54 protein-coding genes and 11 pseudogenes (1 of these 65 cut by a window edge) are annotated in these 55,492 nt (G+C 60.4%); 39 read left to right on the top strand and 26 right to left on the bottom strand.

Translation table 11 applies throughout. The features are described 5' to 3' along the window. A partial coding sequence (locus tag NKI59_RS27360) for a Rieske 2Fe-2S domain-containing protein (protein ID WP_352707938.1) occupies positions 1-185 on the top strand: 185 nt, incomplete at its 5' end. A 187-nt stretch (positions 186-372) separates the two neighbouring features. Further along, positions 373-1,438: pseudogene (locus NKI59_RS27365) on the top strand (IS110 family RNA-guided transposase); the annotation flags it as partial. On the opposite strand, the pseudogene NKI59_RS35190 reads toward NKI59_RS27365, so the two are convergent. Then, positions 1,367-1,543: pseudogene (locus NKI59_RS35190) on the bottom strand (IS91 family transposase); the annotation flags it as partial. The pseudogenes NKI59_RS27365 and NKI59_RS35190 overlap by 72 nt on opposite strands. 445 nt (positions 1,544-1,988) lie before the next feature. Here NKI59_RS35190 and NKI59_RS27370 point away from each other — a divergent pair. From NKI59_RS27370 to NKI59_RS27395, 6 genes are all read left to right on the top strand, one after another. Then, positions 1,989-4,427 (top strand): hybrid sensor histidine kinase/response regulator, encoded by a 2,439-nt coding sequence (locus tag NKI59_RS27370; RefSeq protein ID WP_352707939.1) that lies wholly within the window; start codon positions 1,989-1,991, stop codon positions 4,425-4,427. A gap of 5 nt (positions 4,428-4,432) precedes the next feature. Continuing rightward, a complete protein-coding gene (locus NKI59_RS27375; protein ID WP_352517709.1) occupies positions 4,433-4,819 on the top strand; it encodes a response regulator in 387 nt (128 codons plus the stop codon). Positions 4,820-5,070: 251 nt separating this feature from the next. Next, complete coding sequence (locus NKI59_RS27380; RefSeq protein WP_352450360.1) at positions 5,071-5,463, top strand: response regulator transcription factor; 393 nt, start codon at positions 5,071-5,073, stop codon at positions 5,461-5,463. After that, positions 5,463-7,217 carry a YaiO family outer membrane beta-barrel protein gene (locus NKI59_RS27385; protein WP_352707940.1) on the top strand — a complete coding sequence of 585 codons (1,755 nt, stop codon included), beginning with the start codon at positions 5,463-5,465 and terminating at the stop codon, positions 7,215-7,217. Before NKI59_RS27380 ends, NKI59_RS27385 begins: the two co-directional genes overlap by 1 nt. Positions 7,218-7,219: 2 nt before the next feature. Then, positions 7,220-8,257: a HEAT repeat domain-containing protein gene (locus NKI59_RS27390; protein WP_352707941.1), complete on the top strand. Its 1,038-nt coding sequence runs from the start codon at positions 7,220-7,222 to the stop codon at positions 8,255-8,257. Continuing rightward, positions 8,254-9,681 carry a glycosyltransferase family 2 protein gene (locus NKI59_RS27395; protein WP_352707942.1) on the top strand — a complete coding sequence of 476 codons (1,428 nt, stop codon included), beginning with the start codon at positions 8,254-8,256 and terminating at the stop codon, positions 9,679-9,681. Before NKI59_RS27390 ends, NKI59_RS27395 begins: the two co-directional genes overlap by 4 nt. A 15-nt stretch (positions 9,682-9,696) precedes the next feature. On the opposite strand, the gene NKI59_RS27400 is transcribed toward NKI59_RS27395, so the two are convergent. Then, a complete protein-coding gene (locus tag NKI59_RS27400; RefSeq protein WP_352592139.1) occupies positions 9,697-10,005 on the bottom strand; it encodes an Hpt domain-containing protein in 309 nt (102 codons plus the stop codon). Between the two features lie 275 nt (positions 10,006-10,280). Between NKI59_RS27400 and NKI59_RS27405 the strand changes: the two are divergent. From NKI59_RS27405 to NKI59_RS27445, 9 genes and pseudogenes are all read left to right on the top strand, one after another. Beyond that, positions 10,281-10,993, top strand: a pseudogene (locus NKI59_RS27405) (IS630 family transposase); the annotation flags it as partial. Between the two features lie 67 nt (positions 10,994-11,060). Beyond that, positions 11,061-11,888 (top strand): annotated as a pseudogene (istA, locus tag NKI59_RS27410) (IS21 family transposase); the annotation flags it as partial. Beyond that, positions 11,885-12,040: pseudogene (locus tag NKI59_RS35195) on the top strand (AAA family ATPase); the annotation flags it as partial. The pseudogenes istA and NKI59_RS35195, both read left to right, overlap by 4 nt. Positions 12,041-12,901: 861 nt before the next feature. After that, positions 12,902-13,078 carry a hypothetical protein gene (locus NKI59_RS27420; RefSeq protein ID WP_352610258.1) on the top strand — a complete coding sequence of 59 codons (177 nt, stop codon included), beginning with the start codon at positions 12,902-12,904 and terminating at the stop codon, positions 13,076-13,078. A gap of 285 nt (positions 13,079-13,363) precedes the next feature. Next, positions 13,364-13,624: a hypothetical protein gene (locus NKI59_RS27425; RefSeq protein ID WP_352610255.1), complete on the top strand. Its 261-nt coding sequence runs from the start codon at positions 13,364-13,366 to the stop codon at positions 13,622-13,624. 70 nt (positions 13,625-13,694) lie between these two features. Next, positions 13,695-13,928, top strand: coding sequence for a hypothetical protein (locus NKI59_RS27430; RefSeq protein WP_352610252.1), 234 nt, complete (start codon positions 13,695-13,697; stop codon positions 13,926-13,928). Next, positions 13,925-14,296, top strand: a complete 372-nt coding sequence (locus NKI59_RS27435; protein WP_352692977.1) for a DUF982 domain-containing protein — start codon at positions 13,925-13,927, stop codon at positions 14,294-14,296. The genes NKI59_RS27430 and NKI59_RS27435 overlap by 4 nt, the downstream gene beginning before the upstream one ends. Before the next feature lie 47 nt (positions 14,297-14,343). Next, positions 14,344-14,496, top strand: coding sequence for a hypothetical protein (locus NKI59_RS27440; protein WP_352610245.1), 153 nt, complete (start codon positions 14,344-14,346; stop codon positions 14,494-14,496). Positions 14,497-14,675: 179 nt separating this feature from the next. After that, positions 14,676-14,924 (top strand): DUF982 domain-containing protein, encoded by a 249-nt coding sequence (locus NKI59_RS27445; protein ID WP_352707943.1) that lies wholly within the window; start codon positions 14,676-14,678, stop codon positions 14,922-14,924. Between the two features lie 62 nt (positions 14,925-14,986). On the opposite strand, the gene tnpC is transcribed toward NKI59_RS27445, so the two are convergent. From tnpC to tnpA, 3 genes are read right to left on the bottom strand one after another with little or no spacing between them, the layout of a single operon-like run. Then, entirely contained in the window at positions 14,987-16,567 is a 1,581-nt protein-coding gene (gene tnpC / locus NKI59_RS27450; protein WP_352707944.1) for an IS66 family transposase, read from the bottom strand. 55 nt (positions 16,568-16,622) lie between these two features. Next, a complete protein-coding gene (tnpB, locus tag NKI59_RS27455; RefSeq protein WP_352707945.1) occupies positions 16,623-16,976 on the bottom strand; it encodes an IS66 family insertion sequence element accessory protein TnpB in 354 nt (117 codons plus the stop codon). Next, complete coding sequence (gene tnpA / locus NKI59_RS27460) at positions 16,957-17,424, bottom strand: IS66-like element accessory protein TnpA (RefSeq protein WP_352707946.1); 468 nt, start codon at positions 17,422-17,424, stop codon at positions 16,957-16,959. Before tnpA ends, tnpB begins: the two co-directional genes overlap by 20 nt. Before the next feature lie 89 nt (positions 17,425-17,513). Here tnpA and NKI59_RS27465 point away from each other — a divergent pair, with 89 nt between their 5' ends. Further along, positions 17,514-17,768, top strand: coding sequence for a DUF982 domain-containing protein (locus NKI59_RS27465; protein WP_352592120.1), 255 nt, complete (start codon positions 17,514-17,516; stop codon positions 17,766-17,768). Positions 17,769-18,218: 450 nt separating this feature from the next. Here NKI59_RS27465 and NKI59_RS27470 read toward each other — a convergent pair. Beyond that, positions 18,219-18,614, bottom strand: a pseudogene (locus NKI59_RS27470) (transposase); the annotation flags it as partial. Positions 18,615-18,617: 3 nt separating this feature from the next. Then, positions 18,618-19,245: pseudogene (locus NKI59_RS27475) on the bottom strand (IS6 family transposase); the annotation flags it as partial. Between the two features lie 297 nt (positions 19,246-19,542). On the opposite strand from NKI59_RS27475, the gene NKI59_RS27480 reads away from it, so the two are divergent. Continuing rightward, a complete protein-coding gene (locus NKI59_RS27480; protein WP_352451800.1) occupies positions 19,543-19,920 on the top strand; it encodes a flagellar export protein FliJ in 378 nt (125 codons plus the stop codon). A 199-nt stretch (positions 19,921-20,119) separates the two neighbouring features. On the opposite strand, the pseudogene NKI59_RS27485 reads toward NKI59_RS27480, so the two are convergent. Together NKI59_RS27485 and NKI59_RS27490 are read right to left on the bottom strand one after the other, a co-directional pair. After that, a pseudogene (locus NKI59_RS27485) lies at positions 20,120-22,038 on the bottom strand (potassium transporter Kup). Between the two features lie 84 nt (positions 22,039-22,122). Further along, positions 22,123-22,297, bottom strand: a pseudogene (locus tag NKI59_RS27490) (IS6 family transposase); the annotation flags it as partial. Positions 22,298-22,765: 468 nt separating this feature from the next. Here NKI59_RS27490 and tyrS point away from each other — a divergent pair. From tyrS to NKI59_RS27510, 4 genes are all read left to right on the top strand, one after another. Then, positions 22,766-24,025, top strand: coding sequence for a tyrosine--tRNA ligase (tyrS, locus tag NKI59_RS27495; protein WP_352707947.1), 1,260 nt, complete (start codon positions 22,766-22,768; stop codon positions 24,023-24,025). A gap of 323 nt (positions 24,026-24,348) precedes the next feature. Continuing rightward, entirely contained in the window at positions 24,349-24,627 is a 279-nt protein-coding gene (locus NKI59_RS27500; RefSeq protein ID WP_352451797.1) for a hypothetical protein, read from the top strand. A 1,747-nt stretch (positions 24,628-26,374) separates the two neighbouring features. Then, positions 26,375-26,761: a hypothetical protein gene (locus NKI59_RS27505; protein WP_502901109.1), complete on the top strand. Its 387-nt coding sequence runs from the start codon at positions 26,375-26,377 to the stop codon at positions 26,759-26,761. A gap of 439 nt (positions 26,762-27,200) precedes the next feature. Continuing rightward, positions 27,201-27,743: a DUF309 domain-containing protein gene (locus NKI59_RS27510; RefSeq protein ID WP_352707948.1), complete on the top strand. Its 543-nt coding sequence runs from the start codon at positions 27,201-27,203 to the stop codon at positions 27,741-27,743. Between the two features lie 69 nt (positions 27,744-27,812). Here NKI59_RS27510 and NKI59_RS27515 read toward each other — a convergent pair whose 3' ends face one another. After that, positions 27,813-28,232 carry a hypothetical protein gene (locus NKI59_RS27515; RefSeq protein ID WP_352707949.1) on the bottom strand — a complete coding sequence of 140 codons (420 nt, stop codon included), beginning with the start codon at positions 28,230-28,232 and terminating at the stop codon, positions 27,813-27,815. A gap of 685 nt (positions 28,233-28,917) precedes the next feature. Then, entirely contained in the window at positions 28,918-29,085 is a 168-nt protein-coding gene (locus NKI59_RS27520; protein WP_352707950.1) for a hypothetical protein, read from the bottom strand. 308 nt (positions 29,086-29,393) lie between these two features. Between NKI59_RS27520 and NKI59_RS27525 the strand changes: the two are divergent. Then, a pseudogene (locus NKI59_RS27525) lies at positions 29,394-29,605 on the top strand (cold-shock protein). A gap of 232 nt (positions 29,606-29,837) precedes the next feature. On the opposite strand, the gene NKI59_RS27530 reads toward NKI59_RS27525, so the two are convergent. Beyond that, positions 29,838-30,308: a Ros/MucR family transcriptional regulator gene (locus NKI59_RS27530; RefSeq protein ID WP_352625479.1), complete on the bottom strand. Its 471-nt coding sequence runs from the start codon at positions 30,306-30,308 to the stop codon at positions 29,838-29,840. A 650-nt stretch (positions 30,309-30,958) separates the two neighbouring features. Here NKI59_RS27530 and NKI59_RS27535 point away from each other — a divergent pair. The 7 genes from NKI59_RS27535 to NKI59_RS27565 all read left to right on the top strand — a co-directional run bounded on the left by NKI59_RS27535 (position 30,959) and on the right by NKI59_RS27565 (position 33,787). Beyond that, complete coding sequence (locus NKI59_RS27535; protein ID WP_031195313.1) at positions 30,959-31,225, top strand: DNA -binding domain-containing protein; 267 nt, start codon at positions 30,959-30,961, stop codon at positions 31,223-31,225. Between the two features lie 409 nt (positions 31,226-31,634). After that, entirely contained in the window at positions 31,635-31,961 is a 327-nt protein-coding gene (locus tag NKI59_RS35200; RefSeq protein ID WP_502898111.1) for a phage integrase central domain-containing protein, read from the top strand. Further along, positions 31,852-32,313, top strand: coding sequence for a tyrosine-type recombinase/integrase (locus NKI59_RS27545; RefSeq protein WP_352595194.1), 462 nt, complete (start codon positions 31,852-31,854; stop codon positions 32,311-32,313). The genes NKI59_RS35200 and NKI59_RS27545 overlap by 110 nt, the downstream gene beginning before the upstream one ends. Positions 32,314-32,607: 294 nt before the next feature. Then, positions 32,608-32,814, top strand: a complete 207-nt coding sequence (locus NKI59_RS27550; protein ID WP_352517670.1) for a helix-turn-helix transcriptional regulator — start codon at positions 32,608-32,610, stop codon at positions 32,812-32,814. Positions 32,815-32,845: 31 nt separating this feature from the next. After that, a complete protein-coding gene (locus tag NKI59_RS27555) occupies positions 32,846-33,073 on the top strand; it encodes a hypothetical protein (protein WP_352694561.1) in 228 nt (75 codons plus the stop codon). Positions 33,074-33,399: 326 nt separating this feature from the next. Continuing rightward, positions 33,400-33,618, top strand: a complete 219-nt coding sequence (locus tag NKI59_RS27560) for an HK97 family phage prohead protease (protein ID WP_352496746.1) — start codon at positions 33,400-33,402, stop codon at positions 33,616-33,618. Continuing rightward, positions 33,512-33,787, top strand: coding sequence for a hypothetical protein (locus tag NKI59_RS27565; RefSeq protein ID WP_156948355.1), 276 nt, complete (start codon positions 33,512-33,514; stop codon positions 33,785-33,787). The genes NKI59_RS27560 and NKI59_RS27565 overlap by 107 nt, the downstream gene beginning before the upstream one ends. A gap of 852 nt (positions 33,788-34,639) precedes the next feature. On the opposite strand, the gene NKI59_RS27570 is transcribed toward NKI59_RS27565, so the two are convergent. Further along, positions 34,640-34,930: a hypothetical protein gene (locus NKI59_RS27570; protein ID WP_352707951.1), complete on the bottom strand. Its 291-nt coding sequence runs from the start codon at positions 34,928-34,930 to the stop codon at positions 34,640-34,642. A 242-nt stretch (positions 34,931-35,172) separates the two neighbouring features. Between NKI59_RS27570 and NKI59_RS27575 the strand changes: the two genes are divergently transcribed. Together NKI59_RS27575 and NKI59_RS27580 are read left to right on the top strand one after the other, a co-directional pair. After that, complete coding sequence (locus NKI59_RS27575; RefSeq protein WP_352707952.1) at positions 35,173-35,526, top strand: hypothetical protein; 354 nt, start codon at positions 35,173-35,175, stop codon at positions 35,524-35,526. Then, on the top strand, positions 35,487-36,842 hold the full coding sequence (locus NKI59_RS27580) for an SGNH/GDSL hydrolase family protein (RefSeq protein ID WP_352707953.1): 1,356 nt from the start codon (positions 35,487-35,489) through the stop codon (positions 36,840-36,842). The genes NKI59_RS27575 and NKI59_RS27580 overlap by 40 nt, the downstream gene beginning before the upstream one ends. 7 nt (positions 36,843-36,849) lie before the next feature. Here the strand turns inward: NKI59_RS27580 and NKI59_RS27585 are convergent, their stop codons facing one another. Continuing rightward, the gene (locus tag NKI59_RS27585) at positions 36,850-37,038 is read right to left on the bottom strand and encodes a hypothetical protein (RefSeq protein ID WP_023722438.1); all 189 of its coding nucleotides are present in this window, start codon (positions 37,036-37,038) and stop codon (positions 36,850-36,852) included. Between the two features lie 179 nt (positions 37,039-37,217). After that, positions 37,218-37,499 (bottom strand): hypothetical protein, encoded by a 282-nt coding sequence (locus NKI59_RS27590; protein ID WP_023722439.1) that lies wholly within the window; start codon positions 37,497-37,499, stop codon positions 37,218-37,220. Positions 37,500-37,812: 313 nt separating this feature from the next. Here NKI59_RS27590 and NKI59_RS27595 point away from each other — a divergent pair, with 313 nt between their 5' ends. Then, positions 37,813-38,091, top strand: coding sequence for a hypothetical protein (locus NKI59_RS27595; protein ID WP_023722441.1), 279 nt, complete (start codon positions 37,813-37,815; stop codon positions 38,089-38,091). On the opposite strand, the gene NKI59_RS27600 is transcribed toward NKI59_RS27595, so the two are convergent. From NKI59_RS27600 to NKI59_RS27640, 9 genes and pseudogenes are all read right to left on the bottom strand, one after another. Further along, the gene (locus NKI59_RS27600) at positions 38,085-38,438 is read right to left on the bottom strand and encodes a hypothetical protein (RefSeq protein WP_352451783.1); all 354 of its coding nucleotides are present in this window, start codon (positions 38,436-38,438) and stop codon (positions 38,085-38,087) included. The two genes, NKI59_RS27595 and NKI59_RS27600, sit on opposite strands and share 7 nt — an antisense overlap. A 1,151-nt stretch (positions 38,439-39,589) precedes the next feature. Further along, positions 39,590-39,736 (bottom strand): annotated as a pseudogene (locus tag NKI59_RS27605) (IS5/IS1182 family transposase); the annotation flags it as partial. A gap of 433 nt (positions 39,737-40,169) precedes the next feature. Continuing rightward, a complete protein-coding gene (locus NKI59_RS27610) occupies positions 40,170-41,189 on the bottom strand; it encodes a transketolase family protein (protein ID WP_502901107.1) in 1,020 nt (339 codons plus the stop codon). After that, entirely contained in the window at positions 41,186-42,025 is an 840-nt protein-coding gene (locus tag NKI59_RS27615) for a transketolase (protein WP_502901110.1), read from the bottom strand. The genes NKI59_RS27610 and NKI59_RS27615 overlap by 4 nt, the downstream gene beginning before the upstream one ends. 19 nt (positions 42,026-42,044) lie before the next feature. Next, on the bottom strand, positions 42,045-42,797 hold the full coding sequence (locus NKI59_RS27620) for an SDR family NAD(P)-dependent oxidoreductase (protein WP_352451781.1): 753 nt from the start codon (positions 42,795-42,797) through the stop codon (positions 42,045-42,047). Positions 42,798-42,832: 35 nt separating this feature from the next. Beyond that, a complete protein-coding gene (locus tag NKI59_RS27625; protein WP_352707955.1) occupies positions 42,833-43,726 on the bottom strand; it encodes an amidohydrolase family protein in 894 nt (297 codons plus the stop codon). Positions 43,727-43,790: 64 nt separating this feature from the next. Then, positions 43,791-44,753 (bottom strand): substrate-binding domain-containing protein, encoded by a 963-nt coding sequence (locus NKI59_RS27630; protein ID WP_352451779.1) that lies wholly within the window; start codon positions 44,751-44,753, stop codon positions 43,791-43,793. 22 nt (positions 44,754-44,775) lie between these two features. Further along, a complete protein-coding gene (locus NKI59_RS27635) occupies positions 44,776-45,780 on the bottom strand; it encodes an ABC transporter permease (protein ID WP_352707956.1) in 1,005 nt (334 codons plus the stop codon). After that, positions 45,777-47,309 carry an ATP-binding cassette domain-containing protein gene (locus NKI59_RS27640; protein ID WP_352516223.1) on the bottom strand — a complete coding sequence of 511 codons (1,533 nt, stop codon included), beginning with the start codon at positions 47,307-47,309 and terminating at the stop codon, positions 45,777-45,779. Before NKI59_RS27640 ends, NKI59_RS27635 begins: the two co-directional genes overlap by 4 nt. Positions 47,310-47,412: 103 nt before the next feature. Here NKI59_RS27640 and NKI59_RS27645 point away from each other — a divergent pair, with 103 nt between their 5' ends. Next, positions 47,413-48,408, top strand: a complete 996-nt coding sequence (locus NKI59_RS27645) for a LysR substrate-binding domain-containing protein (protein ID WP_023722450.1) — start codon at positions 47,413-47,415, stop codon at positions 48,406-48,408. 1,393 nt (positions 48,409-49,801) lie between these two features. Here NKI59_RS27645 and NKI59_RS27650 read toward each other — a convergent pair. Further along, entirely contained in the window at positions 49,802-50,026 is a 225-nt protein-coding gene (locus tag NKI59_RS27650; RefSeq protein ID WP_023722452.1) for a hypothetical protein, read from the bottom strand. Between the two features lie 177 nt (positions 50,027-50,203). After that, positions 50,204-50,923 (bottom strand): winged helix-turn-helix domain-containing protein, encoded by a 720-nt coding sequence (locus NKI59_RS27655; RefSeq protein ID WP_352707957.1) that lies wholly within the window; start codon positions 50,921-50,923, stop codon positions 50,204-50,206. A 569-nt stretch (positions 50,924-51,492) separates the two neighbouring features. Between NKI59_RS27655 and NKI59_RS27660 the strand changes: the two genes are divergently transcribed. From NKI59_RS27660 to NKI59_RS27675, 4 genes are all read left to right on the top strand, one after another. Then, complete coding sequence (locus tag NKI59_RS27660; protein WP_352451775.1) at positions 51,493-52,872, top strand: alpha,alpha-trehalose-phosphate synthase (UDP-forming); 1,380 nt, start codon at positions 51,493-51,495, stop codon at positions 52,870-52,872. Positions 52,873-53,107: 235 nt separating this feature from the next. Then, entirely contained in the window at positions 53,108-54,067 is a 960-nt protein-coding gene (locus NKI59_RS27665; RefSeq protein WP_352451826.1) for a LysR family transcriptional regulator, read from the top strand. 265 nt (positions 54,068-54,332) lie between these two features. Further along, complete coding sequence (locus tag NKI59_RS27670) at positions 54,333-55,028, top strand: helix-turn-helix domain-containing protein (RefSeq protein WP_352451774.1); 696 nt, start codon at positions 54,333-54,335, stop codon at positions 55,026-55,028. A gap of 138 nt (positions 55,029-55,166) precedes the next feature. Beyond that, on the top strand, positions 55,167-55,492 hold the 5' end (the start) of the coding sequence (locus NKI59_RS27675; protein ID WP_352451773.1) for an Evf family palmitoylated virulence factor. 550 nt of this gene lie beyond the right edge of the window; 326 of the gene's 876 nt are visible here — the first part of the coding sequence; the start codon lies at positions 55,167-55,169; its stop codon lies off the right edge, out of view.

A 55,492-nucleotide genomic window follows, 5' to 3' on the forward strand; every position in this document is an offset into this window, starting at 1 on the left:
AAGCGGTACACATCGCCGACGGACTGGTCATGGATTACGAGGTCGAATGCCCCAAGCACGCGGGCGCCTTTGACTATCGCACCGGCGCGGCAAAGCGGCTGCCACCTTGTGTCAATCTCAGGACCTATCCTGCCAGGGTGGAAGAGGGCTCCATCCTGGTTGCGATGCCAGTGACAGGAGCCTGAGGCTTGGTGGGGCAGTCGACCGTACCGCTTCGGTCAGTTAACGACTTGCAACTGGCGTGCCTAAATGTGCGCTTCCGACTATTTCTGCCTGAAAACTGCCGGTCCGCTATCGTGAAGATCCTATGGGGATGGAAGGCGACCAGCGCTCTGCCAGAGTGAAGTCGACAAACATCACCTGGAGGTCAGCATGCAAGCCAACACCACCAAAGCCCCGGCCGCTATCCGCGTCGATCTTGCCGCAATATTTGTCTCGTTAGAACTGTCTCGTTCAAAATGGCTCGTCACTTCGCTTTCGCCAGGTGAAGGCGAGAGAATGTCGAGACACCTCGTGTCGGGGGGCGACATTCCGGGTTTGCTCGATCACTTCGCAGAGCTGCAACGAAAGGCGGAAGTGCGGACAGGGCAGCGTTTCCGGGTCATATCAATCCAGGAAGCTGGTCTGGATGGATTCTGGATACATCGGGTCCTCGAACGCGAAGGCATCGAGAGTTATGTCGTGGACCCGGCATCCATTGCCACATCACGTCGCCGCCGGCGGGCCAAGACCGACAGGATTGATGGGGAAGCACTGGTTCGAGCGTTGTTGGCCTACAACCGCGGCGAGCCTCGGGTTTGCGCGATGTTGCGAGTGCCAACGCCGGAGGAGGAAGACCGTCGCCGGTTGGTGCGGGAGCGGAAGGCGCTGACGAACGAGCGGATCAGGCACGTCAACAGGATAAAGGGCCTTTTGTTCAGCCAAGGTGTGTCCGGATACGAACCATTGAAAGGCGATCGACGCAAATGCCTCGATGCGCTCATTACCGGAGATGGGCGTCCACTGCCGCCAGCGCTCATGGCGCAGATCGGCCGCGAGCTTGATCGCATCGAGTTGCTGATCCAGCAGATCAAGGATGTTGAAGCGGCACGCGACGCCTTGCTCGTCGCGGCAGATGAGCCAACACCGGCCCTGCTGCTCAGCCTCAAGGGAATAGGTCCGGAGTTCGCGGCCGTCCTGTGGTCTGAGGGATTATCGCGCAAGTTTGACAATCGACGACAGGTTGCCGCCTACGCTGGTTTGGTGCCAACGCCCTGGCAAAGTGGGCAGATTAATTACGAGCAGGGGGTCTCGAAGTCCGGCAATCCTAGGCTCCGGTCGACGCTTGTCCAGGTTGCGTGGCTCTGGGGTTCGCCATCAACCCAATTCCGCACTCAGCCAGTGGTTCAGGGCGCGAGTCATCCAGAATGGTGGCCGGTTCGTCCGGGGTGTCATCGTCGGACGGTGCGGCGACGTTCAGGAGTTCACGAACAAGCGCGAGGCTGGCCTTGCGAGCAGAGCCGGCAAGCAGGCCGCAATGCCGGATGCGGTGGGATCCCTTTGGGCACCACAACATCGGGAGTTGGCGCGAGGTTGACCTCAAGGTGACAAGCTGAAAACCTGGACCAATGAATGTTCGCCATTTGTGCATGCAAAGTCGCATAAATGGCAGTGTGGAACTCAATCGTAAGGGCGCTGGCGCTCAGTCGGCGTTAGCACCTTTTAACTTGGACATCGCTGATACGCTTGATCAGCGATGTCCAACCCCTTCACCGACGTCGCTGGTTCGATGAACCCGACTCATCACGAGCGGCAATGTAGTCGTCATAGTGCTTGTTCGGTGGCAACATATACGTCGCGCGCCAAACAGGGTCGCTTGGGTACGGAGTGAGGCGCGGACCAGACGCCTGCCATATCGTCTCGTCGGGCTGCGTCCGACACTGGCGCGCCCTCTTTAGACCTTGGACAGGTTTTGGCGATATCTATCGGCGAAAAGGAGCCGGAAAGTCATGACCGAGATCTGGCACTCACTCCTCGCCAATCTTGCGTTGGTCTCCATCCTGATCGTCGCGTGGGATCTTGTAGCGGACTTCACGGGGCGTCTCCGGCAGCGGGCACAGTCGCTGCTTCTCGGCGTGGTCATGTGCGTGGGCGCGATCATTTCTATGGCGACGGCTCTGTCCGTCTCCGGCTTCGTCGTCGATCTGCGCGCCGCTTTCGTCGGCGCCGCCGCGTTCTTCGGCGGGTGGCCGGCGATGTTCATCGCTACCGCCGGCTCCATTGCCTATCGGCTCTATCTTGGCGGGCAGGGTGCCAGCGTCGGCGTCATGAGCATCCTGATCACCGCCGTCGTCGGTCTGGCATGGCACCGCATCGTTGCGGCCCGGTCGCGCACCATCCTCGATATATTCGGCCTCGGCGTGTCGGTCGCGCTTGCCGGGCTCATCACCCTTCTGGTCATCCCCCCGCAAGTCGTCGCCGGCTTTGTGCAGCAGAGCACGCTCCCATCGCTGGTGTTCCGCTTCCTCAGCACCTTCATCATCAGCGTGCTGCTCGATCGCCAGCAGCGGCGGCGTGATCTCGCGATGTCCAACATGATCTACCGGGCCATGGTCCGCGAGCTGCCGGATAGCCTCAACATGAAGGATGTCGACGGCCGCTTCATCGCGGCCAATCCAGCCACCGCCGAACTGGTGCGCGCCACCTCGGTCGAGGACCTTATCGGCAAGACGGATTTCGATTTCTACCCCAAGGACGTGGCCGAGCGCTTCAGGCAGGATGAAACGGGCGCGCTGGAGGCCGGGCAGACATTGCGCATCGACCAGCCCGCTCTCCTACCGGACGGCAGGCAGGGCTGGCTTTACACGCTGAAAACGCCTTTCCGCGACGAGGCCGGCAAGATCGCCGGCGTCATCACCTACAACCGCGACATCACCGAGCAGAAGCGCACCGCCCAGCTCAAGAACGATTTCATTTCCACGGTCAGCCACGAATTGCGGACCCCATTGACCTCCATCCGCGGCTCGCTTGGTCTGATCGCGGCCGGCGTGGCGGGCGAACTGCCGCCCAAGGCCGCCAATCTCGTCAACATCGCCCACACCAATAGCGAAAGGCTGGTTCTTCTCATCAACGACATCCTGGATATGGAGAAGATCGAATCAGGCGTGATCACCTTCAAGATCAAGCAGATGCCTGTCCGTCAGGTCCTGGAGCAGGCCATTGCCGCCAGTTCCAACTACATGGCCGACAGTCGGATCAGGATCGTTCTGGTCGACGATGCCCCGCGCGCCGAGGCCAACATCGATCCGGATCGCCTGCATCAGGTGATGGCGAACCTGCTGTCGAATGCGATCAAGTTCTCGCACACCGATGGCACCGTCACGGTGAAACTCCAGCGTCATGACCGCGACATGCTGCGCATCTCCGTGGTGGACCAGGGCGCCGGCATCCCCGAGGCGTTCCGCAGCCGCCTATTCGGCAAGTTCGAGCAGGCGGACGCCTCCAGCACGCGTAAGATAGGCGGCACCGGCCTGGGCTTGAGCATCGTCAAGGCTATCGCCGAAAAGCTGGGCGGCGCCGTTTCCTTCGAAACCGAGGAAGGCAAGGGAACAGCGTTTCACGTCGAGCTTCCCGAAGCGCACAGGCAGGCCGAGAAGCCGGTTTTGGTCGAGCGCCGGGCGCGCAAGCGCGATGGCCGCCTGCGTGTCCTCATCTGCGAGGACGAGCCCGACGTCGCTGCGGTGATCGCAGCACTTCTCGATGCTGAAGGCTTTTCCAGCGACGTCGCGCCCGATATCGACACCGCCAAGGCGCTCCTGAGCTCCCGCGACTACGTGGCGCTGACGCTCGACATCAAGCTAGCGGAGGAATCCGGCATCAAGCTCTTCTACGAGATCAGGGCATCACCGGCCAATTCCGACATTGCGGTCATCGTCATCTCCGCTGTCGCCGACGAGGCCAGGCGCTCGTTGAACGGCAGCGCCGTCGGCATCGTCGACTGGCTGGAGAAGCCGGTGGATTCGAAACGGCTTCACGCCGCTCTCGCCAAGATCGTCGGCCGCAGGATCGAGCCGAAGCCGGAGATTCTGCATGTCGAAGACGATGAGGGCGTGCTTGCGGTGATGTCGGAGGGGCTGGGTTCGAGCGTCTCGATCACATCCGCAAAGACGCTGCAGCAAGCCCGGCAGGCGGTCGCTCGCCATCGCTTCGACCTGGTCATCTTGGACATCGCACTTCCCGACGGATCTGGCCTCGACCTCCTCGTCGATCTGCCGCTCGAGACCGCGGTCATCGTGTTTTCGGCGGCGGAACTCGACCAGAAACTCGGCGACCGGGTGCAGGCGATCATGACCAAGACCAGGGCCTCCGAAATCGACGTCGCGAAGCTGGTCAGAAGCATGCTGATCGCTTCTCGCGACGGCAGCGCGCCGACCCCTGGCAAGGAGTGACGATGATGCCGGCAAGGATCCTGTATGTGGATGACGAGAACGATATCCGCGAAATCGCCCAGATGTCGCTCGAGCTCGATCCGGAATTCGAGGTGCAATCCTGCTCTTCGGGCATCGAGGCGCTAACCAATGCCGCCGATTGGCAGCCCGACCTCATCCTGCTCGATGTGATGATGCCGGATATGGATGGGCCGGAAACGCTGAGGCGCCTGGCCGATTCGCCGCTGACGGCCTCAATCCCCGTGGTCTTCATCACGGCGCGCACCCAGACGCATGAGGTGCAGCGCTATCTCGCCATGGGAGCCGTGGGGGTTATTGCCAAACCCTTCGATCCGCTGGCGCTTGCAGGTGAAGTGAGGAAGCTGCTCCTGCAGCGCGATGGCCCAGCCTAGGCAAGCCAGGGCAAGGTTACGGCAAGAAGCTGTCGGCAAGCGCGGTTTGCCGTTTACGGCTCCTATACCATGCGCCGATATTCATCTAGTGATTGTATCGAAATGCAACCGTCGCGAATCAGCTTTATCTAGGATCGCGCGGCGTCGGCGGGCGCGGGGAAAGCTGCGCGGAATTTCTGGCATGGACCACTTGGCGGATGTCGATTCATGGGTTGATCACTCCGGGGGGCGACGGAACCGGAGCAGGACTGGTGGATGGAGCGAAAGCAAGAGTTCTGATCTGCGATGATGATCCCTTGTTGCTCGAGCTGATGGAATTCAGGCTGAGGGCGAAAGGATACGAGGTCATCAAGGCGGTGGACGGGGCCGAAGCGCTGGCGAAGGCGGAGCAGGACCGCCCCGACATCATTGTGCTCGACGCGATGATGCCTAAGGCCGACGGCCTGGAGGTGCTGGCCCGCCTCAAAGCCGATCCGGCCCTGTCGGAAACTCCAGTGATCATGCTGACCGCCCGCAAGGCTGAAAGGGACATTGTCTCGGCCCTTGAGAAAGGAGCCGACGACTACCTGGTGAAGCCATTCATCCCCGAGGAGCTTCTGGCCCGGCTCGCGCGTCTGATCTCGCGCAAGAGCGGGAAACGCTGATGAGGCGCAGCCGGCGCGCAGCTCTGGCCGTATGCCTGATCCTGGCAATCGCCGCGCCTCCCGGCGCCGCGCTGGCGCAGACGGTCGACGAGCTCTACGCGTCCGGCGTCAAGGCCAGGCAAGCGCAGCATTTCGACGAGGCGGCGGACCTTTTCCGGCGCGCGCTGGCGCTCAAGCCCGACAATGCCGACGCCCTGGTGCAACTCGGCTTCGCCGAGCTCGGCCGCGACAATCTGCCGACCGCCCGGCAGGCCTTTTCCAGGGCGCTGTCCCTTGCCCCGACCTATCGGGACGCCAGCTTCGGCATGGCCGAGGTCGAGTTCCGCTCCGGCAATCCGGATGCCGCGCTGCCGCTCGCCGAGAAGGTCGCGCAGGCCGATCCCGGCAATGCCGACGCCGCAGCGCTTGTCGAGAACATCCGCAAGGCGAAGCAGGCTGCCGGCAGTGAGGCGAAACGGGCTCCCGCGGTTCCGGCGCGGGCAAAGAAACCGGCCAGCCGGCGGCCCGATCCCTTCGCCGGCCTGATGGAGCAGGGCAGGCGCCTGCGGGCGGCGGGAAAGCTGCCCGAAGCGGAGACGGTCTATCGCCGGGCGCTGAGGCAGGCGCCGAAGAACACCGACATCTTGGTCGCCCTTGGCCTTGTCGTCGGCTCCAGCCGGCGCTTCGACGAGGCGGGGCATTTCTTCGACCGCGCGCTTGCAATCAAGCCCGGCCTTCTCGACGCGCGGCTGGGCAAGGTGCGCCTGGCGATCTGGCAGGGCGATGCGCCGCGCGCCCGGGCGCTGGTCGACGGCGTGCTTGCCTCGGCGCCGGACAATGTCGAGGCGCTCGACCTGGATGCGAGAATTGCTCTGCTCGAGGTCGACTACAGGCGCGCCAGGCAGTCGTTTCAGCGCGTGCTTGCGGCCGATCCGCGCAACGTCGACGCGCTGGTCGGGCTCGGCGATGTGCGCCGCGCCGAGGGTGACGACGACGCCGCGCGGGAAGCCTATCGCCAAGCGCTCGCCATCGAGCCAGGTTCTGCCGATGTCGAGCAAAGGCTGGCCGTGCCGCCGCCGCGCAAATGGCGACTCGACCTCGGCGGCGAGGTGAGCGATCTCACCGATGGTCTCGGCGACTGGACCGACAGTTCGGCCGGCCTTGCCTATCGGCTGTCGCCGCGCACGACGATTTCCGGCCGTGCGCGGCTGGCCACCCGCTTTGGCCACACCGACGTCCAGGTCGAGGGCCGCATCGATCAGGTCTTCTCGCCGGCATTCTCCGCCTATGCTTTGGCGGCGACGACGCCGGACGCCGACTTCCTGGCGCGCTATTCGATCGGCGCCGGCGCTTCGTGGCAGCTCGTGGCGCCGGCAAAGGCGTTCGGCCCGTTGTCTCTGAACATCGACGCCCGCTACGACAATTTCGCCAACACAAATGTCACCAGCATCTCGCCCTGGGTGCAAGGCTATGTCCTCGACGGCGGCCTTGGGCTTTCCGCCCGCTGGGTGCATGTGCAGGACGATATCGGCACGCGCGCGGACGGCTATGTGCTTCGCGCCGACCTTGCGGTGACACAGCGCTTCAATCTGTTCGGCGGCTACGCGGACGCCCCCGAAATCTCCAACGGCACGCTGGTGCCGACGCGCACCGTGTTCGGCGGCATTTCCTGGAACGTCAGCGACCCGCTGACGCTGCGCGCCAGCATCGCGCATGAGCTACGCCCGACATTCGACCGAAGCATATTCGGGCTCGGACTGACCGCGCGGTTCTGACCATGTGGTACATCTGGGATCTATCCATATTGCTCACCGCTCTTTCCCTGGTAATCATGCTGTTCCTGATCGCGCGCCGCGTGCTGCAGGAGCGCTGGGGCAGGGCTGGGGCCGACCAGCGGCGCCAGCTTCTGACGGCGCTGATCGCCTTCACCGAAAACCGCGACCGCGAGGTCCTGAAGGCAGCGGTGCTCGTGGTCCCGGCGGGCGTGGCGATCAATGCCGGGTTCGAGTTCATTTCGCTGCTGCGCGGCGAGGAGCATGACGACGTCCTTTCCGCCTTCAGGGAATGCGGCCTGCCGGCCCTTGTCGGCAGGCAGCTGGAAAAAGGCAACGTGGCCGATCGCATACACGCGGCCGAGATGCTGGCGGCGCTGCGTTCGGAAGGTGCGGTGGCAAGCCTGCTTTCGGCGCTCGACCACGACCGTTCGCGCGAGGTCAGGATCGCCGTCGCCATCGCGCTCTGCGATCTCGGCAGCCTGCCGCCGCTCGGCATTGCGCTGCGCAAGATCGGCGTGGCGGGGCAGCGCTCGCGGCGCCTGATCGAGCTTTTCAGGCGCTTTCCGCCGGCGCGCCTCCACCAGCTCGCGGACCATGCCGCGCGTGTTGACGCCGTGCCCTTCATTCGAGCGGCCGCGATCGACGCGCTTGCCCGCGCCGGCGGCTTTCGCTTCGCCGATTTCTTTGCCCGCCTGGCCGGCGACGCATCGCCCGAGATTGCCGCCGCGGCGCTGCGCGCGCTCGGCCTCACAGGACACGCCGACGCGCCGGCGATCCTGGCGACCGCAATGGCAAACGGCAACTGGGACGTGCGCAGCGCCGCCGCCGATGCCGCTGGCCGGCTCGGCCTGTCTGAACTCGCCCCGCCACTGGCCAGGCTGATGGACGATGAGGCGTGGAACGTGCGCTATGCCGCCGCCAATGCGCTGCGCTCCTTCGGCCAGCCGGGAGAGCGGCTGCTGCGCGAGATTTCCGACAGCGAGGTCTCGCGCAGCCAGCGCACCGCCTCGCTCGTTCTTGCCGAGGGGCCGGCCTTATGATCGCCGACTGGAGCCATGAGATCGTTCTTGCCGCCACCATCCTGTCTTGGTTCATCATCGGGGCGGGGCTGGCGCAGACGACGATCTATTTCCTGCAGCTCGCCGTCGCAGGCTATGCGCTTTCCAAGCGCCCGCCGGTGGCGCGCTCGGCGCTGCTCTGGCACCGTTATGGCGACGTCGCGCCGCCGATCGCGCTGCTGGTGCCCGCCTATAACGAGGCGTTGAACGTGGTAGAGAGCGTCCATTCCATGCTCGCGCTCCAATATCCTAATTTCGAGGTGATCGTCATCAATGACGGCTCGAAGGACCAGACGCTGCAGCGCCTGATCGAGGCCTTCAGGCTGGTGAAGTTCCATCGGCCCTATGAGGAGGCGCTCGCGCACAAGCCGATCCGCGGCCTCTATTCCTCGCCGATGACCGAGCGGCTGTTCGTGGTCGACAAGGAGAATGGCGGCAAGGCCGACGCCCAGAACGCCGGCATCAATGTCTGCCGCGCGCCGCTCTTCTGCGCGATCGACGGCGACTCCATCCTCGAGCCCGATGCGCTGATGCGCGCCGCTCAGCCTTTCATCGACGACCCCGAGCGCACCATCGCCGTCGGCGGCACGATCCGAATCGCCAACGGCTCGAAAATCGAAGCGGGCAGGGTGCGCGAGATCCATCTGCCGCGCCGCCTGCTGCCGCTGCTCCAGGTGGTCGAATATCTGCGCGCCTTCCTCATGGCGCGGCTTGCCTGGAGCCGCATCAACACGCTGATGCTGGTCTCCGGCGCTTTCGGCGTGTTCCGCCGCGCAGAAGTGGTGGCGGTGGGCGGCTTCACCAGAGGTTCGATGGGCGAGGACCTGGACCTCGTCATCAAGCTGCACCGCCATATGCGTGACGCTAGGCGCAAATACCGCATTCAGTTCATTCCGGAACCGGTGTGCTGGACGGAGGCGCCGGAAACGCTGAGCGTTCTGGCTAGGCAGCGGACGCGCTGGCAGCGCGGCGCGCTCGAATGCTTCTTCCGCCACCGCGCCATGCTCTTCAATCCGCGCTATGGCCGCGTCGGCTTCCTCGGCTTCGGCCACATCTTGATTGCCGACGTGCTGGGGCCCGTGGCGGAGGTGCTGGGCTACATCCTGATCCCGGCCTTCTGGCTGCTCGGCATCCTGTCGGCCGAATATCTTTTGGCCTTCACCTCGCTCATCTTCACCTATGGCGTTTGCGTCAGCGTATGCTCCCTCATCCTCGAAGAGGCCGAGCTCCAGCGCTTCCCGCGCGCCCGGGACCTGGCCGTGCTGACGGCGGTCGCCGTGATCGAGAATTTTGGCTATCGCCAGCTCAACAATTTCTGGCGCGTGAGGGGCTGGTGGCAATTCTTGCGGGCAGACCAGAACTGGGGCGAGATGACCAGGACCGGCCTTTCCGGCGCCAAGAAATAGGCATGGCCGGACGCATCATTGCAGCGTCCGCTCGATCTCCGCAACTAGCGCATCGAGCGCGGCTTCGGCCGCCGCTTCATTCCCCTTCTCGATCAGCAGCGTCTCCAGAGCGGACGCCCGCGCGCTGATCTCCGCAAAGCCGAACGTCCCCGCCGCCCCTGCCAGCGAGTGGGCGATCCTGACCAGTGAATCGGCGGGCCCCCCGGGCAGGGGGCCGCCCTCACGCGCGATGGTCTTCAGCTCCGCGAGTTGATCGTCGCAACGGGCAAGGAAGCGTTGCCGCCAAGGCGCGAAAGGGTCGTTTGAGATGAGGCTGTGCTCCATTCCGGGATATCGAGGGTATTCAAGCAGAAAGTGGCTTGGGTTGAAACGGACTGCTTGTCGCGCATGACCTCCTGTGAGAGGACGATCACGGTAGGCGCTGTTGATGCAAATGCGACTCCGCCAGCCGACAATGGCCGGCCGCTTTGCGCCGATTGCACGAACCCGCTTCGCGGGAGGGTCGCCTAACTAGAGCACGTCCTGTGATCGATGAATCGATTGTGATGTGACGGCTGCGTTTTGTGCTGATTCAACATCCACCTCGAAGGAGGTGGACGATGGGAAGAGCATTGAGCGGTGATCTTCGGTCGCGGGTCTTGAAGGCTTCGGACGAGGGCATGTCGGCGCGGCAAGCGGCGGCGCGGTTCGGCGTGGGAGTGTCCAGCGCGATCCGCTGGATTGCGCGGGCGAAGATCGGCGAACTGGCGCCACGCCCGCAGGGCCGCCGCCGCGCCTCCAGCCTCGATGCGCATGAAGCCTTCATCGTCGGGCTGATCGAGGAGCGCAAGGACATCACGCTGAACTAGATGGTGGAGCGGCTCGTCGCCGAGCAGTCAGTGCGGATCAGCCGCAGCGCCTTGAGCGCCTGGCTTCGCGGTCACGGCTGGACATTCAAAAAAAGCCCGCGCACGCACTGGAGCAGGGTCGCCTCGACATCCTGAAGCGACGCCGGGACTGGTTCGACGGCCAGCTCGATCTTGATCCGGCGAAGCTCGTGTTCATCGATGAGACCGGCCTCTCCACAAAGATGGCCCGCCTGCGTGGAAGAGCGCCGCGCGGCGAGCGCTGCCGGGCCGGCGTGCCGCATGGCCACTGGAAGACCACGACCTTCACCGGAGCGCTGCGGCTGACGGGCATGACTGCGCCCTTCGTCTACGACGGCGCCATGAACGGCAACGTGTTCCTGGCCTATGTCGAGCAGGTGCTGGTCCCAACATTGTCGGAGGGCGACGTAGTCGTCATGGACAACCTGCCCGCCCACAAGGCCGCCTGTCGATGCCGGCTCAATACTCCCCAGAAGTGCCGTTTGAATCTTCCCCAGTTTAGCGCTGTCGCCGGTCTTCTCCATGGTGCTTGGCTTCAGTCGCCTTATCTGGGCACGCTTCGTCGTCCACCAGGATCTGCCGACTGTCTTGCGCTGCCATGCCGGGGCTTTCGAGGCGCTGGGCGGCGCTCCTCGCGAAGTGCTTTACGACCGTATGAAGACGGCTGTGATCGGCGAAGGCGATACCGGCGGCATCGTCTACAACCGTGCCCTCGTCGATCTTGCCCGCCACTATGGTTTCCATCCCAAGGCGTGTCGGCCTTACCGCGCCAAAACGAAAGGCAAGGTCGAGCGGCCGTTCCGCTACATTCGCGAGGACTTCTTCCTGGCTCGGTCCTTTCGCAATCTCGAAGACCTGAACGCCCAGTTGCGTCACTGGCTGGACACGGTCGCAAACCCGAGGGTTCACGCCACCACAAGGCGTGTTGTCAACGAAGCTTTCGCCGAGGAGCGCGCAGCGCTGCGGCCGCTGCCTTTGGCTCCGTTCCGATCGGTCCTAAAGCTCGAGCGACGTATCAGCCGGGAGGGCATGGTCAGCGTCGGCGGCAATTTCTACAGCGTGCCCGACGCCACCAGGCGCCGTGTCGTCGAGGTACACACGCTGGCCGAAGAGTTGCGCATCTTCGAGGACGGCGCACTGATTGCCACCCATCCTATTCTCGAAGGCCGGCACCAGCGTCATGTCGAGCCGGGTCATCGCAACATCCACGTCCACAAGCGCCGACAAAGACTGAGGAACGACGAGGTCATTCTTCATGGCTCGGGCGACAGGGTCGCTCAGCGCCCGTTGGCCTTCTACGACGCCGTCGCCCGGGTGATTGCGAACGAGCAACGTCCATGACGAATGCGCTCGACACCACGCCATCCACCATCGACCGGATCCGCCACGACCTCGTCGGCCTGAAGATGCCGCGGGCGCTCGAAGCGCTCGATCATATCGTGCGCCGGCTCGAGCAAGGCGAGATCGCCGCCCTCGAAGCCATGGACATCCTCCAACGTTCCAACGATAGAAACCAGCCAGCGCCATCATGCCGGACAATCCTGCGACGAACGCCGCGACCCAATCGAAATCCATTCGATGCCCCCTATCCATTCGATGCCCCATGGCGGAAACCGCCTTCGCAACCTGTACGCGCGGAGCTAAAGACCGCTCAACGCAATTTAGCGTGACCCTGCAGGATGGCCCTACCGTGTCCCTGATGGAGCGACATGGGCAAAAGCGCTTGGTTAGGCCCATCCTGTGACACAAGGTGTAACATGGGCAGCCCAAACACGCCGCATTGCGTGGATCAAGAGGGGGCACGGGGGTCGCCGCGCGAGCCAGCTATCCGATCCCCCGCTCAGAAATTTCTACCAAACTTTCCTGACGGTTACGGCCCAGCTTTGTACGGTTCTTACATCCTGTTGATGTCGGTCAGGGAGAGAGTACTGTCGTCTCTTCGGCGTGCCCCTTGGGGATGGTCGGATGAATGTCGTTCAAATTATCAGTCCAACTCTACATGAGGCTATTGCTGCACTTCTGAACCGGGCGGCTCGCGGAGACATTGTCTCGATCAAGGCTGCAATAGAACGGGTCCGTGTGACTGCGCCTAATCTGCGGGCATCTGACGAAGAGCTAACTGAGGCTATCCTTGAGGTAGCTTCCGCCACTGGCCTGTTCGTGTGTTTCGACGGCCGGGAGTAGCTCTCAGCCCGCGCCTCATTAATCCGCCTAACGTTCCCGCCCAGCATTCCAGGAATTTTGCCCATTGTGGCTCCGCAAGAGCGGGCGCGCCGTCCTGCTTGATCTTCGTGATTAGCAGGAACAAATCTTCTCTCCAGAAGGTTCGGACCTGTTCGCATGCAGGATCGAGCATGGTTGAGGTCGACAGAAGGAAACAGAAGGTTATTGCCGACCTCGTACGACGGTGGGTCACGTCAGAAGCAGTCCGCAACTACCTTCGCAGAGCGCTAAATCTTCCGGTAGAACAGGAGCTGCCGGACGAGCATAAGTCTTTGCTCGATGAAATTGATCGGGCCGACAAACAGTGACCCCATGGCAATCGGGCAGCTTATCCTTGGTAATATCGACCAAGGCTTTCACCGCCTCTTGTTTTGCAGCTTCGAGGTCCCGAGGGATCGGTACCCTCAACGTCAAGGAAGACTTTGCCAGTGTCGGTGAAGTCGAAGAAATAGCGCGGCATCCATACAAACACAGTAACGCGAGAATGGGCGTGACCTGACGTCCAATGATGTCCGCGCATTTGGTTAAAAACGTACGGGCCAAGACTCATCGCCCTGATCCGCTTAGAGTTACTTCCGAAAGGAAGCGCTTTCATGCTGCCATTGCCCCACGCCGTCGATCCAAAAGTAGTTGCCGAGATCAACAATCTTCTAGATCATCACGCCGGGGCGGTACCGGTGCCCGTTCACAAGCTCGCCGCGGTTGTCCGGCTGCGCCTCAGAAGCCATCTTTCCATCGCGACTATTGAGGCGCTGATCGTGGACGAAGCCGAGTGTCGCCACCTGCCCATGCTGTTCGAACTACCGGCAACACAGGCGGCTGTAGTTTCAACTGCTCTGAGTCGCGCGACTTGAAGGTTAGGGGCTCGGGCATTCGGATCTGGCAGGGGAGCCCACCCCGCGTCCGCCCCAATGGTGACAGCCTATGACCAGCAGCAGCTCAACTAGTGGTACTGCCTATCCTGGCGATCTGATTCTGTTGAAGCAGGTCTTTGATCGTGTATGCGTCGAGCAAGGCATTCCGGTAGGAAGCGAGCAGGCGGAGCGCCTGAGCGTGAGCGCAATGGCACTCTTCTCGGACGGCGAGTTCGACGAGGCCGTTCTCTATGAACACCTTCGGTTTGTTGCCCGCTCCCTGCCGAGCAGGGACCGAGCATGACCGACCATGATTCGGATGGTCGGCGGGTTCGTGCCGCCCTACTTACCCCCATGGCAACCCATTGGTTCGTCCCTCTGGTGTTCGTGAAGACTGAAACCGGCGACAGGCATGGCTGCGACAATGCGAGAGCAGCCCTTGAGCAGCTCAAGAGGTGGACCCGCAGAGGACCTCGCTGGCACAAGGCGGTGACCCTCTGTCTGTCAGACCTGGAGGGCGATCCGATTGACCCTCAGGTGGTACGAAGGGCCTTTGAGGCTGCCGCAGAAGCCAAGATGTATCTTTCCCCGCATAGGACGAGGGGAAGATTTCTCCCAAAGATTCCGTGGTTTATTCAGTACGATTCGAACATTGATTTCTTGGAGAAGTGACCCATAAGGTAGCCGCTTGGGTTCTCGCTGAGGTGGGAGGCCTTCGGATGAACGTTCTGACGAACTGCCGACCCCGCAAAGTGACGGCCCATGAGCTTGTTGAACAGCTGATTTTACAAGCCCGGCGCGGCCAAATTATCATCATCTCCGTCAAAGACACTATCGCGGCGGTGCGCCGTGACGGCCACATCTGGTGGTAAGTGACTGCGAGCTGGTCGCTCTTGTTGTTGATGTTGCCCCAGCCTTTGGCCTGTTCGTCGCGTTCGATCTTCGGGAATAGCCGCATGGCTCTCCACTGGTTGCCCCCGCCCAGTCTACGTCAGAACCAATACTCCCGACCGGAGCTGGCCGCAGAGAAGTCCTTCTCTAGATTCCGCCTATGGCAATCCTTTGGTTCTCACCTCCGGTGTACGTCAAGACGGAGCATGACGGCTTCCGCTACGGGGTCCACCACGTTGAGGCTGCGGCCGAGGAACTCGTCTTATGGACCAAGCGTGGCCCTAAGTGGCTAGAGGCGGAGCGCGCCTGCGTGGATGTCATGAGCGGCAAGGTGTCCCCCCAACCCCAACAGGCCCGTGACACGTTCGAGGAGGCTGCCAAGGAGGAGGGCATGATCTTTCCTGATTAGGAGTTCTCATGTAAGCGCTCATTTCCCCGCACGTCGACGGCCCTTGCAACAGCTGATCGCTTTCAGACGGACGCGTCCGCAGCGGTTTTGGCGAAGTTGAAGGGCAGCAGGTCGTCGATATCAGTATCGACAGCGCGTTGAGGCAACTCGGTGAGGACGTGGCGCAGCCAGGCTAACGGCTCGACGCCACAGGCGCGGCAGGTCAACATCAGGCTGTAGATGACGGCGCTGGCCCTGGCTCCGTCGACGGTATCGCTGAACAGCCAACTTTTCCGGCCAGTGGCAAAGATTCTGATGTCACGCTCCAGAAGATTATTGTCGATCGGCATGCTGCCGTCCTCGGTGTAACGCGTCAGATATCCCCATTGGTTCAGGGTGTAGGAGACGGCGTCGCCGAGCTTGCTGTCCGGCAAGACTTTTGGGGCGATGTCGTCGAGCCATGCCTTGAGAGCCTGGAGGATCGGGACACTATGTTGCTGGCGGAAGTGGCGAATGCAGTGATCTCGCGTTTCGCCGTCATCGGGGATTTCGTTCCGCGCCTGCCTTTCAACCCGATAGAGCTGTTCAAAGAACCGGAGCGCCTGTTCCGGCGGGCCGCCGCCTTTCTTCCTCGCCTTTAGGGCATCGACGAAGCGCCGCCTGGAATGGGCCATGCAGCCAAGATGCGTTGCCCCTTCCAGCGTGCGCCAGGCGGAATAACCGTCACTCATCACGATGCCGCGGTAATCGCCCAAGAAGGTCTGCGGGTGTATCTGGCCGCGACCCGGCTGATAATCGAGCAGCACGATCGGCTCGTCACTGTCGTGGCCGCTCCGGTATGCCCACATGTACGAGGTGCTGGTGGCCTCTCTGTCCATTTCCTTCAGCACCTGGACCGTGGTCTCGTCGCCATGGATGAGGGGCTGCGATCTGAGCCGCAGCTTCAGCACGTCATAGATGCGGGCGAGATGCTTTTCGCTCGAGCCGATCACCCAGTGACCCAGAGCGCCACGGCTGACAGGAACGCCCGCGCGCTCGAAAGCCTGCGCCAAGCGGTAGAGCGGTGTGCCGTCGACATACTTATGAACGAGCGCGAAGGCCAGCATCGAGGCCGTAGCGATGCTGCCCGGCAAGGGTTGCGCGGGCATCGGCGCGGTCACGACCGGCGTGTTGATGCCGGTACGCTCACAATGGCGGCAAGCATATTTGAACCGCACATTCTGCAGAACCTTCGCCTTCACCTCGATATGAAGTTGCTCGGTAACGGCCTCGCCCATGCGATGCATCTGATGACGGCAGCAAGGACAAGCCTTCTGGTCGTCGGGAAGGTCGTACTCGACGCGCTCGCGCGGCAGGTTTTCCGGCAAGGCCTTGCGGCCGCGCTTCTTTCCCGTCGCCCCTTCGCTCGCCGGCAAGCCCGTGTTCGGCAGGACAACGACGTCGCCATCTTCGCTGTCGGCGGCGTCCTCATCCGCGGCCTGTTCGGCTTCATTGAAGAGGCGGTCAATGTGTTTTTCACTGCGCGGCGCAAAACGATGCAGTCGTGCAAGCGCCAGCTCTTCCTCGAGTTTGACGACGCGTTCGGCGAGTTGACGGTTCTGCGCCTGCAGCGCAGCAATACGCGCCATCAACGCTTCAACAGTCGGTTCGCCGGGTCGATTCATCAGATTCTTGAATCGAAAGCATGCCGCCGCGTCAACCGCTCAATTCGGAGAGCCCTCAACCAGCAACCTGATATTGCCGCACCGGATGGCGCACCATCGCATCGATATCGATGCCGTCGAGGATCCAGTGCAATTGCTCGGTCGTAAGCGTGACCACCGCTGCCTCCCGGCGCGGCCACCGGAACTTGTCCTCGGTCAGCCGCTTCATTACCAGCACAAAGCCCGACCGATCGAAGAACAGGAGCTTCATCCGGTCGCGACGGCGATTGCAGAACGCAAAAACCGCCGCAGCAAACGGATCGAGCGCCATCGTCTCCTGGACCAGAACCGCAAGGCTGTTGATGCCGGCCCGGAAGTCGATCGGCTCGCGGTGCAGGTAGACTTTCAGGTCAGCGCCCAGTCTGAACATGACCCAGTGCTCCGATGGTCGCCGTCAACGCATCCACATCACCGCATTCCAGCGTCAACTTCACGCCGTTCGGCAGCGACGCGCTCACCTTGGCTGGAGAGGAAAAAGGCGCTGTCCTTTTCGATGCCGACCTACGTGCCCCATCGCAAGTCCCCGGCAAATCCACCGCAGCCATGCTGCTCTGTCGCAGCAAGGCCCGATCGGAAGTGCTTTCAATCTGAACCGGGATGAACGCCGATGGTGAGGGCGGCGGGAGGGTCTCCGCGCGCCTCTTTATCCACTTCCGAAGAAGGTTCGCATTGACCCCATGTTCGAGCGCGAGCCTCGATACCGACACGCCAGGCTCAAGGCAGGCCAAGACAAGACGGTCCTTCGATGCGGGGTCGTATCGGCGTCGCCCGTCCCTACCGACAAGCCTCACCCGCAGTTTCTGCTCATCTTCGTCCATCACCTGGTGTCCACCTATTTTGGTGGACACCTGCATGCATCAGAGCACTCAACAGCAAAAGGTGCGGGGAAATTCGCGCTTGCGTTCTCATGGCTCGCCATTGGTTCAACCCTCCGGTCCCCGTCAAGACCGAGCGTCCAGGGGAAATCCGCAACGTCGAGAACGCCGAGACAGCCGGCGAGGAGCTGATGAAGTGGACCAGGCGTGGCCCTCGCTGGGACCTCGCGGTGCGCGTTTGCATGGCCGTGATATTCGACGAGATGGAACCTGAGGAGGCTCGTAAGGCATTCCTGGCTGCTGCAAAAGAGGAGGGGACATTACTTCCCCCAATGACAACCAGCTAACTTGAACTGCGGTAAAGGTTCTCTGACCAACACCGCCTTCGCGAAAGGAGCCCGCCGCCCGTGAGAAAGGCGACGGACCCCCACAGCGGCTGCACATCCAAGAAGAACCCGCTGCCACCTCTAAACCTCTAAACCCGCGAGGGCCTGCGTTGTTCCTTACAACCTGGGTTGGTCGGCAGTCTGGTTCCGCTCCAATTTCCCTGTATGGCTCTCCATTGGTTCAACCCTCCAGTCTATGTCAGGAGCGACAGACCTGGCATCCGATACGGGTTAGCCACGTCGAGGGTGCCGCCGAGGAACTCATGAAGTGGACCAAGAAGGGACCTAAGTGGAAGCTGGCGGTGCTGTCCTGCATCGACGCCTTTGAGGACCAAGTGTCACCCGAGGATGTCCGTAGGCCTTTGACGAGGCCGCCAAGGAGGAGGGGCATGCTCGTTCTGGAGTAGGAAGCCGCGTGATACCGCGCCGCTTGGCGACGTTCATACCCCACGCTCTGAGGCTCGACCATTTCTTGCTGAGCACAAGCAGTGAATGAGCCGCCTCATAGAGGGCCGTGCGGGCGAGCTCGTCACCGCATCGGCTCACCTTGCCCTGAATGTCCGTCTCGCCAGATTGGTAGCGTGCCGGGGTCAGACCCAGATGCGCGCCGACATCCCTCGATCGGCGAAAGCGGTCCGGCTGATCGACCGTGGCACGAAAGGCGAGCGCGGTGATGGGTCCCACACCGGGCACGGACATGAGGCGCCGGCAGACTTGCTCCTTGCGGGCGATATTGAAGACCTGCTCTGTCAGTCGCCCGAACTCGCGCAACATCGTTGCCACGATCGCCAGAAGCGGCTCGACAAGAACGTTTGGGGCGGGGCGGGACGAAGAGGTTGCGGAGGGCTGACAAGGTCGAGACGAAGCGTTGCAGGCCTCCCGGCGATCGGACCCCCTCCATCATCCGCTCCCGTTTTCGCGGCGGCACATGGGAATTCTCCGCTCTGTTGTTCAACCCCTTGTGCGACCGGTGCTCGACGTCCGGCATCACCTGTCGCTTTGCCGCTCCATACGAGCGCAGCTTGTCGGTGATCATGCGCTTCGGCGCGAGCCCCTGCTTCTTCAACAGCCGCGTCAGCAAGCGCTTGGCGGCTTTGGTGTTGCGGCGGTTTTGCACGATTTCGTCCAGCACATATCCATCCTGGTCGACGGCGCCCCACAACCAAAGCTTTTTGCCGGCGATGGTGACGACCACTTCGTTCAGGTACCAGACATCATTCCGGCACGGCGGCTTGCGGCGCAAGCAGCGAGCGTAGTTCGGCCCGAACTTGATGCCCCACCGGCGAATTGTCTCATACGAAACCACGATGCCGCGTTCCAGCAGCATTTCCTCAACCAGGCGCAGGCTCAGCGGAAACCGGAAATAAAGCCAGACCGCGTGGGCGATAAATAGGGGCGGAAATCGGGGGGGCGTGTAGCTGACGGCGGGCGTATTCATGCCCCCGGCGTCTATGTCGCAAATCTTGACGATTGGTTTGTGTGACAAGCCCGCCGCAGGTCTCAACGCGTTCATATGCAGACAATGTGAAATCGCCCTATTCCGCCTTTTTTTACCGCCCCTTAAGTCCCTCGCTCGCATGCTTGTCGATGCCATTGAACTCATAGCCATCGGCCAAGGATTTGGAAAATATGTTTCCTCTCGCAGCAGAAACCGTGAGAGTCGCTGTAGGCCTAACGTTAAGGGGCTGGGAGAGAGCGGTTTGATTGGACGAAATGTGTACCGGAGTACCGAGTCATGAAGCCACGAGGTAATCTGGTCCGACTGAAGCAATTTCAGGTGAATGAGAAGCGGCGACAGTTGCAGCAGCTAGACATGATGATTGCCGATTTCGAACGCATGGCGCGAGAACTGGACTTCCAGATAAACGCCGAGGAAACGAAGGCCGGCATCTCCGATATCAATCATTTCGCTTATCCGACGTTCGCCAAGGCCGCCCGCCTACGTCGTGACAACCTCAAGAATTCGCAATCGGACCTTCTGCGGCAGAGAACCACAGCCGAGCCATGCCTCGCCGAGGCTGAAGCAGAGCTCTCCAAGGCGCAAATGCTAGAATCGCGCAGCGGCAGAGGCCACGACCTCGAACCCGGCAACCGAAGCGCCATGATCGGCTGAGCCGGACGGCTTCAGCGCGCCTCAATTCGCGACACCCGACTGGCCGTTGGCGCGTGTGTCGCCGCAGCGTGACAGCCGTCCCGGCCAACTATCGCTGCATCAAGCCGCTGAAACTTTACAGTGCCGGGCGCGCTGCTACTCAATTTCCTTACCGCTCAATCAATGTGACAGCACCGATTCTTCTCAACCGCGGCATGCCTTAAATCGTCACTTGCGTTCCGATCTCGACGACGCGTCCGGTCGGGATCTGGAAATACTCGGTCGCATCGGCCGCCGTGCGCGCCAGCCCGATGAACAGCTTGTCCTGCCAGACCGGCATGCCGGAATTGGGCGACGCCTTGAGTGAGCGCCGCGACAGGAAGAAGGACGTCGTCATGATGTCGAACTTCCAGCCCTGTTTGCGGCAGATCGCCAGCGCACGCGGGATGTTGGGCTGCTCCATATAGCCGAAGGTCAGCGTCACCCGCATGAACAGCTCGTTGACGGTCTCCATCTTGACGCGCTCGCTGTCGGGCACGACCGGCTGCGGTGCCGTCACCACCGAAAGGATGACGTTCTGCTCGTGCAGCACCTTGTAGTGCTTGAGGCTGTGCATCAGCGCGGTCGGCGCGCTCAGCGGATCGCTGGTCAGGAACACCGCGGTGCCCGACACCAGATGCGGCTTCTTCTTCAGCAGATTGCCGGCAAGGAAATCCAGCGGGATCTCGTTCCGGCGCGTCTTGTCGAACAAATAGCGGGTGCCGCGTATCCATGTCCACATCGCCAGCACGATGGTGAAGGCTACCGCCAGCGAAGCCCAGCCACCTTCGAACACTTTGACGATGTTCGAGGCAAAGAAACCAATGTCGATGAACGCGAATACCACTGTCAGGGAGATGGCCAGCCAGAGCTGCCATTTCCAGATGCGGCTCATGATCACGTACAGCAGCACCGTCGTCACCAGCATGTTGCCGGTCACCGAAATGCCGTAGGCTGAGGCAAGCTTGCTGGATTCGCCAAAGCCGACCACCAGCAGCATCACCACCAACGCCAGCAGCATGTTGACGCGCGGCATGTAGATCTGGCCGGACTGTCTTTCCGACGTATGTAGGATTTCCAGGCGCGGCAGCATGTTGAGCTGCACCGCTTGCCTGGTCAGCGAGAAAGCGCCGGAGATCACCGCCTGGCTGGCGATGACGGTCGCAGCGGTGGCGAGAACGACCATCGGAATAAGCGTCCAGCCTTCGTTCATCTCGAAGAAGGGATGACCGACCACGCCGTTTTTCGCCAGCACGAATGCGCCCTGCCCGGCATAGTTCAGCAGCAGGCAAGGGAACACGATTGCCAGCCAGGCGAGCACGATGGGCTTGCGGCCGAAATGGCCGAGGTCGGCGTAGAGCGCTTCGGCGCCGGTGACGGCGAGGAAGATGGCGCCGATCGTCACGAAGGCGACGTCGGGTGAATTGATCAGGAAGGCGACGATATAATGCGGGCTGACTGCCAGCAGGATTTCCGGATCGGCGATGATGTGGTTGAGACCGGAAAGGCCGATGGCCAGGAACCAGACTGCCGTGATCGGGCCGAAGATCAGGGCGACGCCGCCGGTTCCAAACCGCTGTGCCGAAAACAGATCGCCAGGATGACCAGCGTCAGCGGCACCACATAAGGCTGGAAGGTCGGCGTGACGACGTTCATGCCTTCGACCGCCGACAGCACCGAGATCGCCGGCGTGATGACTGCGTCACCAAAAAAAAGCGAGGCACCGACGATGCCGATGCCGAGGATCACCGCCGAGCGGGTCGGGAAACTGTTGCGCGCCAGCGCCATCAGCGACAGCACACCGCCCTCGCCGCGATTGTCGGCCCTGAGCACGAACATGATATATTTGATGGTGACGATGATGGTCAGCGACCAGATGATCAGCGACAACACGCCGAGGATGTCGCCACGGTTGGCGACTTCGCCCCCCGACGATGCCACCAATGCCTCGCGGAAAGCATAGATCGGGCTGGTGCCGATATCGCCGTAAACCACGCCGAGTGCGCCCAGCATCAGCACCTTGGTGCTGTGCTGCTCGACCTCAGAATGGCTCGATTGTTCGACGGGTTCTGCCTCGTTACCAGCATTGGTAAGGGCCATGGACGACACTCCGATAAGCGCGCGGTGCTCTACGCTTGCTGCACTGCAATATCAAGTGCCGTCACGTAGTGGCTCCGTATGCGGACCGCATTTGTTGCCCCACCGGCGGATTGTCTCATACGAAACCACGATCCCCCTCCAGCGCCATTTCCTCGACCAAACACAGGCTCAAGGGGAACCTGAAGGAGAGCCAGACCGCATGGGCGATGATCTGCGGCAGGAAACGATGGCGCGTGACGCTCAACCTGCCCGACCTCAGCTGGAGTTTGCGACGGAACCGGGAAATATGCCGGACCAAGCTGACTGGTGACACACGAACGCATTATTGTCTTCCGGTCTGGCGGCAACAGTATCGGCAGGACGGCAAAGCTGACCGGCTGCTGCAGCGAAGCGCAGGTGAAGCGCGTCTGGGCTCGACATCAGAAGGAAAGCGGGAAGCAGGAAATGCTGTCGCAAAAGTTGAGCTCTGCGACGGTGCAAAAGTCAGTTGCAAATCGTCGCGACAGAGGCTCGGCAGCTCCCCGAAGTAGCCATTTCAGATTGCTTGCAGGTGCGGATAAAGTCCTTTATGCATCGGCACATGATCAAGTCCGCGCTCATCGCTGCAATCTATTATGCGACGCTTCCATAAGGAGCGGCGCGTTTCGATCATGCCTTGAAACAAGCCGCCGTCAGGCGGCTTTGTTCATGAGAGGACCCCCTGGCGGCAATACCAGGAGGATTCCCTATGGCACTTCCCGATTTATCAACCGGTCATTCCGAACCATGTTCGGCGGCTTTGAAGACGCTCATTGAGCGCGGCTATGTAAATCAAGGGACCGACCTGCCGGGTGTCGATGCCGCCTTTGAAGCAGGCGTCGTACCCGCTTACGCTGGTTTTGATGCGACGGCTGACAGTCTTCATGTCGGCCATCTTCTTCTGATCATGGCGCTTCGTCATCTTCAGCAGACTGGCCATAAACCCATCGTTCTCATTGGGGGTGGGACCACCCGCATCGGCGATCCCAGCTTCCGTTCGGAGGCGCGGCCGATGCTGACGGACGAGCGGATCGCCGCCAACATTGAAGGGATCAGAAAGGTCTTTGACCGTCTCCTTGTCTTCGGAGACGGCCCGACGGATGCCGTGATGGTGAACAATGCCGACTGGCTGGACAGCATTCGTTGGATCGACATGCTGAGAGACGTCGGCAGGCATTTCTCCGTCAATCGGATGCTCTCTTTCGACAGTGTGAAGTCGCGGCTGGAAAAGCAGGAGAATCTGAACTTCTTAGAATTCAACTACATGATCCTCCAAGCGTTCGACTTCCTTGAGCTATCCCGCCGGACCGGTTGCCGTTTGCAGATGGGTGGAGCCGACCAGTGGGGGAACATCATCAATGGCATCGACTTGATACGGCGGACGGATGGAAAGGAAGTCTTCGGAGTGACTACGCCGCTTCTGACGACTTCTTCAGGTGTCAAGATGGGTAAGACGGCTGCCGGAGCTGTGTGGCTCAACGAGGATCGCCTTTCGCCATACGATTACTGGCAATTCTGGCGTAACACGGAAGACGCTGATGTCGTTCGGTTCCTGAAGCTTTTCACCGATCTGCCGATGGACGAGATCGAGCGATTTGGACAGGCTGAAGGAACCGAGCTAAACGCCGTCAAAGAACGTCTCGCCAACGAAGCTACGGCCCTGGCACATGGAACTAACGCCGCCAAACAGGCGGAGGCCACGGCTAGCCAAGCATTTGGGCAGGGCGAAGCCGCAGAGGGGCTACCGACGCTTCATCTAAATGACGCCGAGGGCTTGGCCGGAGTAGCCCTTGTGGATTTGCTGGTACGCGCCGGATTGACCTCCTCCAAAGGGGAAGCGCGAAGGGCGATCTCGGGACGAGGTGTGCGGATCAACGGCAACGTCGTCGAGGTTGATACAATGATATCGTCCCAAGACCTCCCGATCCGGCTTTCGCTCGGCCGGAAGCGCCACACTGTTGTAAAGTAGGGTTTCAGCAAGATGCTGTCGCAGAAATTCTGCCCGCTTAGCGGATATTGCAGACATTCGCGTCGAGTTCCCTGAGGAATGTCGAGAGACATTCCTCAGGGGGTAGTTAGAGCCGGGCCAAGGCAGCAAACTGGCCGGGTGGGTGATTGGCTACTATATTGCGTGATGCATTAACATGTAGGAGGTCGAGCAGCATTGTCACGCTTCCATGCGGCAATGGGCGGGCCGTTTCCTTTGATGTGATCGGCATTGACGGCGACCGCACACAAGGTGTCCACCTATTTTGGTGACGCCTCATGCATCAGAGCACTCAACAGTAAAAGGTGCGGGGAAATTCGCGCTTACTAATTAACTGCCAAGCGACACACGTTTCGCGCGCGGATCTGCAGATCATCTTGCGGCGCGCGGCATTGATGCTCAGAAACGTCGCCGGCGTGCCGCTGGAACCGGCCACCGAGGACGCTCTCAACGCCATTGCTGCCGAAATGGAAATCGGCCGGGCGGACCTCATTCAGATCGTGCTGCGGGAATGGTTGGAAACGAACGCCTATCTGCCCGTGCGCGAAATCGATGAGGAGAATGAAACGGACGGGAGCGCGTAAATGCAAACTTCCGCGATCACGCTATGCACGGCGAAGCTGCGACTCATCTATCGCTAAGGCGCGGCGGACCTGATGGCCTGTCGTATTCGTCGATGGCCATGGTTCGAGCGATAGGAACGCGGAACGCCTCCGTGGCGCCCCGAATGTCGTCATCATATACGGCTTGTACGCGTCCCCAACCGCCGCAGCTTTCATCGGCTGCGCACTTCGCCATCCGGACTTGAGACAGTGCCGGCTCTGCTTCGGTGCAACGTCCGCGATGGCGGCTCGATTCCTGGGCCAAGACTCCATTTTCGGGCGGCAATTCCAGCACCGACCTTGACCGAGTCATGCCGCATATCTGTTGGATGTCGCATCGTCGTAGCCCCGCTAAGCCGACCAGGCCTCCCGACCGCCGGATCGATAATGATGATCGCCTCTGGAGAATTGTTCTTGCTGTCGAGCGCGATGGTCTCCACCGTCTTGCCGTGCTCTATTTCCGCTCAGTCATGAGCAACGCCAGCCAGCCTGTCGACACTTTCGACGAGGTCCCGTGCCTTATCTGCATCGTGTGAAGGCTTTGTGGGTTCGCTCGGGCCGCGCCATCCCCAGCCTATCTTCCTTCACGCCCAACAGCGAAGCATCCAATGCTAATTCGTGAAGCGTCGAGAAAACAAAATTTGACTGGCAATCAAGTTTCTGTGGCGCGACCTTTCGTGGATGCGACAGCCAAACAGCCTGACTTCCCCACTGGGAATGCTTGCTGCCTCGACCTCTCTCCGGCCGGCCGAACGCCCTTTGCGGTGCCGGCCGACACGTTCCGTGCCGGTGCCGGAGCCGAGGAGAGCCCGAGGCCTTCACCATCATCAATCCGCTATATGGGCCATGCGCTCAACAACGCGCTGCAGGACACAGGACGTGCCGTCCCACAGGGATTATTGAATCCCGTTAGGATTTAAACGCCATATCCAATCGCAGCCATCCGCTGAACGCAGCTATCGCCGTCGACGCGAACATCGAACAGAACCGACCCTGCGGTTTTTTCCGCAGCGTCAGCCACACGATCGCAGAACGGTCGATTGAGGTAACAGGCACAGCAATAATCGTGTTGGGGAACAACGGAGAACTTAGATGCGCGTCGGTAAACGGGGACACCGCCCTTTTGGTGGCGGAATTGGCTGCGTGGAATGCGTCTCCGCTGAGTGAGTGCGCATTTCGCAAAAACGGGACAGTCGTTCCGCTAAATCGCGGACATATACTCGCCACTGAATTCGCAATCTGCCGGTTCGACTGGCAGGAAGAATGTGACTCGCGAAATCGTCCAAGAATAATTCCGAGACTCCTCATTTGGTCGCCATGAGATCGCGCTCCAGTTCCGCAATGCGCACGCACTTGCCGAGCGTCGTCCTGACGCAACGCCTTGATCCATCCTCGCCCGCGCATAAGTCTTCCTGCCAACACCCAACCGAAAAGCCATGCGGATTCCTAATTTCCGGCAAGCCGAAACGCTTGTGGAAAAGAAGCGCGGCGCTCGGGAGGACGAATGAAGCGATATTACAAGGTCGTTCGTCCTATTGGCCATCTTGGGCTGTGATGTTATGCGCAGTCTGTTTGAGGAGCGCTCCAACGGCTTGGGCATGCCGCGGACAAGCGAAGTAGCGCCCGCCAAGAGCGCAGTTGCGATGTAGGCATCGGGAGGGCGATTGGTGCGTGGATAGTCAGCCCTGGCCTATTGTCGATTGTGCCAGCCGGCGCGCATTTTGCAGCCATGGTGGCGCAGCATGTTGAATTGGCGTTGTTTGAGCAGTCGCTCGGCAATATCGAAGGCCTGCATCGGCCGTTCTGTGATCGTGTGGCTGACGCTGCGGAGAAAACCGCAGGATCGGTTCTTTTCGATGTTCGTGTCGACGGCGATATCTGCGTGCAGCGGATGGCCGCGATTGGATATGGCGTGACCGGCACAGCAATAACCGTGATGGACAAGAACGGACAACTTAGATGCGCATCGGTAAACGGGGACACCGCCCTTTTGGTGGCAGAATTGGCTGCCTGGGATGCGTCTCCGCTGCGTGAGCAAGCGAGGGTTGACCACCGCGGAACGGCCATCATCCTGCTAGCCAAACTTCGGAGCTCTGGTCACTTCGCCCGGTTCTAGCCGGCTGAGCGCCGCTTCCTACCTTGCGGGCTAAGCAGATGGCGCGGCGGCGATGAGGCACCAGCGCGCGAATCCCCGCCAGCAGCAGCCGCTCCGCAGTGAGACCCAGCTTCGTTCCCGTCATCAAACTGCTCACGTTGAACGCCGGCGCGACTGGCTCCGGGCGGAGATCGATCCGAACTACCCTGGCATCGCCTTCGGCCTTGCGACCGGGCTGCTGCTCGCAGAAGCAGCGTCAGTCTTAGGTGCGCGAGTAGTCGGGCTTCAAGACGGTCAAGCGCTATCGGCCTCTGCCACCGAAGACGTCCGGCGTCGTGCGTGTACGGCGGAGGCTGAAATCTCAGGGATGGAAGGACCCAGCAGCCAATGCAGGCGGTGTCCCATCAGATTCCATAGGACATGAATTGTCATCGACGTGCTTTCATGATTGCTGGGGTCGATGTCACGTCGTCGCTTGCTACCCGAAAAGAATTTCCCGGGCTACGCATACCTGCCTGGCAAACATCCGCATCCGGTTCGCGACCCGCTGGGTCACAGTTACCAAAGCGACCCGGTGACCGTTGTTACCGTCGAGGAATCACTCAGCTCAAACGGGTTCCGATGGGGTATCGACCTGTTCAATCACGGTTATTACTGGGAAGCCCATGAGGCTTGGGAGCCTCTTTGGCACGCTGCGAAACAAAGCACTCAGCATCGCCTTTTGTTCAAGGGATTGATCCTGTTGGCGGCGGCCGGGGTGAAAATCCGCGAGGGAAAGCGGGTCGCTGCCGCGCGCCATGCGGCGAGAGCTGCAGCGCTTTTTCGTCGGGTGGCGCCTCTGCCGAGCCGGCCCTTTGAGGCCGCACTCGGAATGACACCTGCCAAGCTCGCGGTACACGCCGAAACGGCCACAACTTTCCCGGCTGTTTTGCGAGAGCCGATGCCTGGCCAGCCTGAGCCCGTTTTCGATTTCATTCTCGCCCCTAAATCCGAGGGCGTCTGATAGGCAAGTGCACTGCCGGCCCGTCATGGACAGTTCGACAAGGGCAGCTTCAATCCTGGTGCGGTTGACCTACGGCACAGCCCGGCGCTGGCGGAGCACCCATGGCAGGCGCCGCTTCCATCGTTCACCTCTCGGCAAAGCAACATCTTTCTGCCGCCGCTTTTTCTGGCGGGTCCGTCTGTCTTCAGTCGGTGGGTTCGATGCCTTCGGAACCGGCGCTTTCTCAACCGTCGGCTGCTTAGGAAGCGATCCGTCGGGCATGATCACCTCCTTGGCGTCGGGTACCGCTTCACCAACGGCGGCCATGGGCCGAGAACGGATATCTTCACAAGGAAAAATCGGCACTTCAGCGATCGCACCTTCAATCTTCGCTTCCGCGATATCGTTCGCGATGGCGGCCAGGTCGATGCCGCCCCAGATTGACTGTGGCCGCTTCATGAGCCCACGCTTCTGTTTGATCTCGACGACAAAAGGTCGCTGCTGCTTCATAGTGCTCTCGGCGGATTTGGGAGCGTGCGAATGTCGTCTAGGCCGATCGCACGCTTTCGTCCACCCGCCCACGCATTTTCCAACGGTTTTCGAAGACCGTGAAATCGTCCATGCCACGACTGAAGCGGCTCACCGCCGGAGCCTAGGTGTTTAGGCCCAGGCTCCCGATCTGTTGTCTTGCCGTCAGCATGACCGCCATAACGACAATATCGCCCACGCAGTCGCCTTTAGTAGGCCCATCGCGAAGCCGCAAAATGTTCAAGATGCAATGAAGATGGCCGCCACTTTTCCATGCTCGCATGTTCCCGAGTAAATCGGACCCGTCCAACGCATTTTTGCAATCGGCCACCTGCGACTGATTATGCTGCTGATGGTCCGCATGCCGGATGTCTGGGTGGCCGGGCACAGATTGCACTCGCAAGCGCTCGGCAATCCCAAAGCTGCACTTGCTGCACATGCATCGGCTTTCCTCCACCGATCAACCCTTAGTGTGGGTTGCGAAGTCGCAAGAGGTGGCGCTGACCAGGCTTGTTCCGCAGCCCTCGTTGTCGTTGATCCAGACGCTGGGTGGTGCATGAGGAATCGCAGCAGCGATCACCCACAGGACGGGTCAGCTTTGCTGCGCTCGATTTTGTCGATGATCAGATCGGCCCCCTTCTTCGCGAGAGTGGGCGCTCTAATCAGCCTAGAACGGCCTGATCCTGGTCAATCTCACGCGCGCCAACTGCCTCGCCGGATTGTAGAGCCTCTTGCGGGTGTTTTCTACAACAACCACCAGGGTCATCAAATCAAGCAGGAAGTCGTCGATCGCTTGGGCGGTTGTTCCTGACTCACCTTTGAACTGATCCAGCAAAACGCACGCCCGATCGATCGCATCCGCGCTGGCCGGAGTGATTAACGCTTCGACTCCTCTTGACGATGGCGATCGTACGAGGTGCCGGCCCCCGACTCCTCATTGCAAGGTTCACCACGTGATGCGTTAGTTTCGTCTGCCTTTGCGACTGCCGCTTGGTCGCGGCCAGTCCACTGGCTGCACGATGCGCTTACCACGGCGTGTCGCTCCGGGCCTTCCGGTCTTTCGCGTTTGCTGGGTTATACTATGAACGGCCCGGCATGATCGCCGAACCAGAACGTGTTGCAAACTTTACAAGGAATACGCATATGGCAACTGGAACCGTGAAGTGGTTCAACAGCACCAAGGGATTTGGATTTATCCAGCCCGACATGGCGGTCAGGATGTTTTCGTCCACATTTCCGCTGTCGAACGCGCGGGCTTCTCGACCCTCAGTGACGGCCAGAAGATCAACTATGAGATCGAGCAGGACCGCCGCACTGGCAAGTCCTCCGCTGGCAGCCTCAGCAAAGCTGGCTGATTTTTCTCCTGCCCCCGGCAAGAGCCGGAAGTACGCGGCAAGTCCGGATGTACTGACGGCCGCTGGACAAGAGCGGGCGAGAATAGGGTTCGGCGCAGCACATTGCTGGCGGAGGCGCTTCTTGTGAAACAAGGATGTTTGCAGTTGAAGGCGGGCTGTCCCCGCCTTCTCGTATTCTGCGCAGATGCCGACGGTAGCTGCGCGCTCCAGCACGACCTCGATTGCCGAAATTCTAAGCTGCGACCTTCTTGCGGGTCCGCTTCGCCGGTGCCGGCGCCGGCGTTTCCGGCTCTTTCGGTTTGCGGCCGAGTCCCATCGTCTTGGCCAATGCCGAGCGCGCGGCAGCGTAATTCGGCGCGACCATGGGATAATCTGCCGACAGGCCCCATTTGGCGCGATATTCATCTGGCGTCAGGCCATGGTGGGTCGACAGATGGCGCTTTAGCGATTTGAACTTCTTGCCGTCTTCAAGGGAGATGATGTAGTCCGGTGTCACCGACTTCCTGATTGGGACAGCAGGCGTAAGCGCAACCGGCTTTTGTGCGGTGACGCCTGCAGCCGTGCCTTTCAACGCCGCGTGCACTTGGCCGATCAGGGCAGGGAGATCCCCCACCGGGACCGGATTGTTGGAGACATAGGCTGAGACGACATCGGCCGTGAGCTCGATGAGGGTGTCAATGTTTTTTGCGGCTTCTTCTGTCATGAAATTCTCCGGGCAGCCTGAAACACAGTCGGCGAAGTGTTGCTTAATAGTGGCGGTTGTCGCTGAAAGCAAATACAGCCCGGCAGGACTATCGCGATGCTCGTCGGCACCGAGGACCATAGCGCTGCATCCGCCGTCGTGCGCGTGTTGATCTGCGCGCTGTCGGCCGGGCAAAACGAAGCGCCAAAGATGTTTTGCGCCCCCCATGAAGCCCCAAGGTCGTCCTTCCGCAGCTCACGAAGCCCTCACGGATGCGGTAGCTAGGCTTCGGTTCTTGACTTTCGATTTGACCTGCGCCCCGGCCAGCGCGCCCTCGGCAGGCGCTGCGAACTCGAATACGGTGGTTGAACCGATGCTGAGCATTGCGGTAATTCAAGCACAAGCTTTGCCTGTTAATCCTGTGGTCACAAACGACCTTGATGGCCACCAATCCGCGCGAAACCCGATGTGCAGCCGCACGGTCTTGAGCTTTTTGCAATTCTCGCTAACCTGGGTCGAACCGCTCAGAAGATGCGCATATCGCCTCGAGCGGGCGCTTGCGGGTCATGATCGCGGTGTTGTGTTAGCTACGATGTTTCCCATCCGCTTGGTTAGGCTGTCGAAAGAAACAATCGCTCTTCGATCACTTACTTCCGGAGCCCGATATCATGATGAAATATCCAGACGTTAAACCAGGCCTTAAAGAAGAAGTGCCCTGGTCTGACAGCCTGACCAGCTACGACCGCCAGCACTTCACGACCTACCTGAGGCTCCTGGATGCAGGTGCCGACGAGGCAAGCTATGAGGAGATGGCGCAGGTCATCCTCGGCATCGATCCGGTGCAAGAGCCGGAGCGGGCCCGGAAAACCGTGCGAAGCCATCTCGATCGGGCGAACTGGATGGTGACGACCGGTTACAAGGAATTGTTCGCCGGATGAGGGCGAACAGGCGGCGACACGCTCCGCCTGTTCAGATGTGGTTACGGCGTCCGCGAAAAGAGCGGTCTCACGGTCGGGGCTGCGGGAATTAGGTTCAAATTGAAAGACCTCAGTTCTTTGCTCCATCATGACGATCGACCAGATGGCCGGCGACCGGTGCGAGCACCAGACCCGCCACGCTGGACGACAGCAACACGAGGCCAACCAAACCCGAACCGCCAACATGAAAAGCCAACCATGCAGGCAGGACAATTCCGACGCCAACGATAACGAAAGAAGCCGATGAAAAAGCTATAAACAGCGGGTCTTTCGAATCGTCAAGCGAGACACTTTCCCGGCTCGCTTTCCGATGAAGATAGCGGTGAAGGAGAAGTCTTTCCGCAATGGGAAGCACAAGGCGCAGTGGTCGATGACGTTGCGTGAATATGCCAAGCCGCTGCACAAGAGGCCGATCGCCGAGATCGCGCGCGACGACGTGGTCGAGACGCTGAAGCCGATCTGGGAGAAGATACCAGAGACTGCTGACCGCCTCCGCATGTGCATTGCAGCAGTAATGGATCACGCGAAGGCGAGGCGGCTTTTATGTCGGCGACAACCCTGCCGACTGGCGGAGAGGCCTGAAGGATATGCTTCCGGCTCGACAGAAGCTCACGCGCGGCCATCACGCAGCAGTCGGCTACAAGGAACTGCCTGCCATCATCAAGCGCCTACGAGCCGCCGCTGGCGTGTCAGCTAGGGCTGTGGAGTTCGCCGCATTGACCGCAGCGCGTTCCAGTGAGGTTCGCGGCGCAGTGTGGCCGGAGATCGACCTTGATGCGGCCTTGTGGACGGTACCCGCCGCAAAGATGAAGGCTGCGCGCGACCATGAGGTTCCGCTTTCCGAGCGCGCCGTGACAATCCTCCGCGCTACACAGCAGCAGTCGACCAGCGATCTGGTGTTCGAAGGTGGACGCGACGGAAGGCCAATCAGCGACACAGCGATGACGAAGGCGCTTAGGGCCGCTGGTGCGGGCGATGCGACCTTGCATGGTCTGCGCTCATCGTTCCGTGATTGGGCTGGCGATAGACCGATTACCCGCGCGATGTAGCCGCGGCGGCCTTGGCTCATGTGCTCAAGGACAAGACCGAAGCCGCATACAGACGTGGCACCGCGTCGCAAAAAAGACGCGGCTTGATGGTAGACTGGCACAGTATTGTAAAATAAAGCCCGTTGACCATATTGGCATTACAAGCGAAAACGCATATTGTTCTTCACCTTGGCTTACCTCGCCTAAGTTAACGGCGACCCGAATCCCTCTCTAAAGATTCAGATTTGAACGTGCCCCTTCGCACGTTGGATTTTCCGCACGCTCTTTTTGCGCCGGGTTGCAATGGGGATTCCGATGACAGCAAACGACAACCGACCGCGCCTGATCGCACCAAAAGACGCGGCGTCAGCCACGTCTCTTTCTCGTACACTATTGATTTTGATGGCCGAAGCCGGGGGGTTCCCGAAGCCCGTTTCGCTATCCGAACGACGTAGTGCATATATGCGTGCCGAGGTCGAAGAGTGGATTGATAAGCGTATCGCCGCGAGCGCGGCAGCATGAGCCACAATGCCGAAACTGTTGCGAAATGTTTATGCTTTGGAAGGCTACCGAGAAGGCGTTCCTGCAGCATCTTCTGATCCGCTTGATAGAGGATGTTCCGGACTTCAATAGGGAAAAGTTCGCAACCGGCTTGCACCTACTGCAAGAGGAGTGGCCCATCGACCGAACAGACAAAGATCGAGAAGCGCAGGGCTTAATCAGCATCCGCTTCCTTGGCGAATTAATTGAAATGACAGCAATGCGCATCGCTCGAGAGTGAGCACACTGACGGGCCGCGCGTTTCTTCAAAAAACACCGCCGACCAACGGCGGCACTCCAAGACTGGACCGCTCCCCTTGAAAATCCTTGATGCCCGACCGGAGCCGCCAGGCTGCGGCAACGCAAGGGAGTGTGAGTATGGAACGGCGAGAATACGAAACCGCCACGGATAAGGGGCGCCCTGGTCAACGTCTGGTGAGACTGCCGGGCGATAAACAGCACACCAAGCGTGGTGACAGCGCAAAGGTCATCGCGCGCCGCATTGCGCTAGACAAAGCGGAGAAGCGCCTGCAGAGGCTGACGAATGGCTGAGTATCGGGCTACGCCATCCAATGGAGCCAACCCGCGACTATCGCGGGTCTCTTCGTTGAACAGTTTGCGCGCGGATCTTTCGACAAGTCATTGCTCCACAATCCTGACGTGGCGGCTCTGTGGTCGCATGACAGCAGCCGGCCACTTGGGTGTGTTGGCCGCCGCGACAGCAAATATCGCAGCGGCCGGTCCACCCGCCGAGCAAGTCATATTCTTCCACCATGTAGCTCTTGATCTTCAGCCAACTGCCGTGCCGCCAACCGGCTTCCATGGATGCAGGTCAATTCACGATTTGCTGAAACGCGCTGTTTCCGCCCGGGTGGAGCTAGCCTGTCAGTTTAGTGAAGTCGTGGCGCCGCGCGCGAACATGTGCCAGCAAATTCGTTTCGTTTACGACCCCTGATTGAAAGAGATTCAGCGTGGTCGAGGCCAGAATCTGACCGTCTATCGAAGTGCTGTACCATTTAGCGTCGGCGGTTATCTGGTCGACAGCCCGCTGGCAAATCGCCCGATCCTTAGGTCTAAGGAACTGACTTTTCAGCGCTCGTAGCATCTCGATGCCTTTAAAGGGGAGTCACTTGTCTCCCACGCGAGCCCATGCGCGGGTCTCCGGAGAATGGATACTAAACGCATCCAGACAGAAAATTGCCATTCGTTTGAGTGGTACCGATGCGGGGCCTTGGCATCGGTGACGTGGTTGCGATCACGGCCGCGGTACGGAGGCGGTCACCGACGACCGTATCAGTGATACAACGCACTTCCTTAGCGGGCGGCCCAGCAGCTTGGGTTAGGGGGCGGCCGCTGGGCCTGACCAGCGAGCGTTCGGGAATGCTCGACTGGCTGGTTGGTATTTTAGATAAATCTAATATAATCGAACCATGCGAACGAAGTACGCGGCGGTAAGAAAGTGGCTGGCACGATTCACTTACCGCGCGCTTTTGCCTTGGGTTCTGGCGAGCTTTCGGACGGGTTTGCAGCCAATTTTGCAGATCGCCGATCTGTTACCCACAGGGACTTTTTCCTCGTCAACAAATCGTCACGATCGCCCTCAGCGGTCGCTCGGCTATGCATCGCAGCTATGGCGTAGTCGGCTCTGTTGGTTCGATAGTCTTCTTTTTGGACAGTCATCGTTTGCTCCCAGTTTCATAGCCCCTCTTTTGCCCTGGCGGGGAGATTAACTGCCGGTGCATTACGCGAGTCAATCGATGAAACGACCACTCCGCAGTCGCGAGGGCGGGGAGCAACCCGACAATTTTTAACGTTGGAACGGCTTACAGACTGCAACACAGCCGCCCTTTCGTCGGGCTGCGTTGATCGCGTTCATGTTGCCCTTCAGCTCGCCGGTCTTGGCTTCACGTACCTTGATGTCGTGTTGTCGCATCATGCTGCCAACCGGCAAGCCAAGCCAAAACACGCCGTCCACGTCACGGCGGGCGGTTCTGTCTTGTACGGCCATTATCGGCGCGAGGTCGGAACTCGTTCGGTAAAGTTCGGCTTCCAACTGGCTGCAGGACTTGCCCGCGTATACGCTGGACGAAACCAGCATGGGCTTGATGTCGGCTGGGCGAGTAGCGCAGCCCGACAAAACGCTGATGGCTACAAACGCACATAACTTGATTCATGCTTCCCCCAAAATGCCCGCGGCGAGCAGGCGCTGAGGGCAGGACGAAGTCTATGTGCTTGACGGCATGCGGAATATATTCCTATTCTGCGGGATGCCGCACCCTCGCCGACACGAAGCCGTTTCCGAATATCACCTCGCCAAAATTGAACGACAGGCGTGGCGCCTTGTCTCTGTCGGTCGGGGCGACGCTTTTGGACCTCAAAGTGTCCGCTGCCGACCTCGGCCTGCGGGTTGGTGAACCCGTTGAAATCATCGTTGATCTGATCGCCGCACAAAGCCTTCAGATCATCGGCAGCATCACGGTGTCATCCGGGGTGGCGCACAACGAGAGCAACACGGTCAACCCGGCAGTGGCGGGCGGGCTGGGCTACATGAGCGTTGGGCTGACCGTCACGCCGACCCAGAACGATGTCACGTTTGGCACGAGCCTGCTGGTTCGGCTCAACATCGCTGCCGGCGTCGGTGCGAATGCCTGTTCGTGCTCGGCTGGGCTGTCCAGAAGGCCAAGTCACGCCTGACCTACATCGGCGGGGCTCTCCAATCTGCGGCCATGGTGGCGGAGGATGCGCACCCGAAGCTTAACATCGACCCGTTCTTCCGCATTGCGGCCAGCGGCGTCACCAACGACTATGCTGGCAACCCCCTGATCGGAGCATCGGCTGGCGGGTTTCCTCCTGTTCTGGTCAACGCGCCGGCAGGCTCGCCCTTCGGCACCAGGCCATCAAGCTGCCGGCCGGCCACGCTGCACGACATCAAGACGCCCGTAGCCGAAGCAGGGTTGACGGTGGGAGAAACTGTCTGGTGTATCTTCGCCTTCATGGCGGGGAGTGCCCAGTCCATCCAGTTCATCCACTACATTCCGGTGTCGTCCGGGGTGACCCAGACCGTTCAGATAACCAAAACGGTCAATGGCCTGACGTATATTTCGCTGCCCATCGTGGTCACCCAGAACGACGTTACCTACGGCCTTAATCACCAGCTCCGCATCCTTCCGACAGGGGCCTTGGCCGCGGATGCCTACCTTCCCGGCTGGGCCATCCAGAAGGCACCGGGCCGGCTGATCGATAACCATGGCCGGTTTGACAAACTGGCCAAGGACGTTGCCTCCGTGCCGGCCTCGCAGTTCGCCGGCAAGATCGGTGCGCACTTCGGCGATAGCATCATCGAAAGTGTCATCTGGCCGGGCATCACGCCGACCGCCAAGATTGCCCAGCGCACCGGCATGACGATCACCAACTGCGGCGGCGGCGGTACCCGCATGGCCAACCATGCTGCGAACTATGACAAGTTCTCGTTTTACCGGCTGGCCGATGCCATTGCCTCCGGTGATTTTTCCCAACAGATAGCCGCAGCAACGGTCATCGGAGGCACCTTTCCAGCGATTGCAGCGCGCATGGCATCGGTGGATTACAGCCTGCTGGATTACCTGATCCCCTCGTTCGGCACCAACGACTTCACCGGCGCCGGCCCGACGTGCCCCATCGGCACCAATGCGGACATAACCGGGGCGACCTTCAAGGGAGCCATCAACTACGGCATCCAGACGATCATGACCGCCCGGCCGAACCTGAAGCTCATCTTCACGACGCCGATATGGCGGACGCTGGACGGCACTGCGGGAGGAGCCGGAAGCCAGCTGATCGACTACGCCAACGCCATGCTTGAGGTCTGCGCCCTAAACAGGGTGCCAGTGGTCGATCTGTACCGCCGCTTCATCATCAACCAGTTCAACTACGTTCATTGGATGGGTCCTGGAGACGGAACTCACCCCAACAATCTTGGACAGGACCTGATCGGCGGCATGATGGCGGCGGGGCTGTTCGACAACTTCTAAGTTGCGCCTAGACAATCTCGGCGCGGACGAAATGCCATGACGCCGTGTTAATGATCGTGTCCGGGGTGTAGGGATTGGTGAGTTTCACTAGCGTCCCATCAACTTCCGCGACCGTCCAGACGCCAGTTTCGTCGCTCCAGTCGCCCGGAACGGCTACAATCATGGTGATGCGGTAATCTCTTCCGATTTCGAACATTCGGCCCTCCCCAGTTTTTGGTTCGGGGCAGAATGCGCGCGTGCTTGGGCCGGCGCAAGCGTCACCGACCTCGCAGGCGCGGATGGCGTCGACCAGCGCGACAACCGCGCCACGGGCCAGGTGGATGCCATCCTCGACGTGATCTCGAGCAACCTTTTCACGGCGATGGCAAATCTACCCTAGTGGAAGTCAATCTTTTTCGACGGCTGCGCGGTGTGGCTTTTGAGACTGATGAGCGCAGGCGTGTCGATCTTCGACGCTATCCGCCGGGCCAGTTCCCGCAATTCGAAAAAGCCGTCAATACTCATCAGGCTCAACGGTGTGCCTGACGAAGTATCCCACCGCAAAGGTACTTTGTCTTGCCTGTACGAAGATCCGTTCATCTCGCAAATGGCGTCGTAAATCGCCTGTGCGATCGACATTTCGGCCCGGATACGCTCTGCGTCTTTTTGGCTGTTCATAAGAATTTTTCCCCAAACCACGGTCCCCCTTAGCCGCTTTAATTAGGTGTCGCTAGATCACGCGGATGTGACACGTCGGATAAAATCGATTGATATGGCCGAGGGAGCGCACGCGGTTTTCTTTGGTCTTCGCCGTGTTGAGCGCCATGCAAGACTCGTGCCGCGTCCATCTTGATCGCAGCGTTGAATGGGCACTATTCGCAATGTATATTGCGCGCATGAGCACTGCAGCTGACAACAATTTTTTGCTGCCGCCTCCGGCTCCAGCGTATCTGCCGGCGCGCGTCATCGGCGACCCGAAGAAGGCGGCGTAGTGGTCAGCCCGCTTCCGGATCCCGAGGTCGCAGACGAAGCGCCAAGCGAGCCCTACCTCACCCCATACGACAATAAACGCGTCGCCATGTATATGTGGCTGCTGGACGCCGCCTATGACGACGAGGATTGGCGCGTGGTTGCCAGGACTGTGCTGCATATCGATCCCGAGAAGGAACCGAAGCGGGCGCACCGAGCCTGGGAAACTCATCTCGCCCGCGCCCGGTGGATTCTCAAGGAAGGGTACAAGTTCCTGTTCCCGAGCCCCACGACTCACTGACGAGTCTGTCCGTTAGGGCCGAAATTGGGGCCGCAAGAAGATACCGACAAAAGGTTCAATGAAATCAAGGGCATCTGGCGGAGGGAGTGACCGTCCGGCTGTTTTTTCGCGCCGACGTCATGCCTTTTCTTCGCACCGGTTAAAGGTTTTGGTTCCCTGGACCAGGAAACATCGATGGGGCTCGCGGTCACCCAGGTGAAGCCACCGCATCCACCATGCGCATCAAGCGCACTGGTCAGTCGACGCGACAATACACGAGACCCGCCGCGCAGTGCCTCCAGTTCTTTGAGACTGGCACTGATGAAGGCAAGTGCCTCGCCGCGGTTGGGAACCGGTCCCTTCTTCATAGCACGAACCCTGCTGCCACGAATTGACCCCAACTTAATTAAACGCGCTCTCATCGGTGAAAGTGACTGTCAGCATTGGAGGCGCGGAAATTTCTCCCAATGCAGATGCTCAGGACGTCCTTCGCACTGCCGGACGGTGCCTTTTTGAAGCGAAACAACATGGACGAAATCGTGTTTCATTCGTCTATGACGCCGCCATGTTGCGGGTCGTGACGCCCTAACCTACCGCTGGCCCAGCCCTGACGCTGGCAGAGCATCGCGAGAATGGGGCCTGCCTTCCAACCGATTGCGGATGCACCAACAACCCGGCCACGTTCGACGTTTCACAGCCTGGGGCCTATTTTTCAGGTAACCGGCAATTCGTTGGAGTCCGTTCTCCAAAGTGACGCAAAAAGGCCCGCCCCATTGTCTGGAGCAGGCCCTTTGACTTGCGCGGTACTCAGAACCTTGCCGCTTCGCGAAAGATAATAGCGAATGGTAAACATCGACTGAACGTCCGTGCCGCTTCGGTGGCCTTGGGTTAGGTGCGGCCTGTCCTTGTTGCTTGGCGAGATCGGGGCGGCTGATGCCGGCTCAGTGCGACGCGGGTTTCGTGCAAACCCCAACAATGCTGCCCCCGCATCGATCACCGCAAGCAGATTGGCCAGCTAAATGTCATCCACTGCAGGGCAAATTCGTTGCTCGCCGGCCGACAAATGCTGGGAGGCACTGCATGCGCGCGCTCGGGGACCTGCGGTGAAAGATTGGCGCCCGGCCGCGATTGATCAAAGTTGGGCCTACGGACCGAGTGTCACCGCTTGCGATCGTAACATTGCTGCGATCCGAATTTACTCTTTGGCTCGCGCCCAAGCTGGACGCTCAAGCATGCCGCGTCTTCGCCGATATCCTGACGCTTCAGCCCGGCGACCGGTGGCGCAGAGAAATCTCACGAACGCGAGCCGGATCGCGAGCCAGACCGAAGATGAGCTTTCCACCTCTGCATGATACCGGAGTCTGGGCCCGTTGGCGCAGGATGGAAGTCGATCCTGATGTACGATGATACACTTCCCGTGCGTCGAGATGGGCGGACTCGAAATGAGGCCGCAGTTCGTCAACGACACCGTTGTCGCTCGGGATTGCCTGCTCGAACAGCAGATGTCCGTAATCGGCCGTCAGGCTTCGAGCTCCTTCGGCTGACTTTTGAGGGCGGCGATGAGTAGCCCCAAAAGAGCCTTCCGCCACCGGAGCAGGAGCGAGAAGTTGTAGCCGGCGGGGGCCAGGACGGCGTCGCCCTGCTGGCGGGCGAGGTAGTTGCGGCCAGCTTCTTTCGCTTCGCGCCACCAACCTTCGACCAAACCGGTGCCGTGACACCCGTTCCGAGAAGAGGCGAGCCGCGCGCCGGTCCATATGCCGCGAAGGACAGACGAGCCAACATCCCGAAACTTGCTTACGTCGAACTCGCGGGAGACCGGCACCAGGGGGCCTGACACCAAGTCCTCGAATGCCCTCGATGTGTGTTCAAGATCCTAGGAAGTTCTCTCCTTACCACTGGAAGACAGCTCGTCCAGCCGCATCTGAACAGGAGGCCGGTGCTCAATCAGTGCCGCGCAGGATGTGCCCGATTGACAGGCATCAGGGAAGCCCAGGTCCTTAGTCCACAACGCTGTGACGAGCGCGACAACCGCGGCGGGGTTAGCCAGCTCACAGTTCAAGTCGATGGCTCAACTGTTGCATGGGGAGAGCTCTTACTTCTCATTCGCTCCAAATGCGGACGCGGCGCACGAGCTCGGAAGTTGAGATCCCATAGCGATCGTGAAGCGTCGGCAGCGCGCCAGCGTCGAGGAACTCGTCGGGCAGGGCGATCTGGCGAAAGACTGGGGCCACTCTCTCGCGCATCAGCAGCGCGGCAACGCCTTCGCCCAGCCCACCGATGATGGTGTGGTTCTCGGTCACTATCATTAGCCGTCCCGGACGGCGCGCCGCGGCAAGTATCGTCTCCGTATCCAGAGGCTTGATCGTCGGAACATGCAGAACGGCGCAGCCGATCCTGTCGGCTTCAAGCGCCTTCGCCGCCTCCAGCGCGCGCATGGTCATCAGGCCGGTTGAAATGAACAGCACATCCTCACCCTCGCGCAACAGGCGTGCCTTGCCGATTTGGAATGTGTAATCGTACTCGTCGAGCACGACAGGGACCTTGCCGCGCAAAAGCCGCATGTAGACCGGCCCGTTGTAGTCCGCGATCGCCTCCGTGGCCTGTTCGATGTCGAGCGCGTCGCAAGGGTCGATGATCGTCAGGTTCGGCATCCCGCGGAAGATCGCGATGTCCTCCGTCGCCTGGTGGCTGGGGCCGTAGCCGGTCGTCAGCCCCGGTAAGGCGCAGACGATCTTCACATTGAGTTTCTCCTCGGCGATCGCCATGCAGATGAAATCGTAGGCACGTCGCGATGCGAAGACGGCATAGGTCGTCGCGAAAGGCGTGAAGCCCTCCCGCGCCAGGCCGGCGGCGGCGCTCATCAGCACCTGCTCCGCCATGCCCATCTGATAAAAGCGGTCCGGATGCTCCTGTGCGAAGACATGGAGGTCCGTGTATTTCGCGAGGTCCGCCGTCAGGCCAACTATCCCGGCCCGCTGGTGCGCCAGTCTGGCCAGTGTGTGCCCGAACGGCGCATTGCGTGTCGGTACGCCATCGGGCGCGATCGACGCGATCATCGCCGAGGTCTTGCGCTCACCGGCATTGGCGGCGTGGCGCGGCGCGAACTTTGACAACCTCAACGCGGACGTCCCTTTTCCAAAGCTTCGAGCGCCAGCGCCCATTCATGCGGTTCGACGCGGATGAAATGCGTGATGTCGCGGGTTTCCAGGAACGGCACACCCTTGGCCATGCGGGTATCGCAGACGATCACACGTGGACGAGGCTCCTTCAGCCCGCGCGCCAGGTCGAAGGTCACGCGGACCGCTTCGATGTCGTTGCCGTCGACGCGCTGCGCGTGCCAGCCGAACGCCTCGAACTTGTCTGTCACCGGCTCGGAGGAAAGCATGGCCGTCGATGGACCGTCGGCCTGCTGGTTATTGAAGTCGACGATGGCAATGAGATTGTCGAGCTTGTGGTGGGCCGCCGACATCGCCGCTTCCCAGGTCGAACCCTCGCCGAGTTCGCCGTCGGACAGGAGGTTATAGACGAAACTGTCGCTTCGCTTGCGCCTCAGCCCCATGCACATGCCAACGGCAATGCCAAGGCCGTGACCGAGCGAGCCGCCGGTGATCTCCATGCCGGGCGTGTATGGCGCCATGCCGGACATCGGCATACGGCTTTCATCGCTGCCATAGGTTTCGAGCTCTTCCTCCGGCAGCACGCCCGCTTCGATCAGAGCCGCGTAGAGCGCGATCGCATAGTGTCCGATCGACAGCAGGAAGCGGTCGCGTCCCTCCCACAGCGTGTCGTCCGGCCGGTAGTGAAGCGCATGGAAATAGGCGACGGCAAGCACGTCGGCGATACCCAGCGCCTGTCCGACGTAACCTTGGCCCTGGACTTGACCCATCCGGACGGCATGTCGGCGGATACGATAGGCTCGTTCGGCCAGGCTGACATTGCTGCCGGCGCGAGGCATCTCAAGATCCGGTGTCCTCTCAGCCATGGATCAGCATCCCACCGTTGACGTCGATCACGGCGCCGGTGATGTAGCTGGCCAGATCGGACGCCAGAAAGAGATAGGCGCCGGCGACGTCGCGTGCGTCGCCCAGCCGGCTGAGCGGGATCCCCTTGATGATGTCGGCGCGCATGGCGTCGGTCAGTTTGCCCCCAGTGATGTCGGTCTGGATCAGGCCCGGTGTGACACAGTTGACGCGGATGCGGTCGGGCCCGAATTCGCGCGCCATGGCCTTGGCAAGCCCCAGAACACCCGCCTTGGCAGCCGAATAGTGCGGGCCACCGAAGATGCCGCCGCCGCGCTGGGCCGAAACCGACGACATGCAGATGATCGAGCCGCCGCCATTTTCGCGCATGTTCGGGATGAATGCCTGACTGAGATAGAGCACGCCGCGTAGGTTGACATCGAGCATGCGGTCCCAGTCAGCCGGGCCGATATCCAGTGTCTTTGCGGGCTGCGTGATCCCGGCAATGTTGCACAGCACGTCGACCTTGCCGAAGGCTTCGGCCACTTCGGCAGCAGCCCTCTTGCACGCATCGAGGTCGGCGACGTTACAGGCGAGGCCAATGTGCTCGGGCCCAAGCGACTCGGCGGCGTCACGGGCCTGTTGCTCATCGAGGTCAAGAATAGCAATGCGCGCGCCTTGCTCCGCCATCAGCGTTGCCGTGGAGCGGCCTATCCCCCGAGGGCTCGCGGCCCCTGAAATCACCACGGCCTTGCCCTTCAGCAACATGTCGAACTCTCCTGCTATTTCTCTTTGCCGGTGATCTAAAGTCGGTAGAACCGGGCAGCGTTGTCATGGAACAGCGCGAGCCGCTCCTCGTGCGGGTGGGCGATCGTAATTTCCTTGAAGGCGTTCAAAATGGCGTCGAAGCTCGAGAACAGCTTGTCGACGGGGAAGTTCGTCGCGAACATCGAGCGGCCGACGCCGAAGGCTGCGATCGCCTCCTCGACATAAGGACGATTCGAGGCCGTGGTCCAAGTCCAGTCGCCCATGCCGAGGCCCGAGATTTTGCAGGCGACGTTCGGCGCTTGCGCCAACTGGTGCATGCCTTTTTTCCAGGCGCCAAAATGCTCGGCGCCGTCGACCTGCATGCCGGTGTGATTGAGAATGATCTGGACGTCGGGAAAGTCGCGCGCGAGTTCGAGGAACTCGCCCATCTGGGGATAGTAGAGCTGCAGGTCGAAGCTCAGCCGTCGCTTCGCCAGCTCCCGGAAACCACGCCGCCATTCGGGTGTCCGGCTCACCTCCGGCCGCGCCTGATAGGTCTTGGCGGCGTCGGCATGGTAGTTCATCGACTGCCGAATGCCGCGGAAGTTCGGATATTCCATGTGGCGGTCGAGGAGCTCGCCAACATCGGGTCTAGACAGGTCGGCATAGCCGACGATGCCGTGGGGAAACCCCCGCTTGTCGGCGATCTCCTGCAGCCAGCGCGTCTCCCCAACCGGATCGCTGGGATCGAACCCCACATCCAGGTGCACCGATTTTACGAGGTTCTGGTTCTTGCCGTCCTCAAGATAGTCCTCGAGAAGGTAACTTTTTCGGATCGCCTCGTAGTCACCGAAGGCTGACGGCTTAACCCCGTCGGTCAGCCACGGATAATAATTGGCCTCCAGATCCCACAAATGATGGTGCGGATCGATGAACGGCAGCTCGGCCACGGTCGGGACTCCTTGCTTGAGGTCTGGACCCGCCGGCCAAGCCGGCGGGTCCATTGGGTGGCGGTCAGTTGCTCGGGGGAAAGACGCGGGCGATGACCTTCTTGGCCTCGGGACTGTCAACCTTGTCGGCCGTAACAAGAGGCATGACCAAGGCCAGATCCTGGGTCACCGGCGCGCCCGTCAGTGCGTTGTAGACCTGTTGGGTTCCGTCGATGCCTTGGCCTACTGCCTCCTGGAAGAAGATGCCCTGGAGCGCTCCTTTCTTGAGCAGCGCGATCGTGGTCGGCGAGCCGTCGGCTACGGTGATGCCGATCTTGCCGGTGAGGCCCCGGGTCTCGACCACCTTGGCGGCGCCGGTGCCGGCTTCGTCATACATGCCGTAGATGGCCTTGATGTCGGGATTGGCGGTCAAAAGGTCGTTTGCCTGGGTGACGGCCTCGTTGATTGTTAGACCGCGCGTTTCCAGCATCTGGACGAGGTCGCAGCCGTCGGCGGCAAACGCCTCCTTGGCGCCCTTGAGGTATTTCTGTGCATTCTCCCGGTCCTGCGGCAGCGACAGCATGCCAACCTTGTTGCCGCCACGCTCCTTGGCAAGCTCGCAGGTGAATTTCCCCTGCGCCTTGCCGGTCTCATAGTTGTTCGCGGTGACCGAGGACGTATAGTTGGTGAGGCCCGGTTGCGGCCCGATGCCGGCAAAGGCGATCGGCACTTTCTGCTTCGCTAGATAGTCGAGCAGCGGCGGTGTCGAGGTCGAGCTGACGGGGCCGATCACGATGGCCGCGACGCCTTTGGTCACGGCGGTCCGCGCATTGTCCATCTGCTTGGCGGGTGAGTTTTCCGAAGTGTACTCGACATAATCCATGCCGAGTTCCTTGGCCTTCTCCTTCACGCCGTACCCGACCCATTGCCAGTAGGAGATGTCCAGCGACGGGGCGATGTAAGCGACGGTCTTTTTGTCCTGTGCGTATGATGCGCTGGACAAGGCGGCCGCCGCCAATGCTGCAAGTAGTATGGTCTTCAACTTCATCTTGGTTCCTCCCGTTGATGATCTAGAGTCGGTTCTTGCTGCTGAAGCGGTCGATCAGAACCGCGAGCAGGATCGCGGCGCCGGTGACGGAGCCTTGCCAGAAGCTGTTCACGCCGATGAGGTTCACGCCGTTCTGGATGCAGGTGATCATCAGAGCGCCCAGCACGGCACCGATCGCGCTGCCGGTTCCGCCAAAGAGGCTGGCCCCGCCAATGACGACGGCGGCGATTGCCTGCAGCATCAGGCTGGCGCCGGCCGTGGCTTCGGCGTTGAGGATGTAGCTTATCGTCAACAGGCCGGCGAAAGAGGCAAGCAGGCCCGAAGCGACATAGGCGGCAAACTTGATGCGCAGAACCGGGATGCCGAGCAGCCGGGCAGCAATTGCCGACGAGCCGACGGCATAGAACCAGCGTCCGAGCACGACCTTTCGCAGGACGTATTCCAGCGCGATCATCAATATGATGCAGAACAGAAGATGGTTGGGGACGCCCGGGATGATCTCGCCCGAATTCAGGAGCCAGAAATCCGGCGCGCCGATCGGCATCGAACGACCATTCGTGACGATGAAGGCCAGACTGCCCGCCACCGCGTAGGTGATGAGCGTGACGACGAAAGGCGCGAGCCCAACGACCGTGACCAGAAGACCATTGATCGAGCCGAAGACAAGGCCGACGGCCAGGCCGGCAGCACTGGCGGTCAGTCCGTCGGCGCCACTGGCCATCGCCAGCGCGGTCACCATACCGGTCAAGGAAAAGACTGAACCGACCGAAAGATCGATGCCGCCGGTGACCACGACCAGCAAAACACCGAGTGACATGATGATGAGGGGCGCGGCGGCCTGGATGATGTTTTGCACATTGCCCATGCTGAGTGCAGCGGGCACGAACATGCCGACGGCCAGCAGCAGGACGACGATTGCGGCGGCAATCGCGCCTTCCGTTCGGTAGGACAAAAGAACTGCTGGGACGCGCGAGTTGGTGGTCCGGAGTTTGTCGGTGGTCGTGGTGCCGTTGCTCGCGTCGGTCATGCCGCCATCCCCGTCAGTTCGGCGAGCCCGTCTTCGGTGTAGTGCTCTTCAGGCAGGAATCCCTTCGGCTGCCCATCGGTGTCAAAGGCGAAAATGGCGTCGCAAAGCTCGAGCAGTTCGACGTTCTCGGTCGACCACCAGATGATGATCGCGCCAGCGTCGGCCATCTCCCGGATCAAACCGTAAATGTCATGCTTGGTGCCGATGTCGACGCCACGCGTCGGCTCTTCCAGCACCACCATCCGGAGCGGCAGCCCAAGCCAGCGTGCGACGAGAAGCTTCTGCTGGTTGCCGCCGGACAACGAGGCCGGCAGGTCCCAGATCGAGCTGGCTTTCAACTTCAGCGCTGAAACGAGATCGTGACATTCCTGCCGCTCGGCTGCGGCCACGATCCGCCGTCTTTCGCGAACCCTGCGTGCTGCAAGCACGTTATCGACGATGGGCAGCTGCGAAAGGATCCCCTTGGTTGCGCGGTCGCCCGAAACAAAGCCGATACCGGCCCGCGCCGCTGCCGCTGGAGACGAGAAGCGGTCCGCAAAACCCTCGCCGGAAAGGCGCCAGCCAGCCCCGGGTCCGGCGCCCACCAGGGGAGCAATGAGGCCGGTCGGGCCTGCGGGCGCGCCGGCCAGTCCCAGGATGGTGCCGGACGAAATCGCTATCCTGACGTCGCCGGGGCCGAGGAGTTCGACTGGTATGCCCTGTCGGAGGTGTTTTTGCGGGTTGCGGTGCCTTGCCGGACGCTGCGCGTGTTGGCCCATCTGCTGGACGATTTCGGCGTCGCTGAGCGATGCAAGCGGCGTGGCATTCGCGATCGTGACGCCATCGCGCAAGATCGTGCAGACATCGCAGAGCGCGCGGATTTCCCGCATACGGTGAGAAACAAAGACGATGCCGATGCCTTCCTCGTGCACCAACCGCTTCAGCACCGAGAAGAGTTTGGCAGTCTCGCCGGCAGTGAGATTGGCCGTGGGCTCGTCGAGAAGCAGCACTTCGGCTCCGGTGGAAAGGGCACGAGCGATCTCGACGATCTGGCCTTCGTGGAGGGACAATTTGCGCGCCGGCAAATCGATGATCTCTTCGCCGATCGCTGGGTCAATCAGCCGCAGCGCTCCGAGCGCGGTTTCGCGCATGCGGCGACGGCTGATCTGCGACCAGCCCGACCTCGCATGCACAATGCCGATGTTTTCCGCGACCGACAGCTCGGGCAATAGCGCCAGCTCCTGATGCACCACCGCCATGATCGGGCTGGTGTGGCCGGCCTTCGACGAGGCGAAGCTAATATCGCCGGCATCGCGTGAGATCAGCCCGGTGATGATGCGGATCAGGGTGCTTTTGCCGGCGCCGTTGCCGCCCAGGAGCGCGTGGATTTCGCCAGGCCGGACCTGAAAACTCACGCCCCGAAGGACCCGTGTTGCGCCGTAGTTCTTCTTGACATTGGAAGCCTCGATCAGGGGCTTCCTGGTCGATGCCTGTCCAACTGCCGGCACATTGCCGGCACTACCCAAGCTTTGGGGTGAACCCGGTTCCATCCTGCATCTCCTCCCGAGACCACAGGATGATGCGACCGATTGACATTAGGCTCAATTCTCGTTTCTTAATATTCTGTGTAGCTGAGCTTAACTGACGAGGACGATGTCAGACATCAAGTTCAATTCGATGACGCATTTCGAGGCGGTCGCGCGGCTCGGCGGCGTGGCAAAGGCCGCGCAGGAATTGCAGGTGACACCTTCGGCGGTCAGCCAGCAGCTGCGGCTGCTCGAACACCAACTCGGGGTCCGGCTTTTTCAGCGCGAAAAGCGCCATCTCTCGCTCACGATCGACGGTGAGCGGCTCTTCCAGACCACCACCCAGGCTTTCGAATCCATACGCGAGGTGCGTAATGCCATCGTGCGGCAGCGCGAAAGCTTCCAGCTTAGCCTGCGCGTCAGTCCTTCCTTCGGCGAGAAATGGCTGGCGCCGCGGTTGGCCGAGTTCAGCAAGGGCTATCCGAGCTGGAATTTGCGCGTCGACGCCACGCCCAATTTCTCGGATTTCGAAACGGAGGTCATCGATCTCGATCTTCGTTATGGCGACGGCGGCTGGGCCGGCCTTTATTCGGATTGCGTCGTCAACGATCTGATCCTGCCGATGTGCTCGCCTTCCTATCTTGCCGAACTGCGCGCGATCTCACCGGATCCGCGCGAGCAGCTTCGCCATGCGCGGTTGATCGACAGTGTGAAGGCTTATTTCCGGTGGGATTATTGGCTGCCGTGCAACGGTATCCAGGGCGCCCGCATGACGTATCCCTATCGTTTCGACCGTTCGTCAATGTCGGTTCAACTGGCGAAGGACGGTGCAGGTGTGGTCCTGGAAAGCACATCCATCGCATTCGAGGACCTGGTGTCAGGTTCTCTGGTTCCGGTCTCGATAGAGTTCGAGGTCATCGAGTTTCCGGGATACTGGCTGGTCTGTCCTTCGCGGCATATGAACCGGCGCGCGGTTCGCCTGTTTTCGGACTGGGTGTCACGCGTGGGTAAGCGCGACACCGATCTGGCTCGCCGGTTTCTGGCGGATAAGCAACTGCGCATATCGTTCGAACGACGGCCTCATTTCGGGGCACGGGATGACAAAGCGGCGCCAATGGCGTGAACAGTTCGGCGTTCAAGACATGGCAAGACGAAGATTGACAGCACGTTGCGGTTGAGGAGCTGGCAAAACGCAGGCTGTGTGCAAGCGAAGGCGGGTTGGCCGCGCTTTTCCAGCGACCTTCCTCTTTTCCAACCCGACAACGACTGACTTACCTGTTTTCTGACGCAGCCGGAGACGGAGGCACTCAGTTCATACAGCCGTAAATTACCGGCGTCATCGTCCGTGCAACGCTACAGGGAATGCTCGACAGCATTGTAATGCCATTCCGCCGACGCGGCCATGGCTTCAATGAACGCGAGTTTGACGGTAGCGACTAAGCAACCGAACCGTGGCGCCAATGACCTTCTGAGCTTCCTCCCATTTCGGAAGATCTCGTTCCCCAACACGCGTGGCGATCGCGGCCAGTATCCAACCTACGCAGCTGATGTCTTCGGCAGCCTTCAGTTTCTCATGCTGCAGGATGCAAGCTTCAATGCCCGGTCGGGGCGGAGACCCGGGCGTAGTACGCTCAGCGATTAGCTGCAGACCGGCGTCGTAGGCGGCGCAAATTTTAATTCTATCGCCCCTTTCCGATTTCATCACCACATTCGCCCAAAGGGCCAACTCAGTTAAAAGATCGGTTACTTCATCTCTCATTAAAAACTGCCGCTGTTTTCTTCATGAAACGAAATTCCACGATCCAGATAGCGCGTGGCCCGGACAATGAGCGAGGTATTTTCGGGGTTTGTTGTTATCGAGCGAACCACTCCTTCTAAGCTTGCCGAGAATGTTAGTCAAAACGCTCAGTTTGCTCGGCAGGATCGCCGTCTAGACACAGCGGGCAAACATACGCATGCGGTTTCGTTACCACCAAGACCACCGATGGCTTGTGGCAGCGATCACAGGCAAAATCCCGGTGTGCAGTAGGCCAAACGTCATTTTCTATCTTTAGAGCACGGAGCCCCATCGTTTGGCAGCCGTCATCTTGCTGCCAGCCGGCGGAGGGCGCTGGGCTGGCACAGTGGTCTCGGGTTTAATGCGGAGGTATGGGAAAGAGAGGCTCTCCCGGCTCACTGCGCCAGCAATGGTATCGGCACTCACAGGGGCGTCCCAGGTTGATTGGTGGCCCGTAGCGAGAAGACTCGATCGGGCGAGTTTGGCTGATTACTCGCATTCTGACCGCCGAATTCAAGAATAGTGTTGCCCTTGAGATAACTCTTCGCGCTTGAGTTGCACGTATGCAACAGTCACTACCGACCTGCGAGGAGCGGAAAATCCCGAAACCTTGTCGGCGCCGCGAGAGGCCCCTTATTTGAAATCGCGTCTTGGCTTGCGACCTGGATGCCTCGCGCGAATATGCCGGTCTGATGGTACAGACGAAGGCGACTGGTAAAGCGATCGGCAAGGCCGAAGGTTACGTCGCCGCCACAGCCGCTGCTCGCGAGTTCTTGTTCGTGGGCACGATCGGCATCGGGCGGGCCAGACCAAGATCGGCATGGCCAATCTCGCCTACAATCTCACCCGCCCGTATGGCACCAGGGGCGAACTGCGCCCGCATGACGACGAAGGCGGCGCAAACCGCCACCGCGATGCCAAAATCGGCAATCTCAACAACCAACTCCGAAGCGATCGCCGTCATCAGTCCACGCAGAAATCAGCGCGGCCCTACCGGTCCGCGAAACGCCGATAGTACGAGGTGCCCAGGTGGCTGGAGGCCATTCCTATGAAGGTAAAGCCTGACCCTAATTCGTGATATTCTGAAGCGCCTGCAGTGGTGCTGGGTCACGTTCGCTTCCCGCGCGATCTTGGCCGTCCATCAACCACGGCGCGTCCTTAGTTCCTCAATATTCACGACACTGTCGAAAATATACCCCGCGCCGCGCTCGGTGCGGATATACTGCGGGCGCGGCGCCTTATCCTGCCCCAACTTACGGCGAAGGCGGACGATAAGAACATCGATGCTGCGGTAGTAGACCTCCTGATCATAGACACGGGTCGCCATCAGAAGCTGCTCACGTGAAAGGACCCGACCTGGGTTCTTGAGAAAGGCCATCAGGAGGTTGAACTCGCCGGCGGTGAGCTTGACGTCAGGATCCGTTCCCCGGCGCAAGCTCCGACGCTTGGTGCTAACTCGCCAGTCATCGAAACGGTAGATGGTGTTTCGGTCACGCTCCGGCCGCTGGCGCATAGCGGCGCGCACGCGGGCGCGGAACTCCGTAAGCCCGAAGGGCATAGTAATGTAGTCGCGAGCGCCGGTTTCGAGGCCAATCACCTTGTCGGTCTCATCTACGAAGTCACCGCTGATGATGATGATCGGAAGATCCCTCTTGGCACCAAAATCTCGAACGAACTGCAAACCGTCCTCTCGGCCGTAGCTCAGGTCGACAATTGCTAGATCAATCGCTTCAGAAGCCATATTGCTGGCGGCCTGCTGGCGGTTTTCGACCGCTCTGATGTTAAACTCATGCTTAGACAAGAAGCCCATAAGCGGTTCTCTCGTCAACGCGTCCTGACCGACGATGAGAATGTTCTTCATGGTCACTTCCTATTGACTGCAGCTTGGGCTGCCGGGGACGGTAGTCAAATTAGTGACGCTCAGCAGGTGGGACAATCTTCATCAGGCGTATTGCGGAATAGCGCAGACAAATAGGTCCTATGCGGAGTTCCTGCTGCGCAACAGTGCCCCCAAAGCCTGCTAGTTTTTGATGGATTGTCCGTCCTCTGCGACCACTCGTTCGGCAGACCGGGTTTATCCCCGCTGAGATTCGTATCGCTCCGGTCCTCTGGCACCATCACTGGAGCGCTTTTGCACCCAACTTCCTCTCCCGGCGGCTCCAATTCAGTTCAGCTTTGTTTCAATTTAAATCGCTGAAAAGTTGACATTCGTATGGATTCGTCGAGATTTATTTATCAGACGCAGAACTCGCCTTGATGTTAATTCCACTGTCTACAGGAAACTCATGATGCCCAACCTTTTATCTAATTCCAATCTCCTTTCTAGACCCATGCTATCCTTTCTTTTGAACTTGCATGTCTTATTGTGCAGATCGCTCAGGGGGCGGAGCTTTCATGAACGGCGGGATGTCCGAGAGCAGGAGAGTGGAGATGAGTAGACTGGTCGTAGTCTCAAACAGGGTTTCGCTGCCCGACGAGCATGGTTCCCCGCCGCCAGGCGGGATGGCGATTGCGCTGAGCGCTGCGCTCCGGCGAAGGCACGGCCTATGGATGGGCTGGTCGGGGAAGGTGAAAGCCGGGGAGGACCCGTCAGGGCCGATCTCACGCCGGGAGGCCGGCGGGATCAATTATGCGCTTACCGATCTCTCGCAGACAGATTTGGACGACTATTACTACGGCTTTGCCAACCGGGTTCTTTGGCCGGTTTTCCACTGCCGAGTCGACCTCGCCGAGTATTCCGAAGCACGAATGTCCGGATATCAGCGCGTCAACCGACTGTTTGCAAAGCTGTTGCAGCCGCTCATCAGCGACGACGACGTCATATGGGTGCACGACTATCACCTGATCCCGCTTGCGAAAGAACTGCGGAACCTCGGCTGCGGCAATAAGATCGGCTTCTTCCTGCACATTCCGTGGCCGGCGGCGGACATCCTCTTCACCGTACCGCACTATGATGATTTGCTACGCGGGCTTTCGTGCTATGACCTCGTCGGCTTTCATACCGATGACGATCTTAGTAACTTCGCCGAATGCTTGCGCCGTCAGGGGTTACCGGACCCCATCACAAACGGTGTGTGCCAAGCCTATGGACGTGTGTTTCGCTGCGGCGTTTTTCCGATCGGCATCGACACGGCCGAGTTCGAACGACTGGCCGAGCAGGCGGCGCGCAGCGAGACTCTGCAGGAGCCCTCTCAAAGGATTCCCGGTTGTAAAGTCGCGATCGGCGTCGACCGCCTCGACTATTCGAAGGGCATCGAGAACCGCATCGTCGCGTTTGACCGCTTCCTGCGGAGCAACGACCACCGCATCGGCAAGACGCAACTGCTGCAGATCACACCGAAATCCCGCACGGAAATACCGGCATATCTGGCGATGCAAAAGGACGTCGCCGAGCGGGTGGGGCGCGTTGATGGCGAACTCGGAACGATCGATTGGATGCCCGTTCACTACATCAACCGGTCCGTTGGACCCAGCGAGCTCGCCGGTCTATACCGCATGGCACGCGTCGGCCTGGTCACGCCGCTCCGCGACGGCATGAACCTTGTAGCTAAGGAATATGTCGCCGCACAGGACCCACAGAATCCAGGTGTTCTCGTGCTTTCGCGTTTTGCCGGCGCAGCCAGAGAGCTAGGCGGAGCGATCCTCGTCAATCCCTACGATCCGGAAGCGATGGCGAGGGCCATCGAAGAAGCCCTGGACATGCAGTTAGATGAGCGGATCGATCGTTGGCGGGCGATGATCGGCCGGCTCCGCGAATACAACGTCTATCGCTGGTGCGACGACTTTCTGTTAGGCCTGGATCAGCGCTGAGCTTTGCCGCGTTCCTGGGCCTAGCTTCGCCAGCATGAGGCTGACCGCGACCAAGTGAATCAGGCAGCATTTCGGCCTCGCTGAGCGATGCCGAATGTGCTGACGCTTAGCGCGAGCACACCGCTTACTAAGACGAGAGGAGAAGGCCGTGGATGAGCTCGCTTGCAGTCGCGAAACTTCAAAAAAGCGGGCGCAGCCGTTTGTCGCGGAACCTCGCGCCACACGGCAGCGGCAAATGCTGGCGTCGATTGACCTGAACTTGCTGTTTGCTCTCGAAGCGCTGCTGGAACACCGCAACGTCACGCATGCGGCTCGACACGTGGGCTTGAGCCAGCCCTCGATGAGCCGAGCGTTGAGGAGGCTGCGTGGCATTTTCAACGACGATCTTTTGGTTCGCGGCTCCATGGGCCTGGTTCCGACCCCGCAGGCCCAACGCTTGAGCCGAATGCTGCCGCCGGTGCTGGATGCGATCCGCGGGATAGTGAACGGCAGTCTTGCCCAAGCCAATTGGCGATCGAAGGCGATAATGGCGATGCCCGATCATCAAGGACTGGTCCTGCTGCCGCGGCTCCTGCCCCGGCTGCGCCAGCACGCGCCTCATCTGGACGTCGTCATCGATCCGCTTCTCTCCGGCGCGATGCGGCGGCTTGAGCTAGGCGAGATCGATTTGGCTATAGGGCAGATTAGCGCCTCGCCGCCCGGATACTTGAGGCGCAGCCTCTACTCCGACCGGTTTGCCTGCCTGCTGCGCCACGACCATCCAGCCCTGGCGCGGGAATGGACAATCGAGAGCTTCGCGGCCTTGCGCCACGCAGCCATTGCCTTGGACTCCAAAGACGGCTTCGGCCGGGTGCATGACGAACTGGTCAAGTTAGATCTCCAGGGTCGCGATCCGGTGTTGGTTTCCAACATCTTGACGGCCGCGTTGGCGATCGCGGCGACCGATCTGCTGTTGATTGTACCACGCCGCGTCGCGACCAGGATCGCCGCCTTGCTGCCGCTAGCGATTATGGATCCGCCTGTGCAATTGACACCCTATGAAGTCGCGCTGATTTGGCACGAGCGTTCCCATCGCGACCCGGAGCATCGTTGGCTGCGCCACGAGATCGCCGTCGCCGCGGCGGCGGGAACTGAGAGCAAAATATCCCAACTGGGAAGGCAAGTGACTGATGAGTCGCCTAGGCAAGAAACGTGATCCGAATCCGGGGCTATCGTCAGGATATGACGGAAAAAGTTTATTGCCCTGCTCGCCCGTTGGGAGGGGAAGCTGGCTCTGCTGTGCCAGCGCATTGAAACCGTGCCGGTTTCGACAATTTGAAGCGAGGCAACAGGGCCAGACGAGAAGGTATCATACGCCCAGCCATCTATATACAGGCCAAAAACCGCCTCTCTTCGACCGCCATTCGGCCGCGCCAAGCCTTCCACAGGCCAGCTTCCCATGGTGTCTGTGAGGTGCCTGCATGCTGGCAGCATATCTTGGCTCGGACCCCGAAGCATGCAAGTCCTTGGCACTAATCGCGAGTTCTCTGAGGCAGATCGATATCCTTGATCACCGTTTATTGCGGGCAGGGCGCTCCGCGCAGATCGTCATCGTCGATTGTCGCGAACCGATTCACGACAAGCACGGGCGTGCGAAGCTCTCGCCCGAACCTGTCAAACTGGCTCTGGTTCTGGAAGAGAGCCTGGATCGACAAGCGGTCTTCTCCAACGGGTATTCCGATTACCTGTTGTGGCCGCTCACCGAGCAGGAAGTTCTGCGCAGACTTACCGCCTGCATCGTTCAGTTCGCGCAGCGTTCTACCCCGCCTTTCTTCTCAGCCGATCCGATCGTTCAGAATTCATGCAGTCTGCTGGCGCAGCGGGTCGATCAGCAGATCACCCGCGTCGAATTGGCGCGAATGGTAGGGACCAACAGGACAACGCTCACCACCCGTTTCGAGACATCGTTTGGCTGCGGGCCAATGACTTGGCTACGGCGCTACCGGATGACGGAGGCTGCTGACCGGTTGCGTAACGGGCATGAAAGCATCGCCAAGGTCGCCGAATCCTTCAGCTACGAGAACAGCAACAACTTCTCCACAGCCTTCAAGGCGTTTCATGGCCTCTCGCCACTGCGCTATCGCAAAATGATACGGCGCAGAGAAAAGCCTGTCTAACGCAAAGGTGGGGGCCGGAGCGAATTGGTATAAGGCGACGCGGGCACGCAAAGATCATCTCATCTCCGAGGCGTTTCCGCGCTTTGGGCACCTTAAGCTCTCGACCAACGCTCATGTCTCACAGCAGGAGGATAAAGCATGTCGAACGCATTTTCAGTGAATGTTCAAGAGCATGAACAGCGCTATTCCAAAGAACACTATGAGGCGGCGTCCGCATTTTTCTACGCCAAGCCCCTTGTTTTGGCCCAGTTAGATGCTGCGCCCCCCAGTGACGACACGATCGCCAACGCTCAAGGGACAGTGCAGTTTCACCTCATCGGCCAAAAAACCGACGATCCGACGTACAGCGGCACCCTCAATGAGAATCAGGACAATCTACTGGCAATAGGAGGAATTATTAACGACTACATGCATACCCATTATGCGAACATCGATGCACAGAAGCTTGATATCAACACATGGAC

Source organism: Mesorhizobium sp. M0598, from assembly GCF_040320865.1.
Lineage (GTDB): Bacteria > Pseudomonadota > Alphaproteobacteria > Rhizobiales > Rhizobiaceae > Mesorhizobium.

Excerpts from the sequence above, each read along its gene's own strand:
- NKI59_RS27620 (WP_352451781.1), bottom strand. The coding sequence starts at position 42,797 with ATGTTGCTGAAGGGCAAGGCCGTGGTGATTTCAGGGGCCGCGAGCCCT.
- NKI59_RS27635 (WP_352707956.1), bottom strand. The coding sequence starts at position 45,780 with ATGACCGACGCGAGCAACGGCACCACGACCACCGACAAACTCCGGACC.
- NKI59_RS27375 (WP_352517709.1), top strand. The coding sequence starts at position 4,433 with ATGCCGGCAAGGATCCTGTATGTGGATGACGAGAACGATATCCGCGAA.
- NKI59_RS27570 (WP_352707951.1), bottom strand. The coding sequence starts at position 34,930 with ATGCTGGTTTCGTCCAGCGTATACGCGGGCAAGTCCTGCAGCCAGTTG.
- NKI59_RS27400 (WP_352592139.1), bottom strand. The coding sequence starts at position 10,005 with ATGGAGCACAGCCTCATCTCAAACGACCCTTTCGCGCCTTGGCGGCAA.
- NKI59_RS27530 (WP_352625479.1), bottom strand. The coding sequence starts at position 30,308 with ATGACAGAAGAAGCCGCAAAAAACATTGACACCCTCATCGAGCTCACG.
- NKI59_RS27435 (WP_352692977.1), top strand. The coding sequence starts at position 13,925 with ATGACCGACCATGATTCGGATGGTCGGCGGGTTCGTGCCGCCCTACTT.
- NKI59_RS27585 (WP_023722438.1), bottom strand. The coding sequence starts at position 37,038 with ATGTTCGAAATCGGAAGAGATTACCGCATCACCATGATTGTAGCCGTT.
- NKI59_RS27555 (WP_352694561.1), top strand. The coding sequence starts at position 32,846 with ATGCTTTGGAAGGCTACCGAGAAGGCGTTCCTGCAGCATCTTCTGATC.
- NKI59_RS27590 (WP_023722439.1), bottom strand. The coding sequence starts at position 37,499 with ATGAACAGCCAAAAAGACGCAGAGCGTATCCGGGCCGAAATGTCGATC.
- NKI59_RS27640 (WP_352516223.1), bottom strand. The coding sequence starts at position 47,309 with ATGGAACCGGGTTCACCCCAAAGCTTGGGTAGTGCCGGCAATGTGCCG.
- NKI59_RS27510 (WP_352707948.1), top strand. The coding sequence starts at position 27,201 with ATGTCACGTCGTCGCTTGCTACCCGAAAAGAATTTCCCGGGCTACGCA.
- NKI59_RS35200 (WP_502898111.1), top strand. The coding sequence starts at position 31,635 with ATGACGTTGCGTGAATATGCCAAGCCGCTGCACAAGAGGCCGATCGCC.
- NKI59_RS27395 (WP_352707942.1), top strand. The coding sequence starts at position 8,254 with ATGATCGCCGACTGGAGCCATGAGATCGTTCTTGCCGCCACCATCCTG.
- NKI59_RS27420 (WP_352610258.1), top strand. The coding sequence starts at position 12,902 with ATGGTTGAGGTCGACAGAAGGAAACAGAAGGTTATTGCCGACCTCGTA.
- NKI59_RS27630 (WP_352451779.1), bottom strand. The coding sequence starts at position 44,753 with ATGAAGTTGAAGACCATACTACTTGCAGCATTGGCGGCGGCCGCCTTG.
- NKI59_RS27650 (WP_023722452.1), bottom strand. The coding sequence starts at position 50,026 with ATGACGGCGATCGCTTCGGAGTTGGTTGTTGAGATTGCCGATTTTGGC.
- NKI59_RS27370 (WP_352707939.1), top strand. The coding sequence starts at position 1,989 with ATGACCGAGATCTGGCACTCACTCCTCGCCAATCTTGCGTTGGTCTCC.
- tnpB (WP_352707945.1), bottom strand. The coding sequence starts at position 16,976 with ATGTTCAGACTGGGCGCTGACCTGAAAGTCTACCTGCACCGCGAGCCG.
- NKI59_RS27390 (WP_352707941.1), top strand. The coding sequence starts at position 7,220 with ATGTGGTACATCTGGGATCTATCCATATTGCTCACCGCTCTTTCCCTG.
- NKI59_RS27645 (WP_023722450.1), top strand. The coding sequence starts at position 47,413 with ATGTCAGACATCAAGTTCAATTCGATGACGCATTTCGAGGCGGTCGCG.
- NKI59_RS27430 (WP_352610252.1), top strand. The coding sequence starts at position 13,695 with ATGACCAGCAGCAGCTCAACTAGTGGTACTGCCTATCCTGGCGATCTG.
- NKI59_RS27445 (WP_352707943.1), top strand. The coding sequence starts at position 14,676 with ATGGCAATCCTTTGGTTCTCACCTCCGGTGTACGTCAAGACGGAGCAT.
- tnpC (WP_352707944.1), bottom strand. The coding sequence starts at position 16,567 with ATGAATCGACCCGGCGAACCGACTGTTGAAGCGTTGATGGCGCGTATT.
- NKI59_RS27615 (WP_502901110.1), bottom strand. The coding sequence starts at position 42,025 with ATGCCTCGCGCCGGCAGCAATGTCAGCCTGGCCGAACGAGCCTATCGT.
- NKI59_RS27565 (WP_156948355.1), top strand. The coding sequence starts at position 33,512 with ATGACAGCAGCCGGCCACTTGGGTGTGTTGGCCGCCGCGACAGCAAAT.
- NKI59_RS27660 (WP_352451775.1), top strand. The coding sequence starts at position 51,493 with ATGAGTAGACTGGTCGTAGTCTCAAACAGGGTTTCGCTGCCCGACGAG.
- NKI59_RS27465 (WP_352592120.1), top strand. The coding sequence starts at position 17,514 with ATGGCTCGCCATTGGTTCAACCCTCCGGTCCCCGTCAAGACCGAGCGT.
- NKI59_RS27505 (WP_502901109.1), top strand. The coding sequence starts at position 26,375 with ATGGTGGCGCAGCATGTTGAATTGGCGTTGTTTGAGCAGTCGCTCGGC.
- NKI59_RS27665 (WP_352451826.1), top strand. The coding sequence starts at position 53,108 with ATGCTGGCGTCGATTGACCTGAACTTGCTGTTTGCTCTCGAAGCGCTG.
- NKI59_RS27550 (WP_352517670.1), top strand. The coding sequence starts at position 32,608 with ATGACAGCAAACGACAACCGACCGCGCCTGATCGCACCAAAAGACGCG.
- tnpA (WP_352707946.1), bottom strand. The coding sequence starts at position 17,424 with ATGGACGAAGATGAGCAGAAACTGCGGGTGAGGCTTGTCGGTAGGGAC.
- NKI59_RS27670 (WP_352451774.1), top strand. The coding sequence starts at position 54,333 with ATGCTGGCAGCATATCTTGGCTCGGACCCCGAAGCATGCAAGTCCTTG.
- NKI59_RS27535 (WP_031195313.1), top strand. The coding sequence starts at position 30,959 with ATGAAATATCCAGACGTTAAACCAGGCCTTAAAGAAGAAGTGCCCTGG.
- NKI59_RS27440 (WP_352610245.1), top strand. The coding sequence starts at position 14,344 with ATGAACGTTCTGACGAACTGCCGACCCCGCAAAGTGACGGCCCATGAG.
- NKI59_RS27600 (WP_352451783.1), bottom strand. The coding sequence starts at position 38,438 with ATGAAGAAGGGACCGGTTCCCAACCGCGGCGAGGCACTTGCCTTCATC.
- NKI59_RS27515 (WP_352707949.1), bottom strand. The coding sequence starts at position 28,232 with ATGAAGCAGCAGCGACCTTTTGTCGTCGAGATCAAACAGAAGCGTGGG.
- NKI59_RS27545 (WP_352595194.1), top strand. The coding sequence starts at position 31,852 with ATGCTTCCGGCTCGACAGAAGCTCACGCGCGGCCATCACGCAGCAGTC.
- NKI59_RS27480 (WP_352451800.1), top strand. The coding sequence starts at position 19,543 with ATGAAGCCACGAGGTAATCTGGTCCGACTGAAGCAATTTCAGGTGAAT.
- tyrS (WP_352707947.1), top strand. The coding sequence starts at position 22,766 with ATGGCACTTCCCGATTTATCAACCGGTCATTCCGAACCATGTTCGGCG.
- NKI59_RS27425 (WP_352610255.1), top strand. The coding sequence starts at position 13,364 with ATGCTGCCATTGCCCCACGCCGTCGATCCAAAAGTAGTTGCCGAGATC.
- NKI59_RS27385 (WP_352707940.1), top strand. The coding sequence starts at position 5,463 with ATGAGGCGCAGCCGGCGCGCAGCTCTGGCCGTATGCCTGATCCTGGCA.
- NKI59_RS27655 (WP_352707957.1), bottom strand. The coding sequence starts at position 50,923 with ATGAAGAACATTCTCATCGTCGGTCAGGACGCGTTGACGAGAGAACCG.